Here is a 56894-nt window from a genome sequence, read left to right as displayed (position 1 = left end):
GCGCGAACCACGACGCCCACCTGGACACCCGCGATGCGTCCGATGCCTACGACGCTCACTCCGGCACGCACGCCGGCGTCGCGGGTGCCAGCGCCGCGAGCGCCCTCGGATCGACGACGTCACCGCACCCGACCGGCCGCACGTTCGGTACGCGCATCAAGGACTACCTGCTCGGCAGCCCGCAGCCCACCACCGACTCGTCGCGCGGCCACGCCGACGCCCCCCCGTCCGCAGCGTCCGAGTACGAGCGCAACGATGAACGCGGCTACCTCGACCGCGAGGCGCACGTCAGCACCCCGCCAGTACAAGACTCATACGCCGCCGGCGACCACCTCGTCGAAGACGAAGCCGGCTACGACGACTACGACCACCACGGTTTCGACGATGCCCACGCCGACGGTCGCGTCTACTCGGGCGATGTCTACGCCGACGCCGAGAATCACGACAACCATGACGCGAACGCTCACCACGCCTGGGATGACGACAGCGACGCCGGCGACCCGACGGGCTACGAGCCTGCGCCGCGCCCGGAATCGGCGCGTCCGCGTCAGATGTCGCCGCGCGAACGCCCGTGGCTGAAGATCGACGGGCAGCGCTACCCCCTGCTCGGAGCCATCACCGTCCTCGGGCGTGACGACGACGCCGACATCGTCGTCGATGACCCGGGCGTCAGCCGTCGTCACAGCGAGATCCGCATCACGCACGACGGTCCCCACCTCGTCATGAGCGTGCGCGATCTCGGGTCGACGAACGGCACCTACGTCAACGGCGAGCACGTCGGTTCGACGCACGTGCACGACGGCGACCGGTTGACCCTCGGGCGCACCCCCATGACCATCCATCTCGGAGACCGCCCATGAACGAACTGACGATGACGGCCATCCGTTACGGCCTGCTCGCGCTGCTGTGGTTCTTCGTGTTCGCCGTCGTCGGCGTGCTCCGCTCCGACCTGTACGGCGCGAAGACGGGTGGTGGCCGCGCCTCGCGCGCTGTTTCACGTGAAACGAAGGCCAAGACACCCCGCGCCGTGCGCAAGGGCCCGACGCATCTCGCCATCATCGAAGGCGCGATGCGCGGCACCACGCTGCCGCTGTCGGAATCCGGCACCCTGCTCGGACGCAACCCCGAGTGCTCGCTCGTACTGAGCGACGACTTCGCTTCAGGTCGCCACGCCCGCATCTACCCCGAATCCGACGGCTGGTACCTCGACGACCTGGGATCGACGAACGGCACGTACATCGGTGCTGAACGCATCGGTGAGCACGTGCGCGTCGAACCGGGCACCCGCATCCGTATCGGCCGCACCGTCCTCGAACTGAGGAAGTGACCATGCCCATCGCACTCAGATACGCCGCACGATCCGACGTCGGTCTCGGCTCGAAGAAGCGCAACGAGGACTCGGCCTACGCGAGCAGCTCGATGCTCGTGCTCGCTGATGGCATGGGCGGCCACGCCGCAGGTGACGTCGCGAGCTCCACCGTCGTCGGCGAACTCGTGCAGCTCGACGGCGACGACATCGGCGCCGACGACGCTCTCGACCAGCTCGCCGACGGCATCGCCGAGGCCAACGAGAAGTTGCGCAGCGAGATGGACGCCGATCCCACCCGCGAGGGCATGGGCACCACCCTGATCGTGCTGCTCAAGACCGGCCGTCAGCTCGCAATGGCGAACATCGGCGACAGCCGCGCCTACCAGCTGCGTGACGGCAAGTTCACGCAGATCACGAAAGACCACTCCTTCGTCCAGAGCCTGCTCGACTCCGGCCGCATCACCCCCGACGAGGCCGTCCACCACCCGCAGCGCAGCCTCGTCACGCGCGTCCTGACGGGCCGCGAGGGCGACGTGCCCGACCTCAGCCTGCGCGAGGCACGCGTCGGCGACCGCTACCTGTTGTGCTCCGACGGCCTCTCCGACTACGTCGGCGCCCGCACGATCGAGGAGATCTTCACCGAGGGCGCGTCGAAGAGCGTCGGCGAGGTCGCCGACTCCCTCATCGAGATCGCCCTCAAGGCCTCGACGCTCGACAACGTCACCGTCGTCGTCGCGGAGGTTGCGAACATCGACGACGTCGACCTCGCCGCGCGCCCCGACGTGGTCGGCGCCGCCGTCGCGCACGGCCTGACTCAGAGCCTGCCGACGCGCGAGCAGACGCCGGCGGAGAAGGCCCGCGCCCTCTCCCGCGAACTCGACGGCGACGACGAACCCGACGAGACCGACAAGGGTGCCCACCTCGCCGAGACGCGCCCGCGTCGCCGCGGACGTCTCTACGCCGCCATCGCCGCGCTCGTCCTGCTGCTCGCCCTCGCCGTCGCCGCCGTGTGGGGCTGGACGTGGTCGCAGAGTCAGTACTTCATCAAGGATTCGGACGGCCGCGTCACCGTCTATCAAGGCGTCGACTCGAAGCTCGGCCCGATCGACCTGCGCCATCAACAGGAGAGCACGAACATCCCGACCGCCGACCTGCCCGAGTTCTGGCGCTCCAAGGTGACGAGCGGCATCGACGCCTCCAGTGAGAAGGAGGCCGCCGCCACCGTCGAGCGTCTGCGCGCGGAGATGGTCGCGTGCCTCGCCGCGTCCGCCTCCGGAAACGAGTGCACGAAGTGAGCCCAGACCTCGCGACCATCACGGGCCGAGGCACGAAACGCGGCACCGAGCTCATGCTGCTCGCGTTCGCCGTCGGCATCGTGCTGTTCGCCTACGCGAACGTCGGGCTCGCGGTGGAGGGGTCGCTGCCGACCGACATCCTGACGCTCGGCGTCGGGATGGGCGCCATCGCCCTCGTGTTCCACCTCGTCGTGCGCGTCGTCGCCGCCTACGCCGACCCCGTGCTGCTGCCGGCCGCGACGCTGCTCAACGGCCTCGGACTCGTCATGATCCGTCGTATCGACATGGCCCGCGGCAAGGGCGTCATGGAGGGCGCAGCCGTCCGACAGCTCATGTGGTCGGCCATTGCCGTCGCCGCCGCGATCGGGCTGCTCTGCCTCATCCGCGACCACCGGCGGCTGCGGCGCTACACGTTCACGTTCGCCCTCGCCGGCCTCGCGCTGCTCATGATGCCGCTGCTGCCGTTCATCGGCATGAACATCAACGGCAACCGCATCTGGATCCACGTCGGGCCGCTCAGCTTCCAGCCGAGCGAGGTCGCCAAGATCCTGCTCACGATCTTCTTCGCGAGCTACCTCGTGCAGACGCGTGACGCGCTCAGTCTCGTCGGCAAGCGTGTGCTCGGCTTCCCGCTGCCGAGAGCGCGCGACATGGGCCCCATCCTGCTGGCCTGGCTGACGTCCCTCGCCGTCCTCGTCTTCGAGAAGGACCTCGGCACGTCGCTGCTGTTCTTCGGCCTGTTCGTCGCCATGCTCTACGTGGCGACGGAGAGGCGCAGCTGGATCGCCATCGGTCTCGGGCTCTTCTTCAGCGGCTGCTACCTCGCGTACCTGCTCTTCCCCAACTTCCAGAACCGCGTCACCCTCTGGCTCGACCCGTTCGCGCCAGGCCTCTCCGACCAGGTCGCCCGCTCCCTCATGGGCCTCGCGTTCGGCGGACTCACCGGCACCGGCCTCGGACGTGGCTACCCGACGTTCAACTACGCCGAGGCGAACTCGGACTTCATCATGTCGAGCTTCGGCGAAGAACTCGGCCTCGTCGGCCTCACGGCGATGATCGCGCTGTTCGCCATCATCGTCGAACGCGGCCTGCGCATCGCCATTGCCTGCCGCGACGGCTTCGGCAAGCTTCTCGCGACAGGCCTCGCGTTCTCCATCTGCCTGCAGTGCTTCGTCGTCCTCGGCGGCATCACCCGCGTCATCCCCCTCACTGGTCTGACGACGCCGTTCCTGTCAGCCGGCGGTAGCTCGCTGCTCGCGAACTGGGCGATCATCGCGCTGCTGCTGCGCATCAGCGACCAGGCGCGACGCCCCGCCGTCACGGAGGCGAAGCCGACGCTCGGCTCCGACGACACCCAGGTGGTGAAGATCCGATGAACACGCCGATCCGCAAGCTCGGCGTCGTGGCCTCGATGCTGTTCTGTGCCGTTCTCGTTGCCGCGAGCTACATCCAGGTCGTCCAGGCGCCCTCGCTCGACGCCCGCGCCGGCAACAGCCGCGTCATCAACGACGGGTACAAGAAGGAACGCGGCAGCATCCTCGTCGACGGCAAGGCCATCGCGACGAGCGTGAAGTCGAACGACAAGTACGTCTACCAGCGTCAGTACTCGAACGGCTCGCTCTATGCGCCCGTCACGGGCTACAGCTCGATCGTCTACGGCAACGGCGGCGGCATCGAGGGTGCCTCCGACGGCGTCCTGAGCGGCACGAGCGACTCGTTGTTCTACCGCCGCCTCGCTGACGTCGTCACGGGCAAGAAGCCCGCCGGGGCCAACGTCGAGCTGACGATCAACCCCAAGATCCAGGCGGCCGCGGCGAAGGCGCTCGGCAACCGTCGCGGCGCGGCCGTCGCGCTCGACCCCAAGACGGGCGCCGTCCTCGCCATGGTGAGCTCACCGACGTACGACCCGTCGACCCTCGCCTCGCACGACACGACGTCGGTCGTCAACATGTGGAAGCAGCTCAACGCCGACTCGACGCAGCCGATGGTCAACCGGACCATCTCGGGCAATCTGTACCCCCCGGGTTCCACGTTCAAGCTCGTCACGACGGCCGCCGCGCTCGAATCGGGCAAGTACACGCCCGAGTCGACGCTCAACGGCCCTGCCACCATCAGGCTGCCGCAGACGACGCACTCACTGCCCAACGACAACCACCTGCCCTGCGGCGACAACGACAAGACGTCACTGACGCACGCGCTCGAGATCAGCTGCAACACGGCCTACGCCGAGCTCGGCATGGATCTCGGCCAGGACAAGCTCGCCGCACAGGCCAAGAAGTTCGGCTTCGGCCAGGTCGTGCGCCTGCCGATGCGCGTCACGCCGTCGAGCTTCCCCTCCGACATGAACACGCCGCAGACGGCGATGGCCGCCATCGGCCAGTACGACGTGCGGGTCACGCCGCTGCAGATCGCGATGATCTCCGCGACGATCGCGAACGGCGGCACGCAGATGGAACCGCACCTCGTGAAGAACGTCGTCGACTCCGACCTCGACGTCATCTCCTCGACCGACCCGAAGATCATGTCCAAGCCCATCTCATCGGACACGGCCGGCAGCCTCAAGACGATGATGGAAGCGGTCGTCAACAACGGCACCGGCAAGCTCGCCGCCGTCGACGGCTACCAGGTCGCGGGCAAGACGGGCACGGCGCAGGGCGACACGAGCAAGGCCGCCGACCTGTGGTTCACCGGTTTCGCACCGGCGAACGACCCCAAGATCGCGCTCGCGCTCGTGCTCGAGAACGGCGGCGATCAGGGCGTCGAGACCCTCGCCGGCGAGGTCGCCGCACCCGCCGCGCAGCAGATCTTCGAGGCGGCCCTGCGATGACACCTGCGATTCCCGTCCACATCTGCAATCTTCGCCCACATCTGCGGCGCTCCACGGCCGCCGCGCACCGCCCCATCCCGACCCTCGCGAAGGACATCTCATGAGCGCGACACCACGCATCCTCGGTGGCCGCTACGAAGTCGGCGAACTCGTCGGCCGCGGTGGCATGGCCGACGTCCACGCCGGCCACGACACGCGCCTCGGACGCCCCGTCGCCATCAAGATCCTGCGATCGGACCTCGCGCGCGACCCCAGCTTCCTGCAACGCTTCCGCCGCGAGGCGCAGGCGTCCGCCGGGCTCAACCACGCCAACATCGTCGCCGTCTACGACTCGGGTGAGGACACCTTCGTCGAAGCGGCGGGCGGCACCGTCGACATCCCCTACATCGTCATGGAGTTCGTCGACGGGCAGACGCTGCGCGAGATCCTCAACGAGGAGAAGAAGGTCAGCGCTGACGAGGCCTGCCGCATCATGATGGGCGTCCTGTCAGCCCTCGAGTACAGCCACTCGAAGGGCATCGTGCACCGCGACATCAAGCCTGGCAACGTCATGGTGACGCGCGGCGGTTCCGTCAAGGTCATGGACTTCGGCATCGCCCGCGCCCTCGCCGACGTCGGCGCGACGATGACGAGCGCCCAGGCCGTCGTCGGCACCGCCCGGTACCTGTCGCCCGAGCAGGCGCAAGGCCAGAGCGTCGACGCGCGCACCGACCTGTACTCCGCCGGCTGCGTCCTGTTCGAGCTGCTGACGGGGCGCGCACCGTTCGTCGGCGAGCCCGTCAGCCTCGTCTATCAGCACATCGGCGAACAGCCGCAACCCCCGTCGCTCTACGAGTCGTCGGTGTCGCCGGCGCTCGACGCGGTCGTGCTGCACTCGCTCGCGAAGGGGCGCGACGATCGCTACCAGAGCGCCGCCGACTTCCGCGCCGACGTCCTCGCCGCCCGCTCCGGCCAGCCGATCTCCGCTGCCGCGCAGGCGAGCACGGTGACGTCCGCCGACCACACGGAGGTCGTCGACTACCCGACGCGCCGCGCCGCGGCGACGGCGGCTGCCGCTGACTCGACGGCCGAACTCGACTCGCGCGAACCCAGCCGATCCCATGCCGGATGGTGGGCCCTCGCGGCCGTCGCAGCCCTCGCGGCCATCCTCGGCATCGGCTACTTGTTCATGCACTCGCCCAGCTCGCCGGAGAAGGTCACCGTCGCGAGCGTGCGCGGCATGACGTACGAGCAGGCCGCGAAGACGCTGTCGCCCGACTTCACCGTCACGAAGCGGGAGGTCGCCGACAACGCCGCGGAGAACACCGTCATCGACCAAGATCCGGCGGGCGGGACGGAGGCATCCCGACGTTCCGACGTGACACTCACCGTCTCCACGGGCCCCGACTCGGTCAAGGTGCCGAACGTCGTCGGTGACGCCGTCAACGAGGCGAAGGCGGCCCTTCTCGCCGCCGGCATCGACGAGAACCACATCAAGATCTCGCCGACGAAGAAGGACGACACCGGCCTCGACGCCGGCATCATCGCCGAGAGCAACCCGAAGGCAGGCGCATCACTCGGCACGTCGAGCGACATCACGCTCTACGAGAGCAGCGGCAAGGCCACCGTGCCCGACCTGGCGGGCAAGACGGCGTCGGAGGCGGCGCAGGCGCTGTACAAGGCGCACCTGTCGATCGACTCCAAGGACCAGGTCACCGACAGGCCCGACGAGGTCGGCAAGGTCGTCTACGTGCCCGACGCCGGCAAGAAGGTCAACAACGGCTCGTCCGTCACCGTCTACATCGGCAAGTCACCCGAAAAGACCGCGACGGCCACCGTGACGCAGCCGCCCTCGTCGTCAGCGGCCCCGTCGTCCAGTTCCGCGCCCGCGACGTCGCAGTCCCCCTCGTCGTCGACACAGTCGCCGTCGCCGTCGACGAGTCCGTCGTCGACGAGTCCGTCGTCGACATCGGACGGTAGCGCGATGACGCCGTCGCCGTCGCAGTCGTCGAGCAAGTGAGCTGACGAAGGAAGCCCCCGGCCCTGTGGATCGGGGGCTTTCCTCGTTCGAGAGCCGCTGGTGGGGCGCGGCGTTCGGGCTGTGTGCCGCTCAGGCGGTGCGCACGAGCGGTGCCATGCCGGCGCTGGCGGCGACGGCCGTCGTCGAACCGCACATCGCGAGCCAGTTGGCGAGCATGCGGTGGCCGCCGACCGTCATGACGGATTCGGGGTGGAACTGCACGCCGTGCAGCGGCAGGTCGCGGTGGTGGGCGGCCATGATGATGCCCGATTCGGTGCGGCCGTTGACGACGAGTTCGTCGGTGACGGTGGCCGGGTCGATCGTCAGCGAGTGGTAGCGCGTCGCGGTGAACGGATCGTCGAGCCCCTCGAGGACGCCCGTGCCGTCGTGGTGCACCTGCGACGTCTTGCCGTGGAGCAGTTCCGGCGCCCGACCGACGGTGCAGCCCGTCACGACGCCGAGCGCCTGGTGGCCGAGGCACACCCCCAACATCGGCTGGTTGCGCTCACCGCACGCCTCGATCATCGCCATGCTGACGCCGGCGTCCTCGGGCGTGCCGGGGCCGGGCGAGACGAGGACGCCGTCGAAGTCGGCGCCGTCCTTAGCGCTGATCGCGTCGTTGCGCACGACGGTCGTCTCGGCACCGAGCTGCTGGAGGTAGCCGACGATCGTGAAGACGAAGCTGTCGTAGTTGTCGACGACGAGGATGCGCGGCGAATCGGTCATGCGCGCCAGTCTAGGTGGGAGCCCCGACACCGCCGTCAGGATGGCTCAGGATGCCAGGTAACTCACGGGTCGGCGGGCAGTTTACGCGCCTACCCATGAGTCAGCCGCCATCCTGCCCGGGGTCAGGCTGCCGGCGCAGCGACACGGGCGTCACGGCTGGACGTGCGCGTGCTTCATCGTCACCGAGCCCGTGAAGGCGGGCAGCGTCGTGTTCTGGATGGCCTTGACGTTGTAGCCGAGCCCAACGAGGTCGACGTACTGCTTGTAGATCTTGACGGACTCGTCGGCCTCGAGCGCGGCCTGCAGCTTCACCGGGTCCCCGACGGCGGTGATCGTGAACGGCGGTGAGTACACGCGGCCCTGGAGGATGAGCGTGTTGCCGACGCAGCGCACGGCGCTTGTCGAGACGATGCGCTGATCTATGAGCTGGATGCCGCGAGCGCCGCCCTCCCACAGGGCGTTGACGACGGCCTGGACGTCCTGCTGGTGCACGACGAGCCAGTCCGGCGAACCGTCCTTCGGCAGCTCCTCGACCTTCTTCTTGCTGTCGTCGAGCGTCACGCTGATGGCCTGCCCGCTCAACGGTGCGAGACCCGCCGGATCCTGCGCCTTGTCGGCCTGCTTCGTCAGCGCCAACGCACGCGCCGCACCCGAATCCTTCTTCGCCGCAGCGAGCTGCGCCGCCTCGACGTCGGCGCGCAACGTCGCGACGTCCTCCTGCTTGGTCTTGACGCGCTGATCCGCGCGCCGCACGACATCAGCGAGATTGGTGGTGTCGGAGCGCAGATCCGTGCCGTTCGCCGCACGGGAACTGACCCCGAACATCGCCCCCGCGACGAGCAGCACGATCGGGACGGCGGCCTTCCACGCCAACGAGCCGCGACGGCGCGCGGGCGGCATCTCGTCGATCGGCAACGCGTCGCGCGCAGCGTCGTCGGTGGCGCGTTCGACGTGTGCGGGCGGCGTCGCAGACGGGTCGCGCTCGGAGTCGCGTTCACTCATGGGGTCGGCCTCCTTCACTCGACGCATCGCCCGGCCGGATCAACTAGGCTCTCACCCTAGTTGACGCACCGAACTCAGATGGGAGCCATGCCGTGGCCCGCAAGACCACCGACGCCACTCAGCGCGCCGCCGCCGGAGACGGCCTCAACCCCCGCTGGTGGCTGCCGGTCGCCCTCGGCCTCATGCTCGCCGGGCTCGCCTGGGTGATGGTCTACTACATCGCCAGCGGCACGACGAGCTACCCGATCCCCGGCATCGACGCCGGCAACATCGTCATCGGCTTCGCGGCCATCATGGTCGGCTTCGTCATGTTGACGCGCTGGAAGTGACGCCACCTTCTGTCCGCTGCTGACGCCCCGCCGAACCGAACGCCCGTTCCCTCGTGGGAACGGGCGTTCGTCTGTGTCTGCTCACTCGGGTTCGCTGCATCGTGGCCCCACGAGGTCACCGGGCGCCGCGCCGCAAGGCTGACGGTGCGGGCGTCGCCCTGCGGCCTGCAACCCACGACGTTGTCCCCAGACTTGTCCACAGCCTGTGTGTAGTTACACGCGTGTGGTTTTCCACACCTGGGGACAAACCTGTGGAAAACAGTGGACGGCCGGTGGACGAGCCGCTGTTTACGGTGGAAAACATGCCGCTGACGGTGGACGAACCACCCCACGGCTGGGGATGACGCTGCCCATCGCCCCCACCCCTTGGCACAGATCAGCGGCGTTCCGCGGGTTTTTCCCCACCCCAGCCGTGGAAACTGTGGACAACCATGTGGGTGACGGCTCGTCCTCACCGTCCCCAGGTGGTGCACCGCGTCATCCACAGCTAACGGCACACCATCCACAGGCAACTCATCCACACGCATCGTGGGGTGCCACCCGACGGCAGCACCCCACGAACGACGGGGGCCTCGTTCAGCCCACGGCGACGATCATCCGACGATGTGCGGCCAGCTGACACCCACGACCGAGAAGTCGACGTACGCAGCGGCGATGAGCGCCACCGCCAACGCGCCCAGCGCCGAGGCCTGCATCGCGACCGGGCGGCGCCGCAGCGCATACAGGACGAGCGCGCCGACGGCGCCGGCCACCGCACCGCCGAGGTGCGCCTGCCACGCCACGTTGGACGCCGTGAAACCGATGACGACGTTGATCGCGATCATCGTCATCATCGGCCCGATCTCCCGGCCGAGTCGGCGGTTGAACACGACGACAGCGAGGAAGAGCCCGAACACACCGCCGGAAGCGCCGACCAGCGGCGTCACCCACCCTGACGTCAGCAGATCGAGCTGTGACGACGGCGCCGTCATGATCTGGTAGACGACGGAGCCACCGAGCACGGAGAGCAGGTACAGCGCCCCGAAGCGCACACGACCGATGAGTGGTTCGAGGTACTGCCCCATGAAGTACAGCGCCATCATGTTGAACAGCAGGTGCATCGGCGTGCCCGTGTCGTGGGCGAACCCGCTCGTCAGGTAGCGCCACGGCTCGTCCCTCGCGAACACCGCGACGAACGACACGTCCCGGTACAGCGCGTCACTCGCCAGCTGCCCCAGCCACACGAGACAGCAGATCGCGATGATCCCGATCGTGACGACGGGTCGACCCTGCGCCGCGGCGCCCGTCGTCATGCCCAGGGACGAGCGGGTCGGCAACGTCGGGTTCGTCTTCCGTTCGGCCGCGACGCAGTCGACGCACTGGAACCCCACCGACGCGGGGATCTGGCAGCGCGGGCACGCCGGGCGACCGCAACGTTGACAGCGCGTGTAGGCAGCGGTGTTGGGGTGGCGCGGGCAGACGGGTACCGCGTCCGGCGCCTCGGAGGCGCCGAAGGCACCCGAGCCGGATCCGGCGGGCGGCTGCGTCATGTCGTCTCGTTTCGTCGGAGGCGTGCGGGAAGAAGGCGTGAGACCAAGGATGGCCCCGTCATGCTCGACGGGGCCATCTCGGCTGCGCTGGCTGACGAGGAGTCGTCAGCGGTACCTCCCGACTTGCGGCGGGAGGCGAGGTGTCACTCGGAGATCGTCACGCTCTCGATGACGACGGGCTCGAGCGGCTTGTCCTGGGCGCCGGTGGAGACGGCGGCGATCTCGTCGACGACCTTCTTCGACGCGTCGTCGGCGACCTCACCGAAGATCGTGTGCTTGCCCTGCAGCCAGGACGTGTCGGCGACGGTGATGAAGAACTGCGAGCCGTTCGTGCCCTTGCCCATGCGGGTACCCGCGTTGGCCATGGCCAGCATGTACGGCGAGTTGAAGTTGAGCTCCGGCGAGATCTCATCGTCGAAGTTGTACCCCGGGCCGCCCATGCCGACGCCGAGCGGGCAGCCACCCTGGATCATGAAGCCGGGGATGATGCGGTGGAACGTCAGACCGTCATAGTACGGCTGCGGGTTGGTGCGGCCCGCGTCGTCCTTGTACTCCTTGGTGCCCTTCGCCAGGCCGACGAAGTTGTCGACCGTCTTCGGCGCCTGGTTGGGGAACAGGTTGATGTTGATGTCACCGTGGTTGGTGTGCAGAGTCGCGATCATGTCTTCAGTGTTTCACGTGGAACACGACAGGTCATGATGAGGTCTCGGGCGTTCGCGCTCAGCGAAACGACCTCCCACAGCGTCCAATACCTCACAACCGGTTGGTAAGCCCCGCCCGAACAAGGCAGGATGAAGTCAAGAACTGCTGCCGACTGGAGAGGAAGACCAGCCATGCTGTGCAAGTCCGAACCCACCAAGTCCGAGAAGGCCAAGGGCGCCGCCCTCGCCGTCGCCGGTCTCGCTGCCGAGAAGGCCGTCGAGGCCAAGGTCAAGACGGAGAAGGACGTCGTGCCGACCCTCGTCGAGAAGGCCGAGGAAGCCCGCGACGTGATCGTCGAGAAGCTCGAAGAGGCCCGCGACGCTGCTGCGCCGCACGTCGAGGCAGCGACGGAGAAGGTCGCCGACAAGACCGCCGACCAGCGCGAAGCCGTCGTCGAGAAGGCCGGCGCTGCGAAGGCCGCCACCGTCGCCTCGCTCGCCGCCGTCGCCGACTCCGCCAAGGACGCTCGTGACGACGCACAGCAGAAGGGGAAGAAGGCTGCCAAGAAGGCAGACAAGAACTCCTCGCGCTTCATGAAGAAGGCTGACAAGAAGACGTCCAAGGCGTCGAAGAAGGCCGACAAGAAGGCCGGGGCCCTTGCTGCGCTCCTGGCCGCCAAGGCCGCCAAGGGCGAGAAGAAGGCCGTCAGCGCCTTCGGCCCGGGCGCCCGCGAGGACGTCGCGTACAAGGCCGCCGCCCTGCGGGGCCGCGCCGAGGCCGTCGCCGAGGACAAGGGCATCTCAGCCGACAACGCGCGCGACTTCTACAAGGACGAGCTGCTGCCGCACCTCAAGGAGATCCTCGCGACCGCTGCTGCCGCCGGCACCGCCGCGTCGCACAACGTCGTCGGCCAGCTGCCCGAGGGCGCACAGAAGCAGGTCGCGCAGTACGCGCCGGCCCTCGCGCCCAAGAAGAAGAAGGGCGGCTTCCTCATCACGCTCGGTGTCGCCGCTCTCGCGGGCGCCGGCTACCTCGTGTACGCCGACCAGCAGAAGAAGCGTGCGGCGGACGCTCGCCTCTCGGAGGCCGCCATCGCAGACTCCAAGACGGCTCGCGGTGACGAGATGACGATCAACAACCCCGTGACGAACTTCGCGAAGGCCGACGACACGACGATGGTGCGCCCGGCCGGTGTCGACACGCCGACTGCCGAGCCCGCCGGCGCCCCCGGCACGGCTGCGTCGTGGACCGACGCCGAGGCTTCGGGCCACATGACGACGGAAGGTCTCGAGGACCCGAGCGCGGGCGAGACGCGCAGCTCGCGTCGCGCGGCTCGCGACGACCACTGAGTTCGACGCTCCACCCCGACGCCAGGCCCCGTTGAGGGCCTCGCGATCGGGCACGAAGAGGCGGCCATCCCGTACGGGATGGCCGCCTCGTCGTCTGCATGGCTGTCGCGCGTGTCGATCGTTCCCCAAACCGACAAGGCTCCCGTCCGGGCCTCTCGTGCTGGTCGGGGCCGTACGCGTCGCTACTCGTGACGACGTCACGAGCACCATGTCAGCGCTTGCTACCTCGCTGTACTCGATCTATTAGATACGCGTAGATGAAACCATCGAGACGGATCGACGCTTGATGCCCACAGGAGTAGTGTCGAGGCATGCGTATTGCTATTGCAGGAGGACATGGCCAGATCGCCCGGTTGCTCGGGCAGCGGTTGAGCGGCGAGGGCCACGACGTCGTCGGCCTCATCCGTACACCGGAGCAGGCGGACGACCTGAGCGCCGCGGGAATGGAGCCCGCCGTCATCTCACTCGAGGACGCCTCGGTCGACGACGTCGCCGAGGTCATCAACGGCTGCGACGCCGTCGTCTTCGCCGCGGGTGGCGGCCCGGAATCGGGTCGGGCGCGCAAGTGGAGCGTCGACCTCATGGGAGCGGTGCTGCTCGCCGACGCTGCGGAGCAGGCGGGCGTGCGACGCTACGTCATGGTGTCGTCGATCGGCTCCGACGCGCCGGAGAACGTCGACGCCGGCGTCTTCCAGGTCTACCTCTACGCCAAGGGCGGCGCGGATGCCGACCTGCGTACCCGCGACCTCGACTGGACCATCGTCCGCCCCGGAATGCTCACCGATGACGCGCCCACGGGCCAGGTGACGATCAACCCCGACCAGCAGCGTCAGCCCATCACGCGCGGCGACGTCGCCCACACGCTCGCGCAGGTGCTGACGAGCGGGCATGCCATCCGAGAGACGTTCGTCGTCGTCAACGGCACGACGCCCGTCGACGAGGCGGTCGCGTCCCTCTGACTCTTCCCCGACGACGATGGGCCGGTGTTTCACGTGAAACACCGGCCCATCGTCGTCAGCCCAGCATGGACTAGGTTGGAGCCATGGCTCAGCGCACCACCTACCTCCTCATCGACGGCGAGAACATCGATGCCACGCTCGGCACCTCGATCCTCGGCCGCCGCCCCCACCCTGACGAGCGCCCGCGCTGGGACAGGCTACTCAAGTTCGCCCAGCGCCAGTGGCACCAGGACGCCAAGGGGCTGTTCTTCCTCGCGGCCAACGGCCCCGAGCTGCCGATGGCGTTCATCCAGGCCCTGACGGCGCTCGGCTACCAGCCAATACCTCTCTCCGGCGCGGAGGGCGAGAAGGTGGTCGACATGGCCATCCAGAAGACGCTGGACGCCCTCGTGACGCTGCAGGCCGACGTCATGCTCGTCAGCCACGACGGCGACTTCCTCCCGCAGCTCGAACCGCTGCTCGGCGGCTCCCGCAAGGTCGGGCTGATCGGCTTCAAGGAGTTCCGCAACGCCGGCTTCTCGCCCCTGGAGGCACAGGGCCTCGAGTTCTTCGACCTCGAGCACGACGTCAAGGCGTTCAACGCGACGCTGCCGCGCCTGCGCGTCATCCCGATCGACGAGTTCGACCCACTGGCCTTCCTCTGAGCGCTGCCCGCGCCGTCGCGGGCACCGGACGGCGAAGAGCCCCTCACGAATCCGTGGGGGGCTCTTCGTTCTCGGTGGAGGTAAGGGGACTCGAACCCCTAACCCCCTGCTTGCAAAGCAGGTGCGCTACCAATTGCGCCATACCCCCGAGGGTTTTTCAGCCAGGTTGTTCGGTGGCCGCCTGCGTGGCGGGCTCCTGCGTGGCCTTCGCCCACAGCTCCTTGCCCAGCTTCTGCTTCTGGTATTCGCTGTTCGCATACAGGGCGGCAGCGGCCGCAGCAGATGCGAGAAGTGCCTTGAACATGCGACTCCTTGGCGAAATCAAGGGGCAGTGGTGGTGGGCCTAACTGGACTTGAACCAGTGACCTCTGTCTTATCAGGACAGCGCTCTAACCGACTGAGCTATAGGCCCCTGCACCGCGTGCGTGCCGTTCACCTGCGTGATCAGCACGAGACGTAAGATTACCCACCGCAGGCGTGGCCCGCAAATCGCGGGCGGCGCCTTATCCCACCGCGTCGCCACGGGCCAGCTGCGACCCGCACCCACCAGCCTGGGCAGACGACGACGGGCCCGCCCCACCGTCGTGGAGGGCAGGCCCGTCGCGCGATTGCTCAGGCTGCGATCACTCGTCGCTCAACGTCAGCTGCACGCCGCCGACGAGGGAGGCGCAGATGTTGTAGAGGAACGCGCTCAGGGTCGCGATCGCCGTCATGAGGATGATGTTGAGCACGCCGATGACGATGCTGAACGAGATCGAGCGGCCGAACCCGAGGTAGTCGAGGATGTCGAACTTCGAGCCTTGACGATCCAGCGTCCGCAGCAGGTCGTTGATCGCGCTGAAGGTGCCCATGCCCGCGAGCACCGTCCACAACGTCGCCACGAGGACGACGGACGCGATGGCGACGGCCACCGACAACAGGAAGGCGATCTTGAGCACCGACCACGTGTCGACGCGCGACAGCGTCAGGCGCACTCGGCGCGGCGTGGAGCGACGTGGGGCGCCGCCGCGGCCCGACGAGGCCGGCGCGCGGCCGGCCTGCGTGCTCACGCGCTGCTGCTGGGGTCGTGTGGCTGGCGCCGCTGCACCACTGCCCTTGACCGCTCGGGGGGCGCCCCCGGCAGATTTCGGCAGCTTCGCGCGCGCGTCTCGCGAGTCACTCACTCACTGTCTCCCGACTCGTTGTTCTCCGTGGAGGCCGACTCGTCGTCCGGAGCGTGCGTTGCGTCCTGAGTTGACTCCGCGGCCTCGTTCGTCTCCGAAACTACCGCGTCATCGTCGATTTCCTCAGAATCCTTCTCGGCGTTGCGCGCGACGGCGACGATCGAGTCGCCCTTGCCGGGCGTCGCGAACTGCACGCCCTGCGTGTTGCGGCCCGTCTCACGCACCTCGGCGACGGCCGAGCGGACGATCTTGCCCTTCTCCATGACGACCATCACTTCGTCACGGTTCTCGACGACGAGCGCGCCGACGAGGTCACCGCCTCGCTCTGAGATCGTCGCGACCTTGACGCCGAGCGTCGCGCGCCCCTTCGTCGGGTACTCCTCCACGGGCGTGCGCTTGGCGAGCCCGTTCTCGAAGACGACGAAGACGCACAGCTTCTCGTCGGCCCCGCGCTCGACCTCGTTCGCGCCCTTCGGCACGACGTTCATCGACAGCAGTTCGTCGCCTTCTCGGAACTTCATGCCGGTGACACCCGACGTCGATCGGCCCATCGGACGCAGTGAGTCGTCCGTCGCAGCGAAACGCACGGCCTGGCCCTTGCGGCTGACGAGCAGGACGTCGTCGTCGTGCGTCGCGAGGCCGGCACCGACGAGCTCGTCGCCGTCACGCAGGTTGACGGCGATGAGGCCGCCCGAACGCGGCGAGTCATACTCCGACAGGCGCGTCTTCTTGACGAGGCCGTTGCGGGTCGCGAGCAGAAGGTACTCCGAGTCGGCATAGGTGCGCAGCGCCATGACCTGAGCGATCTGCTCGCCCGGCTGGAACGCGAGCAGGTTCGCGACGTGCTGGCCCTTGCTGTCGCGCGAGCCCTCCGGCAGCTCGTAGCCCTTCGTCCGGTAGACGCGGCCGGCGTTCGTGAAGAACAACAGCCAGTCGTGCGTCGAGGTCGTGAAGAAGTGCCCGACGACGTCGTCACCGCGCAGCGTCGCGCCGCGCACACCCTTGCCACCGCGACGCTGGCTGCGGTACTCGCTCACCTTCGTGCGCTTGACGTAGCCGCCGCGCGTGATGGTGACGACCACGTCCTCTTCGGGGATGAGGTCTTCCATGTTCATGTCACCGTCGAACGGCACGATCTGGCTGCGACGGTCGTCGCCGTACTTCTCGACGATCTCGGCGAGCTCGTCGCTGACGATCTGACGCTGACGCTCCGGCTTGGCCAGGATGTCCTTGTAGTCGTCGATCTTCGACTGCAGCTCGTCGTGCTGCTCGATGATGCGCTGACGCTCGAGCGCCGCGAGGCGACGCAGCTGCATCTCGAGGATGGCGTTGGCCTGGATCTCGTCGATGTCGAGCAGCTCGATGAGGCCCGTGCGGGCATCGTCGACCGTCGGGCTGCGACGGATGAGGGCGATGACCTCGTCGAGCATGTCGAGGGCCTTCAACAGACCGCGCAGGATGTGGATGCGCTTCTCGGCCTCGTCGAGACGGAACTGCGTGCGGCGCACGATGACGTCGATCTGGTGCTCGACCCAGTAGCGGATGAACGCACTGATCGGCAGCGTGCGCGGCACACCGTCGACGAGGGCGAGCATGTTCGCGCCGAAGTTCTGCTGCAGCTGCGTGTGCTTGTAGAGGTTGTTGAGCACGACCTTGGCGATCGCGTCACGCTTGAGCACGATGACGAGGCGCTGGCCGGTGCGGCCGGACGTCTCGTCACGGATGTCGGCGATGCCGGCCATCTTGCCGTCCTTGACGAGCATCGCGATCTTCTCGGCGAGCGCGTCTGGGTTGACCTGGTACGGCAGCTCCGTGACGACGAGGCACTGACGGCCCTGGATCTCCTCGACGTTGACGACGGCGCGCATCGTGATGCTGCCGCGGCCGGTGCGGTAGGCGTCCTCGACGCCGCGCTTGCCCATGATGAGCGCGCCGGTCGGGAAGTCCGGGCCGGGGATGCGACGCAGGCACTCTTCGAGCAGTGCCTCACGCGAGGCCTCGGGGTTCGCGAGCAGCCACTGCGCGGCGTCGGCGACCTCGCGCAGGTTGTGCGGCGGGATCTGCGTCGCCATGCCGACAGCGATGCCGGCGCTGCCGTTGACGAGCAGGTTCGGGAAACGGCTCGGCAGGACGCTGGGCTGCAGCGTCTTGCCGTCGTAGTTGGGCTCGAAGTCGACGGTGTTCTCGTGGATGTCGCGCACGAGCTCCATCGCGAGGGGCGCCATGCGGCACTCGGTGTATCGCGGGGCGGCTGCGCCGTCGTTGCCGGGCGAACCGAAGTTGCCCTGGCCGTCGACGAGCGGGTAGCGCATCGACCACGGCTGCACGAGACGCACGAGGGCGTCGTAGATCGCCGAGTCACCGTGCGGGTGGTACTGACCCATGACGTCACCGACCACACGGCTGCACTTGTTGTAGCCGCGGTCGGGACGGTAGCCACCGTCGTACATGGCGTAGACGATGCGACGGTGCACGGGCTTGAGGCCGTCACGCACGTCCGGCAGGGCACGCGAGACGATGACGCTCATCGCGTACTCGATGTAGCTGCGCTGCATCTCGGCGTTGAGGTCGATCGGGTCGACGCGGTGCGCAACCGGAGCGGCGACGGCGGCCTGCGCCTCCGGCCTGTTCGGCACCTTCATCGTCGGCGGCTCGGGGCGCGTGGGGTCGATGCCGGCCGCGGCTGCTGCGGCGTCGCTGGCGGGAGCGTCGGCTTCGCCCTGGGGGACCTCGGGGAGATCGTCCGGCAGGTCGGACGCGTCGTCGCCCGGCAGGTTCGTGTCGTCAGACATGTGTCATTCCTTCGATGAAGGGTTGTCGAGTTGTCGCGATGTTTCACGTGAAACGGAGCGGCTCGTCGCTCACGTTTCACGTGAAACGCAGATCAGATGTCGAGGAACCTGACGTCCTTCGCGTTGCGCTGGATGAAGCTGCGTCGCGATTCGACGTCCTCACCCATGAGCACGGCGAAGATCTCGTCGGCGGCCGCGGCGTCCTCGAGCGTGACCTGGAGCAACGTGCGCGACTCCGGGTCCATCGTGGTCTCCCACAATTCCTGGTAATTCATCTCGCCGAGACCCTTGTAGCGCTGGACGCCGTTCTCCTTCGGCAGGCGCCAGCCCTTCGACTGGCCTGCGTCGATCATCGCGTCGCGCTCGCGGTCGGTGAAGGCGAACTCGTGCTCGTGGTTGCTCCACTTGATGCGGTACAGCGGCGGCTGGGCGAGGTAGACGTATCCGGCCTCGATGAGCGGGCGCATGAAGCGGAACAACAGAGTGAGCAGCAGCGTGCGGATGTGCATGCCGTCGACGTCGGCGTCGGCCATGAGGACGATCTTGTGGTAGCGCGCCTTCTCGATCGTGAAGTCCTCGCCGATGCCCGTGCCGAAGCCCGAGATCAGGCCCTGCACCTCATTGTTCGCGAGCACCTTGTCGAGGCGTGCCTTCTCGACGTTGAGGATCTTGCCGCGGATCGGCAGGATCGCCTGGTTGAACGGGTTGCGCCCCTGGACCGCCGAGCCGCCGGCCGAGTCACCCTCGACGATGAACACCTCGGAGATCGACGGATCCTTGCTCTGGCAGTCGCGCAGCTTGCCCGGCAGCCCACCCGATTCGAGCAGGCCCTTGCGTCGCGCGGTCTCGCGCGCCTTGCGGGCCGCCATCCGCGCCGACGCGGCGGCGATGGCCTTGCTGACGATCGCCTTGCCCTCTCGCGGGTGCATCTGCAGCCAGTGGTCGAACTCGTCGCGCACCGCGGTCTGGACGAAGCCCTTGACCTCGGAGTTGCCGAGCTTCGTCTTCGTCTGGCCCTCGAACTGTGGTTCGGCAAGCTTGACGCTGATGACGGCCGTCAGCCCCTCGCGGATGTCGTCACCGGTGAGGTTGTCGTCCTTCTCCTTGAGCAGCTTCTCGCGGCGCGCGAAGTCGTTGACGAGCTTCGTCATCGCCGCGCGGAAACCCTCTTCGTGCGTGCCGCCCTCGTGCGTGTTGATCGTGTTGGCGTACGTGTGGACGGACTCGCTGTACGCCGTCGTCCACTGCATCGCGACCTCGACCGAGAGGTAGCGCTCGGCGTCCTCGTGCTCGAAGGCGATGATGTCCTCGTTGACGACCTCGGCGCGCTTGGAGGAGTTGAGGTGCTTGACGTAGTCGAGCAGACCGTCCGCGTAGCAGTACGTGACGCTCCTGCCCTTCTTCGCCCGCGCGGCGGCCTCGTCAGCCTGTGCGGCGTCGGCACCCTCGGCTGCAGCGTCGGCCGCAGCTTCCTCTGCAGCACCCTCGTCGACGGCGTCGGGACGCTCGTCGGTGAGGGAGATCGTCAGGCCCTTGTTGAGGAAGGCCATCTGCTGGAAGCGCGCACGGATCGTCTCGAAGTCGTAGACGGTCGTCTCGAAGATCTCCGGGCTCGCCCAGAACGTGATCGTCGTGCCGGTCTCGTCGCTCTCCTCTTCCTCACGCAGCTCGCCGAGCGGCACGCCGCCCGCGAACTCCATTCGGTAGACGTGGCCCTTCTGCCGCACCTCGGCCTCGAGGCGCGTCGACAAGGCGTTGACGACCGAGCTGCCGACGCCGTGCAGACCACCGGAGACCTTGTAGCCGCCGCCACCGAACTTGCCTCCGGCGTGCAGCTGGGTGAGGACGAGCTCGACGGTCGACATGTCGTACGCCTCGTTGCGGCCCGTCGGGATGCCGCGGCCGTTGTCGGAGACGCGGATGCCGTTGTCGGGCAGGATCGTCACGTCGACGCGCGTCGCGTGACCGGCGAGGGCCTCGTCGACCGAGTTGTCGACGATCTCCCACACGAGGTGATGCAGGCCGCGCTCACCCGTGGAGCCGATGTACATGCCGGGCCGCTTGCGGACGGCCTCGAGGCCCTCGAGGACCTGGATGGCGTCGGCGTCGTACTCCGTGTCGATCTGCGACCGGACGTGCTGCTCGACCTGCTCTGACGCGCCGTCGGCTGCGTCTGCGAGCGAGGGATCCTGCGTCGTCGGGTCGATCGAGTCGTCGCTGGGCTTGTCGGCCACTGTGCTCCTTCACCGTGCGTGGCACCGTTGCAGTGCGCCGGCTCTCGGAGCGGGAAACCCGAGGCGTGACTCCCGCAGCGACGTGCGTGCGGGCTCGTGACGCGATACAACGTGCGAATCGTGTCCATCTTACTGGTAGCACGGCTCAGAACATAGCCACGAAACGCTCCAGAGGGCCTCGTGCACGCGGGAACGAGGCCTCGACGTGCCGGGGATCGTCGACCGGGGCCTCGAGGGCACTCATCGGCCTCTGGCGCGGCTTGGCTCACTGCGCTCCGTCCCGCACGTAGATGATCGTGTGCTTGATGGATCCGACCACGGCACAGGTGCTCAGTTGCTTCTCCCTGGTGCAGTCGACGGTGTAGTCATGGTTCTGACCTCCGCGCGATGAATGCTGGGTGACGGTGAAACTCGTGGCGGCCGGATCGCTGCTCACCTTGGAGGACACATTCCGGGCAACGGCGTGAACGAAGGAGCATCCGGGCGCTTCGTTCGGGTCGGAATACACCTTGATGTCAGACAGCGGTTCCACCGTCTCGTCGGGATAGGCCGCACCACCGCCGCATGATGCGACGGAGTCCGAGGGAAACGCGGCCACGCCTGTAGAGGTCGCCTGTGAAGACAAGGATCCTGACCCCGGGAGAGAAGAACGAGGGGTCGTCGAAGGCTGGTTCGAGGCGCCCTGCGGCGCGGACCCTTGGGTCGTCGACGGCGCAGTCACGGTGCTGATCGAGGAGATCGAGGCGTGCGCCGGATCGGAGTGCTGGCGATGCATGAACAACGTCACCCCGCCGAAACTGAGACCGCCTGCGGCGATGAGCGCCAATGGTAGAAGCCAGGTGCTCCGCCGCCCGGTGCGGCTCGTCCGCTCGTCTTTCGGCGGCGGAGTCCGTTCGTTCGTCATGGCTGTATTCTGCCTCGTCCCCCGCGCGAATCAGGATCCCTCGACACAGACGTGGCGAAAGGCTCGTCTGGCCGTCAGGGGTTGCGGATCCACATCTTGGCGCTGGCGCCGCCCTCGCAGTAGGTGAATCCGTGCGACACGGCGCAGTCGAGCGAGATGATCTTCTGCGTCGCCTGGCTGTACGGCTTCACCGTGAACGACGTCGCCTTGGGATCTGCCACCAGCTTGGCGAGAACCTCATTCCTGGTAGCGCCGAGGAAGGCACAGGAAGTCCGCGCCCCCTCCTTCATGCGCACTTCCTCCCGTTGCGCATTGTCGATGAGCTCATAGTCCCCTGACGACGACTCGGCCGTGCACTGCGTAGAAGCCTCGGCGGGGAACCCCTCCGGCGTGGAGGGTGGACTCCCCGAGACGGTTGCGGGGCTGGACGCCGAGGCCAACGAGGATGACGACGCCGACGAAGGGTTCGCGGCGATGGTGGCAGGTTCCATCGCATCGTGGTTCGTGGATGACGACTTGTGCTGGAGCAAGAACGAGACGAGGCCGAAGCTCGCCACAGCCACCAATCCCAGGATCAGCGGAGTCAACCAGGGCATGCGCCTCCTGCCTGAGCAGTGGTTGTCCTGATCGACGCGCGCCCCATCGTGGTCGCGGGTGTCGTCATTCGGTCGCATGTGTGCTGCTCGATTCGTCGGAAGCTGTGACACTGATCCCTAAGCGGGATCGTACTTGCGGCGTCTCCGTCTGAGGCCGTTTTCCCAATGAGTGCGTGGTTCCTCTTTCGGGTGCAACCGGAAGGTTTCACGTGAAACAGGCGCGGCCGTCAGCCGTAGGTGTCGCGTGGTCCGCGTCCTGCGACACGACGCGGGCCGCGCACCCAGCTCGGGGCGCTCGGGCCGACAACCCGCAGTTCGTTGACGACGCCCTCACCGACACCGTCAGCGATGGAGGCCAGCAGGGAGGCGGTGAGCAGCTGCAGCTGCGTGGCCCAGGCCGTCGATTCCGCGCGCACGGTGAGCACGCCGTCCTCGAACGTGAGGGGCCGAGCGTGCTCGGCCACGCCCGCACCGACGAGATCGGCCCACCGCGACATGACGGCGCCGGCTGCCACGTCGACGTTCCACCCCCGCTCGAGCAGGAGGCGTTTCATCGTCGAGTCGATGAGTTGGGGGTCGCGTCCATCGCGATTCGACGACGGCGTGAAGCTCTGCGTCGAGCGGGAACGCCGGGGCGCAGGACGCGAGCCCGGACGAAAACCCCGCTCGGCGGCATTGCGCTGAGCCCGAGCGAGCGCCAACCGCGCGGCGACGGCGCGCTCGTCCTCAGCGCTCGACTCGACCGGCGCCTCGGCACTATCGGTGCCAGTGCCAGTGCCAGTGCCCGGGGCCTGATCGTCCGGTGCCCCCGCATCGATGCCGCTGGTCTCACTCATCGGCCGCGTCACCGTCATCACGGTCGTCCGCATCACGGGCGGGCCCATCCGGGGCGTCCTCGGCCTCGGGCAGACCCGGGTGAGCCGCCGGCTGCACGCCGCCAGGCGCCTCCTCGAGGGATCCATCGCCTCGAGGCGCGACGTGGCCCTTCGTCACGTGGAAGACCTGGCCGGAAAGCCGCGCGGGAACGTCCTCCTCAACGGCGGCGGTGATGAGCACCTGCTCGGCGTCGCTCACCATGTCGGCCAGCCGTTCGCGGCGCCCCGCGTCGAGTTCGGCGAAGACGTCGTCGAGGACGAGGACGGGGTCGGTGCCGAGGTCATGACGCAGCAGGTGGAAGGCCGCGAGGCGCAGGGCGAGCGCAAACGACCACGACTCACCGTGACTCGCGTAGCCCTTGGCGGGCAGGTCTCCGAGCGTCAGGGTGACGTCGTCCCGGTGCGGCCCCACGAGGGTGACACCACGTTCGATCTCGCGGGTCCGCTGGAGCTCGAACGCCTCATGAAAGGCCTTCTCGAGCTCGTCGCGCTCCGGAACCTCGCCCGAGGCGATGCGCGCCGCGGTCGACTCCGGCAGTGACGACACATACGCGAGGCGCGCATCAGAACGCCCGGCACTCACCTCGTCGTACGCCTGGGCCACGTAGGGGGCCAGATCTTTCAGCAACCGTAGACGGGCGTAGACGAGGGCAGAACCGACTGACGCGAGGTGCGTGTTCCACTCGACCAGCGTGTCGAGAGCTGTTTCACGTGAAACCTCTTGATCCGCCGAGAGGCGAGCGCCTCGCGCGCCCTTCTTGAGCGCCGATTGGGCGGAGCGCAACAGGGCGTTGCGCTGCTTGAGAATCTTGTCGTAGTCCGAACGAGCACCGGCCCAGCGCGGTTGACGCGCGACGAGGAGGTCGTCGAGAAATCGGCGACGTTCCCCGGGGTCGCCCTTGACGAGCGCGAGATCCTCCGGCGCGAAGAGCACGGTTCGCAACGACCCGAGGATGTCACGGGGACGCCCCGCGGCCGCGCGTCCTATGCGTGCCCGGTTGGCCCTACCCGGAATGATCTCGAGCTCGAGCACTGTTTCATGTGAATCACGGACGACGGCCGCGCGCACGAAGGCCCGCTCGGCTCCGAAGCGGACGAGGGGAGCGTCCGTCGAGACACGATGCGACCCCAGGGTCGCGAGGTAACCGGCGGCTTCGACCAGGTTGGTCTTGCCCTGGCCGTTGAGGCCCACGAATGTGGTCACTCCGTCAGCGAGCTCGACTTCCGCCTCCGTGTAGGAGCGGAAGTCACGCAGCGACAGATGGCGGAGTCTCACAGCGCTTTCGGTCGGTGGCTCGGATGCCCTGGGGTCGAATCGTCAGATCAGCGAACGCCGATCAGTGCTCGTTGGGGGCAGCGCCTGGGCGCGCGGCGCCCGCGTCCTTCTTCGGCTCGGCGGCGCCGGAGACCTCGGCCTGGCCTTCCTTCGCGGCGCGCCACGGCTCGCGACCGAACTGCATGACCTCGTGCCCGCCGAACTGACCGCGCAGTGCGGCGACCGCCTGCATCTGCGGGCTGTTCTCCTGGCGCGAGGCGAAACGGCCGAACAGCGCGGCGGCGAGCACCGGCATCGGGACGGCGTTCGCGATGGCCTCCTCGAGCGTCCAGCGACCCTCACCGGAGTCGGTCGTGTACTCGGAGACGCCCTCGAGGTGCGGCGTCTCCTCGAGCGCCTTCACCATGAGGTCGAGCAGCCAGGAACGCACGACGGTGCCGCGCGTCCAGGCCTTGAAGCAGCCGTGGACGTCGGTGACGATGTCCTTCGCCTCGAGCAGCTCCCAGCCCTCGGCGTAGGCGTGCATGAGGCCGTACTCGATGCCGTTGTGGACCATCTTGGCGTAGTGACCGGCGCCGACCTCACCGGCGTGGACGAAACCCTCCTCGCGGGGGCCCTCCGGGCGCAGTGCGTCGAAGACCGGCATCATGCGCTCGACGTCGGCGTCGTCACCGCCGCACATGAGGCCGTAGCCGTTCTCCTTGCCCCAGATGCCGCCGGAGACACCGCAGTCCATGAAGTGCACGCCCGTCTTGGCGAACTGCTCGGCGTGGCCCTGGTCGTCGGACCACTTGCTGTTGCCACCGTCGATGACGAGGTCGCCCTCGGCGAGCAGGCCCTGCAGCTCGGACATGACGGAGTCGGTGATCTTGCCGGCCGGCACCATGACCCAGATGTTGCGCGGTGCGTCGAGCTTCTCGACGAGTTCGGCGAGGTCCGCGACGTCGCTGATCTCGCGATTCGTGTCGTAGCCGACGACCTCGATGCCCGCAGCCTTCATGCGATCGCGCATGTTGCCGCCCATCTTGCCGAGACCGATCAAACCAAGCTGCATGGGTCTGCTCCTTCGTGACGTTGCATGTCCGACACGCACGTCTGGAACGCGCGCATCACGAAAATTCAGGGTTCACGCTACGCCCGTCCGGGCAGGGGCGCGAACGCTGTCCGAACGGCCGTCAGTTCGCGAAACGCACCGGCATGATGAGGTAGCGGTAGCTGTCGTCGGCGTCACCGTCGATCTCGTCCTGACCGGACAGGACAGCCGGACGCGTCGGCTGGGTGAAGCCGAGGCGGACGTACTTCGTGCCGACGACGCCGAGCCCGTCGAGCAGGAACTGGGGGCTGAACGCGATCTCGAGCTCGGGGCCGTCGATCTTCGCTTCGAACGTCTCCGAGGCCTGCGCGTCCTCGCCCGTGCCGGCCTCGATGCGCACCGAATCCTCGGCGAACCGCAGACGGACGGGCATGTTGCGCTCGGCGACGAGGGAGACGCGCTTGCACGCCTCGGCGAGCTGCGCCGTCTCGACGATCGCCGTCGTGTCGACGCTCGTCGGGAACAGGCTCGTCACCTTGGGGTAGTCGCCGTCGAGCAGACGCGTCGTCATGCGACGCTGGCCGGCCTCGAAACCGGCGAGACCGGAGCCCGTCGACGCGCCGCTCAGGGAGAGCGAGACGTTGCCGGCGGCACCGAGGGACTTGGCGAGCGAGTCGAGGGTGCGCGCGGGCACGAGCGCCGCGTACTCGGCGCCCTCGTCTCCGGCGTTCCACATGACCTCGCGCATCGCGAGGCGGTAGCGGTCCGTCGCGAGCAGCGTCAGCTTGTTGCCGGAGACCTCGACGCGCACGCCGGTGAGGATCGGCAGGGTGTCACCGCGGTCGGCCGCGACGCTGACCTGCGCGACGGCCTGCGTGAAGACGTCCCCGGCGATGACGCCCGTCGGATCGGGGTTGGCGGGCAGCGTCGGGTACTCGCCCGTCGGCATGCTCTGGAGGCTGAACTTCGCGCTGCCGCACGTGACCTGCACCTTCGAGCCCTCGCTGATCAGTTCGATCGGCTTGTGCGGAAGGCTCTTCGTGATGTCGGCGAGCAGGCGGCCGAGGACGAGGACGGTGCCCGCCTCTTCAACGTCGGCGTCGACCGTCACCTTCGCGGAGACCTCGTAGTCGAACGCGGACAGCGTCAGGCCCTCGGGGCTCGCCTCGAGCAGGACACCCGCGAGCACGGGGACGGGCGGGCGCTGCGACAGACCGCGCACTGCCCAGGCCACCGCTTCGGCCAACACATCGCGTTCAACCCGGAGCTTCACGTCCACCGTCCCTCATCGTTCGTCGTCGCAGGCGAGCTGTGACCCTCGTGCGATGTCTCGTCACGTGCGGGGTGGCTTCTGCTGCGAACGAACTCCGCGTCGATGCCACAGGCACAGCTGTGCGCTCGTGAGCCTAGCTCAGGTCGTCGGCCTCGCCCAAGAGACGACGAGGGGTGCTGACGGGGGACGTCGCCGGCTCGTCGACAGTGGGGTGCGGTGTGGATACGTGGGGCGCTTTCTCGCCATGGTGAAGATGTTGGTCGTCGTCATAGGGGGTGTGGATGGTGGGGAAAACCCCTGTTCGTCCTCGTCAGCACTGGGATCTCGGGTGTGGGTGACGTGGGGATCGTTGCTGTGGATGGTGACAGCCGGTTGTGGAGAGAAAATCTTCATCCACAACCGGCTGTCGTTGCGGGGTGGGTTTTCCCCTGATCGGACGGGTTTTCCACTGCTTCATCCCCAGAAACTGTGGATAACCCCGTGGATGAGGGATGGATCACTCGCTGACGGCTGGGTGGTTGCCGTGAACCAGGAGGGAATCACATCGGTGTCGTCCACATTTCCACAGTGTTGTCCACAGGTGTGGATGAGCGCCATTCCGGGGTTCGGGGACCTTCGGATGTTCGCGGGCCGTCAGCGACCCACACCTTACCCACATGGTTGTCCCCAGATTCTGTGGACAACCATGTGGGTGGCCACCTGCGAGCTGCCGAGCGGCAGTTTGGCAGCCGTCGGGCGTTGGCTCGCGGTTCATTCACGCACTCATCGACGCGCCGCCACGTGGGCGGCCCAGAGCAACGCGCCCGATGCGACGCAGCAGAAGGCGGCGAGCGCCATCGTCACGAGGTCCGTGGCCACCAACGGTCCGATCACCCCGGCGAGAGCAGCGGCGAAGACGAGGTTGACGAAGGTGCCGGCGGAAGCCGCCGTGCCACGCGCCTGGGGAAACTCGTCGAGCTGCGCGAGCTGGAGCACCGGCAGAGCGACCGCAACCCCGAAGGCCGTCAGGGAAGGCGCGACGAGCGCCCACGGGACGTCGCTGCCCCACGGCTGCAGTGCGATGACGACGCCGACCGTGGCTGAGGCGAGGGCGAACAGCAGGCCGTACGACGCCTGACGGGCGGCGCTGAGGTGCCCGGCGGCCCGCGCGCTCAGCCAGGAGCCCGCGATCATGCACACCACCATCGGCACGAAGAACATCCAGTACTCGTTCTCGCCGAGCCCGAGCAGCCCGCCGAGGAAGAGAGGCGCGTTCGAGATGAACAAGAACTGTCCTGCGAACGCGAGCGACGCGGCCAGCGCGATGCGTAGGAACCGACCGCTGCGCAGTGCCGCCAGGAGAGCGCTCACGATGGGCCCGAGTGCGAGGGACGAGCGTTGTTCCACGGGAAGTGTCTCGGGCAGGAACCTGCTCACGCAGATGGTCATGACCACACCGAACGCGGTGAGGAACCAGAAGATCGAGCGCCAGTCGCCCACCGTCAGCAAGGCACCGCCCAGGATCGGCGCGAAGGCCGGCGCGAGTCCGAAGATCATCGACACCTGGCTCATCAGGCGTTGTGCCTCGGGGCCGGAGAAGAGGTCGCGGATCACCGCACGCGCGATGATCTGACCCGCCCCGGCCGCGAACCCCTGGAACGCGCGGAAGACGAGCAGCAGTGGCAGAGACGGCGCCAGGGCGCAGCCGACGGAGGCGAGGACATAGACACCGATCCCCACCGTCATGACGGGTTTGCGACCCACGGCGTCCGACACCGGCCCGTGGAACAGGCTCATGACGGCGAACGACAACAGGTAGACGCTGACCACCTGCTGCATCGCGGCCGGTTCCACGTGAAACTCGGCGCCCATTCGGGCGAACGCGGGCAGGGGCGCGTCGACGTTGAAGGGGCCGAACATCGACAGCCCGGCCAGCACGAGCGTGAGGACGGCGCCGGCACGACGCGTCCCTGATGTGGCGGCGTCAAGGGGAGCAGCATGCGGGGCGCGGCGCGTCGTCATCCGCGCATTGTCTCAGCGTCAGGCGCTCGCAGTGACGCTGATCATGGCGACGTACCGTGGAGTCAGTGACTGCGACGGCGGATCTGCGTCGTCAGCTCCGTGATCTGGTCGTACACGGGGCGACGCTCGCCGATGAGCTGGCGGATCTTCTTCTCCGCGTGCATGACGGTCGTGTGGTCGCGCCCACCGAAGTGCTGTCCGAGCTGTGGGAATGAGTGCTCCGTCAGCTCACGCGACAGGTACATGGCGATCTGACGCGCCATCGTCAGGTTGCGTGAGCGCGACGGGCCCTTGATGTCGTCGACCGTCACCCCGAAGTAGACGGCCGTCTCGGCGATGATGTGGCCGACGGTGATCTGCCCCGTCTCGCTCGGCACGACGTCCTTGAGGACGAACGCGGCCTTCGCCCGGTCGACCGGTTCCTTCTGCAGTGACGCATAAGCGGCGACACGGATGAGCGCGCCCTCGAGCTCACGGATGTTCGTCGAGATCTTCGAGGCGATGAGCTCGAGCACGTCATCGCCGATGTCCATGCGCTCGGCGTTGGCCTTCTTGCGCAGGATCGCGATGCGCGTCTCCAGCTCGGGCGGGTGGACGTCCGTCGTCAGCCCCGACTTGAAGCGGCTGCGCATGCGGTCGGCGAACGTCGTCAGCTTCTCCGGCGGCTGATCCGAGGTCAGCACGATCTGCTTGCCGGTGGAGTGCAGGGCGTTGAAGGTGTGGAAGAACTCCTCCTGCGTCTGCTCCTTGCCCTGCAGGAACTGGATGTCGTCGATGAGCAGGACGTCGACGTCGTCGCGGTAGCGGCGCTGGAACGTCGCGGCGCGGTCGTCACGGATCGAGTTGACGAAGTCGTTCGTGAACTCCTCGGAGCTGACGTATCGCACCCGCAGCTTCGGGTGGTAGTCGTGCACGTAGTGACCGATCGCGTGCAGCAGGTGGGTCTTGCCGAGCCCCGAGTCGCCGTGGATGAACAGGGGGTTGTAGGCCTGGCCCGGCTCCTCGGCGATGGCGATGGCGGCGGCGTGCGCGAACCGGTTGCTCTCACCGATGACGAACGTGTCGAACGTGTACTTGGGGTTGAGGCGCGGGGCCTCGGTGTCGCTCGGAGCGGCAGCGGCATCGCGCTGATAGCCCGTCGAGCGAGGCGGCAGGACGACGCCCGGGTCGGCCTTCGTCGGCCGTGGTGCGCCCTGGCCGGGCATGGTGAACCCGAGCGTTCCATCATCGGATTCGGTTGCTGCAGAGGTGTTCTCGTCGGACGCGTCACCGTCGTCGTCGAGGTCTCGCACCGCTGCCTGGAGACTCTCATCGACGCTGATGGCGACGCGCACCTGTTGGCCTAGCTGATCCGACAGTGCCTTCGCCACGGGTTCGCGCAGCGGCCCCTCGAGCATCCGCTTCGTCTGGTCGAAGGGCACGGACAGCAGCACGTTGTCACCGAGCAGCCCGACGAAGCGCGTCAGGTTGAGGTAGGCGCGATCACGCGAGCCGATGCCGTGCTTGTCCATGTCCTCCAACGCGGCGTGCCAGGTGCGCTCGTAGTCGACGGGTTCGTCGGTGGTCACGTGGCTCCTCCTGGCGCTGCGGGGGTCGCAGCCGGTCGGTCGTCGCTGCTCGAGGCCGTGATGGCGACGAGGCGTGCTGGGCGTCTCCCATAGTAGGCCCCATATCCACAGAGTTATCCACAGCCTGTGCACGGTGTGTCCTGGGGCTCATCGGGCGGTGCGCGCCAGACGAGGGGAATGTCGTTTTCTCGCCAGGCTAACGGCGTGTCGACTGGATTTGTGCGGCGGCGTGTGAATCACAGATGTGTTATTCGCGTGCGCGCGCTGTTGGGTATGGAGTGGAGGTTCGGACGTTTTGACCCTGTTGGCCCCGCATGCGTAAGCTGGATGACGATTGTCTGCGCCCCGATGACGGTGATCCACCGCCTCGATGCGTGCCGTTCCAAGGTATTTTCGCCGATGGGCAGGCCCTGTGGGCCGCCATTGCTGGTGCTGCAGGAGTGGGATGCCGAAGGTTCGAAGAGCCTGGAGCCCGTCACGTGCGGGTGGCGCGACAACCCTGACCATCAGCACGACGGCGGCGCGCGAGCGTTCGCCCTTCCCCAATGGAGTTCGACGTGAGCAAGCGCACCTTCCAGCCCAACAACCGTCGCCGCGCCAAGACGCACGGCTTCCGTCTGCGCATGCGCACCCGCGCCGGCCGCGCCATCCTGGCGAACCGCCGCGCCAAGGGTCGCAAGCAGCTTTCCGCCTGAGTTCGGCCCACGACCGGCCGTGCTCCCTGCTCAGCATCGCATTCGTGACGCAGGGCAGTACCGCGCCGTCCTGCGGGATCGACGTGCGGGGCGCGCGGGTGGCTCGCTGCTCGCCGTTCATGTGATCGACGCCGACGCGTTCGGCCTTTCACCCGAGGATCGGGTGGGGCCGCGCGTCGGTTTCGTCGTTTCAAAGGCCGTGGGCAACGCCGTCGTGCGTTCGCGGGCCAAACGCGTGCTGCGGCACGTCGCCCGGGACGCGCTGAGTGAGATCGACCCCGGGCTCGACATCGTCGTGCGCGCGAACCCGGCGATCGCCGGTGCCTCGAGCCACGACGTCGCGAGGGAGTTCGATCGGATGCTCGCCAAGGCGACGCGACGTCAGCGACCACAGGATGTTTCACGTGAAACGGATTCACGCGAACCATCGGACCGGGCGCATCAGGACGCGTCCAGGGTTCGACGATGAGTGCCGGGGTGCCTCGAGCGCCGGCCGGCGATGATGTGCCCGGCGACCACGCCGCGTCAGCCACACCGGTGCCGGACGAACAGCACGGCTGGCGCCGCGTCGTCGTGTGGCCGCTGCTCGTGGTCGTCCGCTTCTACCGTCGGTGGATCTCGCCGGCGTTGCCTGCTACGTGCCGGTTCTACCCGTCGTGCTCGACGTACGGCCTCACGGCCCTGCAGCGATTCGGCCCGATCAAGGGCACCTGGCTCACGCTCAAGCGGCTCGGCCGTTGCCATCCGTGGAACCCCGGCGGGGTCGACCACGTTCCTCAGAAGAAGACCTCCTGACGCCTGCTCGTTCGCGAGCGGCGTCGACTCACGCCCACATCATTGCGAAGGATGATTGATGGACACCCTGCTCTATCCACTCGAGTGGTTCGTCGCCGCCATCATGGTCGGCTGGCACAAGCTCTTCTCGCTCGTCGGCCTGCCCGAGGCGTCCGGCTGGACGTGGGCGCTGTCCATCGCCGGCCTCGTCATCGTGCTGCGCATCCTGCTGATCCCACTGTTCGTCAAGCAGATCCACGCGTCGCGTCGCATGCAGCTCGTGCAGCCAGAGATGCAGAAGATCCAGGCCAAGTACAAGGGCAAGAAGGATCCTGAGTCCCGCGCCAAGCAGCAGGAAGAGATGATGGAGCTGTACCGGACCACCGGTACCAACCCGCTCGGCTCGTGCCTGCCGATCCTGCTCCAAGCGCCGTTCTTCTTCGCGCTGTTCCGGGTGCTCAACAACCTGAGCAAGATCGCTGACGGGCGTCACGATGAGATCGGCTTCCTCACGAGGTCGCTCGCCGGCCAGGCAGAGAGCTCGAAGCTGTTCGGTGCGAAGCTGTCCGACACCTTCATGGGCACGGACGGCTGGGGATCGGCCAAGTGGGTCGCCATCCTGCTCATCGTCCTCATGTCGGCGACGTCGTTCATCACCCAGCACCAGCTGATGCGACGCAACATGCCGAAGGCCGCACTCGAGGGGCCGATGGCGAAGCAGCAGCAGATCATCATCTACCTGATGCCGATCTTCTTCGCGATCTCCGGTGTGAACTTCCCGATCGGTGTCCTCATCTACTGGTTCGTCACGAACGTGTGGACGATGGGCCAGCAGTGGTTCGTCATCCACCGCATGCCGACGCCCGGATCGGCCGCCGAGAAGAAGCTCGAGGAGCGCAACCGCGCCAAGGGGCGCGAGCACAAGACCGTCACGATGGACGATCTGCGCAAGGCCAACGAGGGCAAACCGAAGGGCCGCTTCGCCCAGGCCATGGAGAAGGCGCAAGAACAGGCCCGCGAACAGCAGGGCCTCAAGACGGGTGCACGCCCCGCCGGCGCATCGAAGGTCTCCATGTCGAAGAAGAAGGCGGCTGCGAGTGACGACGTCGTCGAGTCGAGCGTCGTCGAGACACCCGCGGCCACGAACCCGGTGCGCGAGAACGGCCGGGCCACCAAGGCGCCGCAGACCGGGCCGCGCAACCAGCCGAAGAAGAACACGCCGCGCTCGAAGCGCAAGAAGTGAGAGGGACGTCATCATGACCGAACAGGCACCGGGACGCTCTGGCGTCACCAACCTCGAGCGCGAAGGTGAGATCGCGGCGGACTTCCTCGAGAAGCTGCTCGACATCGCCGACCTCGACGGCGACATCGACGTCGAGGTCGAGGGAGGCCGCGCGGCCGTCTCCATCGTCGACTCCGAGGAAGGCCAGGTGCCGCGCTCCCTCGTCGGCTCCGGCGGTAAGACGCTCGACGCCCTGCAGGAACTCATGCGTCTCGCCGTCCAGGCTGAGACGGGCGAGCGCAGCCGCGCGATGCTCGACATCGCCGGCCATCGTGCCGAGCGACGAAGCGCTCTCGAGTCGAAGGCTGCTGACGCCGTCGCGGAAGCTAAGAAGACTGGCGCCAAGGTCGAGATGGAGCCGATGACCGCGTTCGAACGGAAGGTCGTGCACGATGTGGTGCTCGCTGCAGGGCTGACGTCGGAATCCGAGGGCGCCGAGCCGAACCGCTACGTCGTGGTGCTGCCCGAATGATCGTGTTTCACGTGAAACTCGAGCGTGAGACGGCAGCATGACGCAGCCCGCTCACGAGCACGACGCGAAGACGCCTGCGGCCCCGCAGGCGTCTTCGCCGCCTCCGGCACCCGACACGGCAGCAGCCTTCCTGGCTGACCGGCTGCCGCTCATGACGCGCTACGTCGACGCCCTGTGCGACACCGGCGTCAGCCACGGGCTCATGGGCCCGCGTGAGGTGCCGCGCATGTGGGAACGGCACGTCCTCAACTGCGCCGTCGTCCACCCCGGAATCGCCCGGGGGGCGCACGTTGCCGACATCGGTGCCGGCGCTGGGCTGCCCGGCCTCGTCCTCGCCATTGCCCGCCCCGACCTCACGATGACGCTCGTCGAACCTCTGCTTCGACGGACGACGTGGCTGGCCGACGTCGTCGAAGAACTCGACTTGCCGAACGTCGAGGTGGTGCGCGCCCGTGCGGACGAGTTGTGGGGGCAGCGCACGTTCGACGTCGTGACGTCACGTGCCGTGGCGCGCATCGGGGAACTGGCGCGCTGGTCGTTGCCGCTCGTGAGCCGGGGCGGCGAGATGTTCGTCCTCAAGGGCTCGAGTGCCGCCGAAGAGCGTGACGAGGACGAGGCCGTACTGCGCCGGTTGCGTGTTCGCATGGCTGAGGTGGAGACGTGGGGCGAGGGCACCGTCGAGCCACCGACGGTGACCGTCCGGCTCACCGTCGACGGCGTCGCGCCGCAACTCACGCGCAAGCAGGCCGGCACGATCGACAAGACCAAGCAGAAGCCGTCCCGCCGTCCGGATCGGCGCGCCTGAGGTTCTCTCCGGTGCCGGTGCGCCACCCCACGTGATTCCCTGTCCCCAGGTGTGACGGCAACGTCAGGCCTGGGGACAGCCGCGTTCGCCCCCTGCGCCACAGGTGACACAATGGGGTCTTGCCGTCAACGCGAATCCGAGGAGAACCGGTGACATCCACTGCCCCAGTCGGCTGGCCCACCCACAGGCCTGGCGTCGCGCACACGGGCCCGAGCCCAGAGCCCGTCGGATGGCACGGTATCTCCACCGCCGCGGCCGAGAGCCTCGGCGGTGATGCGGTCGTCACGGTGGTGAATCCGGTCGTGACGGAGCAGGCTGAGGGCCCGATCTGTGCTGACGTTTCACGTGAAACACCTCAGCCCATGATGGATCCGCAGGTCTCGGAGGTGACTGGCGAGCGCACGACGGATGCCGCTGACGAGGTCGCTGAGCCGTCGGCCGCTGACCAGGACGCCGCACCCACGGGGGAATCGGAACCCTCACCTCGCGACATGCAGGATGGCGAGGATGCCGCCCCCGCCGGCGATGCCGTTTCTGATGTGCGAGCTGCGCTCGGTTATGACATCCTGCTCGGCGGGGCGATTGTTCCCCGTGAAACATCGACCGCGACGGCTCCCGCGCCGCGCGACGCGGATGGAACCGAGCCGGTCGATGGCGTCGAGGCCGCTACCCCAACCGACGCCCCGGGCGATGACGAACGTGCTGACTTTGGTGCCGCTGACGCGAAGGCCGAGGTCGCCGTCTCCGATGGCGAAGGTGTGGGGGATGCCGCCACGGCGGTGACGTTGACCGGTCGCGTCGTCGACGAGGCATCGGCAGATCAGGGCACGGCCGAGGTGCCCGAGGGCACTGCGTCACAAGAGGATGTGTCGCACCGCAATTCTGCGCAGAGCGAGGGGTACGTGCCGCGTCATCATGCCGGGTCCGAGGCCACAGACGCTCCGCAGTCGCAGAGCGTCGAGGCTGATCCCGCCCTGGCTGCGCGCTCACCCCTGCCGTCGCGTCGCGCTCGCCGCCATGCCCGCCCCCGCGTTCCCAGCTTCGAACGCGCGACGGACACCGACTGGCAAGGCGTGACAGATCACGACGACGCACAGCACCCCATGGACGACGAAGGACGACGCAATGTGCTCCACGCCGAACCCGAGGCACCGTCAGCCGAGCCCAGGCCGGCGCGCGTGAGTTTCACGGGCGTCGAACAACTGCCGCGCCCGACGCACCCGCGGGTGCTCACGGTCGCAAATCAGAAGGGCGGCGTCGGGAAGACGACGACGACCGTGAACGTCGCGGCGGCGCTCGCTCAGGCGGGGCTCAAGGTTCTCGTCATCGACATCGACCCGCAGGGCAACGCTTCCACTGCTCTCGGCATCGAGCACCACTCCGACGTGCCGAGCGTCTACGACGTCATCGTCGAAGGAACGCCGATCGACGAGGTCATGGCCCAGTGCCCCGACATCCCCGGCCTGTGGTGTGCGCCGGCGACGATCGACCTCGCCGGCGCGGAGATCGAGCTCGTCTCCCTGGTCGCTCGCGAATCCCGTCTGCACCGTGCGATCAACGCGCAGTTGGCTGACTCGACCCCGGACGAGCGCTTCGACTACGTCTTCATCGACTGCCCGCCGAGCCTCGGGTTGCTCACCGTCAACGCGTTCGTCGCGGCTGACGAGGTGTTCATCCCCATCCAGTGCGAGTACTACGCGCTCGAGGGGCTGAGCCAGCTGCTCAAGAACATCGAGATGATCAAGATGCACCTCAACCCCGGGCTGCACGTCTCGACCATCCTTCTCACCATGTACGACGGGCGCACCAACCTCTCCGCGCAGGTCGCGGACGAGGTGCGCGCGCACTTCCCCGAGCAGGTGCTCGGCGCGCTCGTGCCGCGCTCGGTGCGCATCTCGGAGGCGCCGAGCCATGGCGAGACCGTCATGACGTACGACCCGACGAGCACCGGTGCGACGAGCTACCGCGATGCTGCTCGGGAGATCGCCCTGCGCGGTGCGAGCGTGCCCGAGCCGTCGGGGCGAATCGGACGATGACCGACGCCGTGACGCCCGACGGCGATCGCCGTCATGCTGCAACGTCGTACGCAGCCTTCCCATACTCATCCCGCCTGACCCACCGTGTAGGAAGTGGACCTCGATGAACGACAAGCGACGTGGACTCGGCCGTGGCCTGGGTGCGCTCATCCCCAACACCACCGAACCGACGCGGGTGACGCGCCCGACGGACGTCTTCTTCACCGACTCCAAGGCCTCGCGCACGCAGGACGGCGACGAACCCAGCGCCCCGGAGGCCCGTGCGAGCCGCTTCAGCGAGGCCCTCACGCCGCGCCCGTCGCACCAGGCGCCGCGGGGTACCGAACCCCGGACCGAATCGCGCGCCTCGACGCACCGCCGCCACGACGACCTTGCCGCGGCCGCGGCCGCCGTCACGCAGCCCGCGGGGCAGGCGCCGAGCGTTTCACGTGAAACAGAGGTGGCGAAGCTCGAAGCGCAGCCGGCACAGCGTGATGACGCGGCCGGCATTGATGACGAGAGGGACGTGACGTCGAACCTCGCGCCCGTGCCTGGTGCGTCGTTCGCCGAGATCTCGCAGTCGCTGATCCGCCCGAACCCGAAGCAGCCGCGCTCGGTGTTCGACGAGGAGCACATGGCCGAACTCGTCCACTCGATCGGCGAGATCGGGGTTCTGCAGCCCATCGTCGTGCGGCCCGTGCCGGAGGGCGACCCGGATCACGCGCAGACGCCGTACGAACTCATCATGGGTGAGCGGCGTTGGCGGGCCTCGCAGGAGGCCGGTCTCGCGACAGTGCCGGCCATCGTCCGTTCGACGACGGACGAGGATCTGCTGCGTGACGCCCTGCTCGAGAACCTGCACCGTAGCCAGCTCAACCCCCTCGAAGAAGCGGCGGCCTACGCACAGTTGCTCGAGGACTTCGGCTGCACGCACGACGAGCTTGCCACGAAGATCGGCCGCAGCCGCCCGCAGATCTCCAACACGATCCGCCTGCTCAAGCTGCCGCCGGTGGTGCAGCGTCGCGTCGCCGCGGGTGTCCTGAGTGCCGGCCACGCCCGTGCCCTGCTCGGCATGAGTGACCCCGCCGCGATGGAGCGGCTCGCCCAGCGCATCGTGGCCGAGGGCCTCTCCGTGCGCGCGACGGAGGAGATCATCGCGCTCGGCGACGACACGAAGCCGCGCAAGAGCGCTGTTCCACGTGAAACCAACCCGGATCTCGATCACTGGGCCAGCAATCTCGCCGACAAGCTCGACACCCGCGTCGGCATCACGATGGGCAAGAACAAGGGCAAGCTCACCGTCGAGTTCGCCTCCGTCGACGACCTCAACCGCATCATGGACGCTCTCGGGATCGAACGTGGCTGAGCGTCTCGACCCGAATGAGGCTCCTGAGGTCAATCATTCTGACGGCAGCTCGGCCACGGCGCAGACGCAGGACGGGCATCTGACGCGTTCCGACATCACCGACGCTCCGCTGATCGACGGCACGGATCCGCTGAGCGACAACGCTATCGACCGCCGTCGGGGCCGCACGGCGACGCCGCAGCTCGTCATCTTCTGCCTCTTCGCGCTGATCTTCGCCTACTTCGTCATCGGCGACGTCATGCACGGCGACTGGGGCATGGCGATGCTGGGCCTCGTCGTCCTCGGCATCTGCGGGGCGGCCATCAAGCGAGAGTTCGACAAGAACCGCTGAACCGCTGACGGCCGCCCCCCTTGCGTCCAAGTGCACCCGGGTGCATCTGGGCGCAAGGGGAGGGCAGCACGGGGGTAGAGACGAAAAGCCCCGGCCCACCATGTCTGGTGGGCCGGGGCTTCGTCGTCGGACGCTGCGTGCCCGACAGTGTCGTGATGCGGCTCGGTTCAGCCGAGGAACGGCTCGAGCTCGCGCAGCAGCTTCGGCTTCGGCATGGCGCCGACGATCGTCTTGACGACCTCACCGTTCTGGTAGACGTTCATCGTCGGGATGCCGGTGATGCCGTACTTCGCGGAGATCGCCGGGTTCTCGTCCGTGTTGAGCTTGTAGACGTCGATCTTGTCGGCGTTCGCCGCTGCGATCTCCTCGAGGATCGGCGCGACGGCGCGGCAGGGGCCGCACCACTCGGCCCAGAAGTCGACGAGGACGGGCTTGCTGTTCTTCAGGACGTCGGCGTCGAACGTGGCGTCCGTGGTGGGCTTGGTGGCTCCCATGATGTTCTCCTCTGTGCCGGCACCGGCGAAGCGGCACCCGTGGTCGATGGTTCTTGGTCGGTCGAAGATGATCAGCGCGCCGCGTCGGCGCCCTGAGGCTCCGCGGTGAGGGACGCGTCGGGAGCGGGCTCGCCCGCCGCGTCGAGGTGGGCGAGGAAGCGCTCGGCGTCGAGGGCTGCGGAGCAGCCCGAACCGGCGGCCGTGATGGCCTGACGGTAGGTGTGGTCGACGAGGTCGCCGCAGGCGAAGACGCCGTCGACGTTCGTGTGCGTCGAACGCTCCTGCGCGACGACGTAACCCTCGTCGTCGAGCTCGATCTGCCCGGTGACGAGCTCGTTGCGCGGCAGGTGGCCGATCGCGATGAACAGGCCGGTCGCGGCGAGCTCGCGCTCGTCACCGGTGACGGTGTCGCGCAGCGTCACGCCGGTCAGCTTGTCCTCGCCGTGGATGGCGACGACTTCGCTGTTCCAGGCGAATTCGATCTTGGGGTCGTTCTCGGCGCGCTCGGCCATGATCTTGGAGGCGCGAAGCTCGTCGCGCCGATGCACCATCGTCACCTTCGCGGCGAAGCGCGTGAGGAACGTGGCTTCCTCGACGGCCGAGTCGCCGCCGCCGACGACGATGATCTCCTGGTTGCGGAAGAACGCGCCGTCGCACGTCGCACACCACGAGACGCCGTGGCCGGAGAGGCGCTTCTCGTCGGGAAGGCCCAGTTCGCGGTATGCCGAGCCCATCGCGAGTATGACGGCCTTCGCGCGGTGGGTGACGCCCTCGCCGTCGACGACCGTCTTGACGGCACCGGTGAGATCGACGGATGTGACGTCGTCACGCACGAGCTCGGCGCCGAAGCGCTCGGCCTGCGCACGCATTTTCTCCATGAGGTCGGGGCCCATGATGCCGTCCGAGAAACCGGGGAAGTTCTCCACCTCGGTGGTGTTCATCAGGGCGCCACCAGCGGTGACGGAGCCCTCGAACACGAGCGGTTCGAGATTGGCTCGCGCCGCGTAGATGGCGGCGGTGTACCCGGCGGGGCCGGAGCCGATGATGATGAGGTTGCGCACGGCCTGGTCGCTCACGAAAGCTTCCTTCGTTGTCTTGTCACGGGCTGCCCGGGGAAGGTCTCGGCGCTGTCGCGCGCCCGCTGTCACCTTGCACAACGCACTCTAGTCGTGGGACATTCCGAGCGCATGCCGAGGCGTACCGCGGCGTCGAGCCACCGGGCTGGCGAGCAAGTCGATGCGAAACCGTCGACCCCGGCCCTCACGTCGTGACGGACGTCGGCCCCGCCTCGAGGTCGGTGGCCGTGCTGCAGGTGCGCGAGACGACCCAGGCCGTCGACGTGCGGCCCTTCACGGCGACGACGATGACGGCGGGGGTGCCGTCGTAGGTGGCGAAGTCGGCGTAGACGGCGTCGGGCTTCTCGATGACGCCCTTCGCGACGGCCTGCAGGCAGGCCTGCACGCCCTCGCCGGTGGCCAGGGGGCCCAAGGATTGCGCGTTGGCCTGCGCGGGTTCGATCGCAGGCGACTTCGACGTCCGCAGCGCCGCAGCCTGCGTCGCGAGATCCGTCGACGTGTACTTCGTCTGCGTCTGCGTGACACGCACGCGTGAGGCGTAGTTCTCCTCGGCAGGTTCCATCGACGCCTCTGCCGTGGGCTGGGCACTCGGATGGGGCTCGTCACGGTTCGTCACGAGGGTCACCGCGCCGATGGCGACGGCCGCCGCGGCGCCGAGCGCCAGCGCCGCGCGCCCGAGGGTGCGTCGGCGACGATGGCCGTCCAGGGAGGTGACGGTGGCCCCTGACGGGCTCTGCGACGCCGCCGGAGGATTCATCTGTCCTTCGGAAGCCGGGACCGCGGGGCGCTGCTGCGTTCCAGGACGCTGCGGCAGCGGCACCGCCGGGGGCACCGCGGGGCGCTCATCGCGCTGGAGATCTTCGGGCGGACGTCGCACGTCCGACAGCCTCTCGTCCGAGGGCACCCCCGCCTCACGGGACGCGCTCGTCAGCGCGTCGCGCACGCGCGTGGCGACGTCGTCGGGCATGCGGGGAGCGTCACGGGAGGCCTCCGTCCGCAGCATGGCAGCGATCTGTTGCTGCACCTCGGCCGACGCGACCGGTTTGTCGTCGGCGTGCGCGGACGCCTCCCACTCGTCGCGGAAGTTGCGGGTCATGTCAGGCCTCCTCTCATGAGCGTGGACGGGTGCTTCATTGTGTCTGACGCGCAGGCGGGCACGGTGGTTCCGTGACGTGAGCCACGTCTTCGGGATGACGCCTCGGCGTCATCGATCCGCGAGCATGCCCGCGAGGGCAGTGCGCCCCCGCGCACACCGCGACTTCACGGTGCCCTCGGCGATGCCGAGGTGCGTCGCGGCCTCGGCGACGCTGAGACCCTCCATGTCGACGAGGACGAGGCACAGGCGCTGCCCCTCGGGCAGCTGCGCAAGGGCCTGACGGACGTCGAGGCGGACGTCGGTCTGCGCATGCGCGTCCCGCGTGTCGGCGATGTCGTACTCGGGCCACTCCTGCGTCGGCTTCAGTCGGCGCAGCCGGTCGAGTGCGGAGTTGACGACGACGCGGTGCAGCCATGTCGAGAACTTCGCATCACCGCGGAACGACTCGAGGCGTCTGAACGCGGCGAGGAAACCCTCCTGCACGGCGTCCGCGGCGAGCTCCGGGTCGCGGGTCGTGCGCAGGGCGACCGCCCACATCCTGTCCTTGTAGCGCTCGAACAGCACGCCGAACGCGTCCGGGTCACCCTCACGATGAGCCTGGACGAGTTCTTCGTCGGTGCTGTCCCGAAGCACTGATCCGTTCACTTCGAGACCGTGACCTCGGCGATCGACGACTCGTAGTACGACTGGCCGGCGGGCTTCGTCTGATTCGGGATGAAGACAGTGACATAGCGCCCCGACGCGTTCGTCGAGATCGTCTGCTCACTCGTCGCGCTCGACATCGAGCCGACCTTCGTGCCCGTCTTGCCGGGGGTGTCGCTGACGTAGACGTCGGCGGTCAGCGGCGTGCGCTTGCCGGGCGTCACCTTGATGGTCTTGACGGCTGTCTGCGAACCCAGGTCGATGCTGACGCCACCCATGTCGGGGTCGCCGCCCCAGGAGGCGCGACGGTAGCGCAGGCTCATCCACACCGTGTCGGGGTTGCCGTCGATGGCGTTGGCCGCGGCCAGCGAACCGGATTGGCGCGCTCCTTGCGCGTTCACGAGCGTGGCTGCGGCGGCTTGGACGGGGGTGCCTGCCGGGGCAGCGCTCGAGGCAGAGGACGGCGCACTCGAACCCTTCGGCGACGAGGCGGTCGTGCTGGGCTTCGCGGCGGCGTCCGGCTTGTCAGAGCTGCCGGTGATGCCCTGGAGCCCGAAGATGGCGAGCACGAGCGCACCGAGCACGATGAGGCCGACGAGGACGAGGGCGAGCTTGCTGCTCGCCGGGTCAGGGTCGTCGGTGCCGCCGTTGAACCCCGGTACCGGGGGCTCGAGCTCCTCGAACGACGGGTCGTAGGAGGTGCGGGCGTACGCGGCGTCCTCGTCGTCGAGGTTGAACTGCGTGGTCTCGTCCGCGTCGAATGCGACGGGGCGGCCCACCATCGTCGCGTCGGCGGGGTCGGGTTCGTTGACACGACGCGGGGCGGGCTTGCGCGGAAGAGCCACCGCGGGCTTCGCGCCGGGGTCGGTGGCGTCGTCGCCGCGCACGTCGTCGGTGGAGGACGAACCGTTCTTGGTGCCGCTCTTCTTGACGGTGCTCACGCCGCTGCTCGTCGCACCGGCCTTGCCGGAGGCGCTCTTGTCCGAGCCACCCTTGCTCGAACCTGCCGCTGCGAGGGCCGCAGCACCGACGGCTCCGACGGCCGAGCGCTTGCCTGCACCGTCGCCGGAACCCGCGCGCACGTCGGCCCGGCGAACGACGAACGTCGACTCGGGCTCGTCCGCTGTGTCGTCGTCGGTTTCGACGCTGCGTCGCCCACGGCCCGGAGCCGTGATGATCTGCGCCGACCACGGCGCGAGCTGACGCGCGACCTCGCCCGGCGTGCGCGGGCCGTCACCGCTGTTGAGGACCTGGCGGCACATCGCGTCGAGATCACTCGGCACCCCGTCGACGATCTCGGCGGGTGTCGCGATCTGCCCGTCGGCGCGACGCTGCGCGAGTTCGATGCCCTTGAGGCCCTCGATGTCCTTCGGGTCGCCCGGCCACGTGCCCGTCAAGGCCGTGTAGAGCAGATCCACGAGCGCACGCGTGTCGATGGCGGTCGCCTCGGAGCTGGAGACGTCGTCACGCCCGGCGAGAGAGCCACCGACGGCGACCTGGGTGACGGCGATGGAACCGTCGGCGAGGCGTAGGACGTGACGCGGCGTCAGGATGAGGTGGTGCAGGCCGCGCTGGCGCGCGGCCTCGAGGGCGCTCGCCGTCTCACCGACGATGCGACGCGCCTCCTCGGGATGCATCGGCTCGAAGCGTGCGAGGTCGGCGAGGCTGTAGGCGCCCGTGTGCGGCTCCTCGACGATGTACGCGAACTCGTCGTCGCGCCCCGCGTCGAGCACGCGCACGAGGCGCGGGTCCTCGACGCCCGCGGCGCGGCGGGCACTGTCGAGCGCCGCGTCGGCGTGCGCCGAACGCGACCCGACGACGGTGATGGCGACGTCACGCCCGAGTTTCTCGTCACGCGCGATCCAGCGTGCGAGACCGGGGGCGTCCGAGATCTCGGACGTCAGCTCGTACCGGTTGCCCAGCACCGTGCCCTTCGTGATGCCCTGCACTCGCACTCCTCGTCGCGTCGATGAACCACGGCCCGCGCGTCGCTGAGACGCCGGGCTCGGTTCATCCTAAGCAGCCCGCCGGGCAACCACGCGGTACGGCGTCCCTTCGGCGCGGCGAGGTCTGGAGGCATCGCCCCGAGCGGCCGTGACGATGACGCGTCACGACCGCGAGGGGACGTCAGCCTCGACGCAGACGACGGGTGATCGGGCCGAGCAGGCTGTTGATCTCCTGCACGCGCAGGCGGCTCGCGACGAGGAAGTACACGGCGAGGAACAGCGGGCCGATGATGAGCAGTTCGACGAGGCTCTCGACACGCGTGACGGGCGCGACCTGGTGGATGAGGAAACTGACGAGCAACGTGACGCCGGTGGCGATGATCGCGGCGATCGCCAGACGGACGTATGTGCGCACCGTCTCCGACAGGTCGACGGCGCCGAAGCGGCGCCTCAGCAGGACGAAACCCACCGCGGCCTGGACGACGTTGGAGATCGTCTGCGCGAGACCGACGCCGACGCCGACCCAGTGGGCGCCGGGGTGACCGAGGATGGTCGTGTCCTGCAGGAAGAACCAGGGCACGGTCAGTCCGACGGCGATCCCCGTGCAGATGATCTGCATCCAGAACGGGGTCTTCGCGTCGTTGTAGGCGTAGAAGACGCGCTGAATGACGAGGCACAGCGAGTAGGGCACGAGGCCGACGAGCATGGCGATGGCCATCGAGCCGATGGCCCACCGGGTGTCCGGATCCGCGCCGAACATGGCCGACACGAGCGGGAAGACGAGCGCGAAGCAGCCGAACGTCAGCATGACCGACGCAAGGCCCGACAGGCGGATACCTGTCGTCATGTCGTCCTTCACCTTGTCCGTCTCGTTGCGGCCGGCGGCGATGGACATCCGCGTGAACAGCGCGGTGACCAGGCTGACGGTGATGAGGGAGTGCGGGAGGGTGAACAGCAGGAACGCCTGATCCTGCGCTCCCTTTCCGGGTTCACCGTCAGGCTGGGAGTTGAGCAGCCGGGACGTGACGATGAGGCCCAGCTGCTGGACGATGACGGCCGCGAACGCCCAGCCGGCCATTGTCGAAGCGCTGCGCAGACCCACGCCGCGGAACTTGAAGTTCGGGGTGAACGAGTACCCCGCACGCTTGAGCACGGGGACGAGCACCAGGGCCTGAGCGACGATCGCGAGCGTCGCGGGCAACGCGAGGACGAGGATCATCTCCGTGGTCCACCCCGAGTACGGCGGAACCCCGTTCTGACCGTGCGGGTACGCCGCGATGAACCAGACGAGCCCCAGGATGATGACGACGTTCGCCAGCGCGGGGCTCCACATGAACGCCCCGAAGCGTCCGCGCGCGTTGAGCACCTGACCGAGGATCGTGTAGACGCCGTAGAAGAAGATCTGCGGAAGGCAGATGAGCGTGAACGCCGTGGCGACGTGGAGCTTGTCGCCCGTGACGTTCTTGTGGTCGTAGATCTGGTAGACCCACGGGGCGAGGGCCATGCCGATGACGGTGACGCCGAGCAGGATCGTCAGCGTGAGCGTGACGATGCGGTCCGTGTAGGCCTTGCCGCCGTCGGAGTGCTCGAGCGCGCGCGTGATCTGCGGGACGAGAACAGCGTTGATGACACCGCCGGCCAGGAGCAGGTAGATGATGTTGGGCAGGCTGTTGGCCGTCGCCCACGTGTTGGCGATGCCCGTCGTCGAGCCGAGGGCCCAGACCGTCAGCACGGAACGGAGCAGGCCCAGCATGCGTGAGACGAGCGTGCCGGCCGCCATGATGGCGCTGTTGCGCAGAACCCCGCCTGTTCCCGAGGACTTCGCCGCTGCGGTCTGGGGGCCGTCGGCGGGCGTCTCGACGGGGTCGGTCGCCGGGCCTGCGGCCCCCGTCGTCGGGATGGCCGCCGTCTGCGCGCCTCGTGTTTCACGTGAAACACGAGAGGCGCCTGAGCCTCGCTGGGCGCCGGGTCTGCCGGAGACGGCCAGGGCGTCGTCAGCCTCGAGGTTCCAGGCGTCCTCGGCCTCGCGACGCTCGCGGTAGGCGTCGACCTCGCCGAGGTCGATGACCTGCGTGTGGTCGCTGCTCGCGTGGCTGCGCGTGGACTCGAGGTTGCGCAACCACTGCGCCTCCTGGTCGGCCTCGAACCACGACTCGTAGGCCGAACCGATGCTCGTACCCGCGACGTTCGGCATCGCGATGGTGTGCCGTACCGCCGTCTCGTACATCGCGCCGAGCGATCCGGACGCCGCGCCGTTCGGGCGCGACGGATCAGGTTCGGCGTTCGACATCGGCTACTCCTCCAGCTGGATGTCCCGCGCGAGCTCATCGCGTCGGCGGGTTCCCGCCTTCCTGCCGCGCACGAGGCCGTAGCAGAAGACGAGCAACGCCACGATACCGAGCACCCAGAAGATCCACGTACCCGTCGGGCGCGCGTTGATGCGCAACGGGGACGTGTCAGACGTGTCCGGGCCGAGCGCGACGCCGTTCGCGGCCGTCAGGCTCGCGTCGACGTCGACGAGGCTCGCAGCCTGCGCGGCGAGGGGGACGCGCACCGTCGTCTGGCCCTTCGCCTTGATCGTGACGGGCTCCGGTTGTGAGCGGAACTGCACCGCGTACGTGCGTGGCGTGAGCGTCAGGCTGACGTCCTTGACGTCGCGCGCCAGGTCGTTCTTCACCGTCACGCTGATCGTGCCCGAGTCGGAGAAGAAGTTGATGCGCGCCGGGACGACGCTGACGTGCTCGGGGATCGTCGACACGGCGGCGGAGGCATGCTGGACGAGCTCGTCGACGTCCGGCGAGGTGCCGCGCCAGCGGGTGCTCGTCAGTTGATCGAGATTGCGGCTCCACGCCGGCACGATGTCGTCACCGTCGACGACCGCGCCCGCCACCTGCGTCAGCGACGCGAGGGTGCGCGATGCGCGTTGCAGGTCGCGCGCATCGAAGGCCTGCGTGCTGGGCCGGGGCCAGACGCCGTCCGAGGCAGGTGCCTCGGTCGACAGCTTGGCCACGGTGCCCGCCGAGCGGCTGCTCGAGACGTCGAGGGCGCTCGTCGTCATCCACGGCGCCGTGTCGATGGCCGACAGCACCTGCGCCAGACGCGACGGCGACGTCGTGCCGAGGCGATCGCCCATGACCATGAGGCTGCGGTCGGCCGACGGAAACTGTTGGTAGAGAGCGAGACCCGCGGCCTGTTCGCGCAACCCGGCCTCGACGTCGCTGTCGGCGCCGTCCGAGCTCAGCGGCGCGCTGAGGGCGCTCGTGTACCCGATCATCGGGATGCCGGACGTGCTGCGCCGCGCCGCCGATGAGGCCGAGACGAAGTCGGAGCCGTCGAGCGTGACGTTGGGCGTGATGATGAGGGGCTTGCCGCCGAGCACCGACGACCACACCTGCGACAACCGGTTCGTCGCCGACACGCTGAGCGGCGCAGCCGGCGCGGCGACCACCGTCGTCGACAGTTCCTTCAACGCCGGCGACAGTGGACGGGCGAGTGCGCGCCGCAGCACGGCGTCGCTGCCCGGGGGCCGATCGTCCGCCGTCAAAGACGACAGGTCGGGGTCGCCGTAGGGCGTGAACACGACCTGCTGACCGCTCGGACGCTCCTTCAACGTCGCGACGAGGTCGGCCGCGAGTGCCTCGACGGTCGTCGCCGGAGCAGGATCCTGCGAGGACGAGCTGCTCGAAGAGGAACTGCTTGACGACGAGGACGCGTCCCTCGACGAGGTCGACGAGGTCGATGCCCCGCTCGGTGCGGTGTTGCTGGGCGAGGCACTACCGGCGCTCGCCGTCGACGACGCGGAGGACGAGGACGGCGTGCTGCCGGCGTAACCCGTGTCACCGGGCGAGGCCGACGCGGAGCTCGACGAACTGGGCGTCGACGTCGTCGCCCGGTCCGCGGCAGCCTCCGTCGGGAGCGAACCGTCCTGTGCCGCAGCGGGATCGAGCACCGCCGGGTCGATCATCCACGTGATGGGGGCACCCGGGTTCGAGGCGAGGAGACGCTGGATGTCCGAGCCCGGCCCGATGGCCTTGTTCCACGCGTCGAAGCGCTCGCGACCGCTCGCGGTGAACAGCTTCGGGTCGGCCGGAAGCGTGATGGGAATGACGACGGACGTCGACATCGGCGTGAACTTCGTCGAATCGGCCTGCGTCGTCACGAAGCTGCGGATCGTCGCGGTGGAGCCGCCTCCGGTGACATCGACCTGCAGCGGCATCGTCGCCATCGAGAAGCTGACGTCGAGCTGGTTCGCCGGGATCGTCACGGTGACGTTCGTGCTCGCGCCCGGTGCAAGCGTCCCGACGTTCGTCGTCGCCGTGGCGGGGTTGGTCATCGCGACCTCGCCGGCGCTCCAGCGTGACTGCACCTCCAACGTGTCGAGCGCACGCTTGGCGACGCTGATGCGGGTGGTTGCGTTCGTCAGCGGCGTCGAGCCCGTGTTGCGCACCTGCACGCTGAGCGAGAGCGAGTCGCCGCTCTTCAGGGTGGGGGGTGTCGAGCCTGTCAGCGACACAGCGATCGGACCGCTCTGCGCCGAACTCTTCGTCGCGACGCGCGAGGCGCTCGCGGCATGGGCCGACATGCCGGCCACGGACGACACGTTCGTCACCGTCGACGCTGCGGCAGTGCTCGTCAGGCATGGCGGGCCGCTTGCCAGGCAGGTGGCGAGCAGGCCCGAGAACGCGGCGAGGTGGGCTCGTCTCGTCATCGACTCAATGACCGGTCAGGCGGGCCCACGCCGTCGCGGCGATGCGGCGTTCGTTGGGGAACGTCAGGTGTTCGTGGGCGCGGTCGAGGCGGAACCACTGCGCGTCGATGGCTTCGTGGTCCGGGTCCTTCTCGATGCTGATCTCGCCTCCGACGGCTTCGAGCAGGTAGTGGTGCACCATCTTGTGGATGCGGTAGCCCGGCACGGAGAACCAGTAGTCGATGACGCCGAGCGTCACGAGGGCGCGGCCCTTGATGCCGGTCTCCTCCTCCACCTCGCGTTCCGCGGTCTGGACTAGCGTCTCACCGGCTTCGATGTGGCCCTTCGGCAGGCACCACTCGACGCGTCCGGCGCGATTGTGGCGCGCGATGAGAGCGAGGTAGGCCTGGTGGTCGCGAACGTCGACGACGACGCCGCCCGCAGAGATCTCCTCGAGCGTCGCAAGGCGCGCAGCCCGGTGCACGCGGTGCGAGGAGACGGTCATTCTCATACCTTAACGAGAGGGTTCGGCGTTTGCGCCCGCGCTCGCCCGCAGGCCCCGGCATGATGCGGAAAACTCGCCGGCGCCCGGTCTTGACGTCCGTCGCGGCCGTTCGTGGGTGGCCTGGGGGTGCCCCGTCAGTGTTGCTCGCGCTCCGGCAACATACGAGCGATGACGGCGCCGACGAGCGTCGCGACCATGAGCGGGATCAGGGCGCCGGTGCCGGCGCCGAGGGCGCACAACAGCAGCGCGGCGAGGGGCTTGCGCAGGCCAGCGCCGCGAGCGTCACCCATGCGCCGTCGTGAATGAAGGCGGCGATCTCCGGCATCTGCTCGTGTCCGGAGAATCGGGCCTGCGGGAGGAAGGCCGCGAGGAGGGCGACGGCCATCGTGGCGAGCATGGCCTGCACCCATGACGGTGCCGGCACCGCATCGAGCCATCTGCCCAGCAGCGGCTGTGCGGCGTTGAAGAGCGCGGCGATCGCAGCGCCCGCGGCTGCGGGAACGAAGGCCCACAGCATCTGTTCCTGACCGCCGCCGACGGTCGGCAGACCGAGGGCGACGTGCTCACCGCTGGTGGCCTGATGGATGACGACGCAGCCGAGGAAACCGGCGACGGCCGCGACACCGAGGGCGCACAGGTGAAGCGTGCGCCGCCAGCGCACGGCGACGGGATCCTCGGATTCGGTGATGAGGGAGTCGAGGGTGTCGAGGTGGTCATCCTTGCGCCGCAGCGGCACGATGATGACACCGCTGAGCAGGATGGTGGCGGCAGATCGTACGGGGCTTCTGGGCCCGTGCCAGATGAGGTGCTGCGCACCGTTCATCGGGGTCAGCGCGAGGCCGGCCACCGCCCCGAGACCGCACCGTAGGCGGCAGCGACCGCGCGGATGCGCCGAGCGGGTAGGAACGGCGGCACGTCTGCTGAGGTGCTCATGTGGGGACCGTCGATTCGATGCTGGCGTGGATGTGACCGACGTCGAGCGAGGACGAAGCGATGTTTCACGTGGAACATGGCGACGGGGGGCGACGATCGCCCGCATTGTCCATCGCAACGACTCCATTTGATGAAGCCCGTTGCGAAGAGGCGCTGGACGCGAGGCGACGGCCACCACTCAGGCGTGGCGGCAGCCATCACGCGGCAGCGCAACGGGGGTGCGGCCCGAGGTGGGCGACTGGATACCCTTGACCAGTGACGCACACCTCCACCTCCACCCAGCAGGACGCCCGGACGGGCACGACCGCGGCGCCTCCGGCGTCGGGGGCGAGGATGCTCGGGACAGCGATCGCGCATCTCGAACCGGTCATGCCGCTGCTGCGGCAGCTCGGTGAGCTGTTCGCCGGGGCCGGGCACGAGATCGCTCTCGTCGGTGGGCCGGTACGCGACGCCTTCCTCTCCCGCACCTCGCCGGATCTGGACTTCACGACGTCCGCCCGCCCCGATGACACCGAGCGCATCGTCGCCGGATGGGCCGACGCGACGTGGGATCTGGGCCGCGCGTTCGGCACGATCGGGGTGCGCAAGGGTGGCGTCCAGGTCGAGATAACGACCTACCGCGCCGACGCCTACGACCGTGAGACGCGCAAGCCGGTGGTCGAGTTCGGTGACTCGCTCGACGACGATCTCGTCCGCCGCGACTTCACCGTCAACGCGATGGCGCTGCGCCTGCCCGACCTGACGTTCGTCGACCCGTACGGCGGTCTCGCCGACCTGGCTGCAGGTGTGCTGCGCACCCCGACCGACCCGGAGGTCTCGTTCGGTGACGACCCACTGCGCATGATGCGCGCGGCACGTTTCTCGTCGCAGCTCGGGTTCGACGTCGCGCCCGAAGCGTTCAGGGCGATGCGCGAAATGGCCGCGTCGATCGAGATGATCTCGGCCGAGCGCGTGCGGGACGAACTGGTCAAGCTCCTCATGTCACCGACGCCGCGCCGAGGGCTCGAACTGCTCGTCGAGTCGGGCATCGCCGAACACGTGCTGCCCGAACTGCCGGCGCTCGCGCTCGAGATCGACGAGCACCACCGTCACAAGGACGTGTACGAGCACTCACTCATCGTGCTCGAACAGGCGATGGCGCTCGAGGGACCGCGCGAGGTGCCGGGGGTCGAGGCGCCGACCGAGGTCGAGGGGCCGGATCTCGTGCTGCGCCTCGCGGCTCTGCTGCACGACATCGGCAAGCCCGACACGCGACGTTTCGAGCCGGGTGGCGGCGTGAGCTTCCACCATCATGAACTCGTCGGCGCGAAGATGACGCGCAAGCGGTTGCGCGCGCTGCGTTTCGACAAGGAGACGATCAAGCAGGTCTCCCGTCTCGTCGAGCTGCACCTGCGTTTCCACGGCTACGGCAACGGTGAGTGGACCGACTCGGCCGTGCGCCGCTACGTCACGGACGCAGGGCCGTTGCTGCCGCGCCTGCACCTGCTGACGCGAGCGGATTCGACGACGCGCAACAAGCGCAAAGCAGCCCGGCTGCAAGCGACCTACGACGACCTCGAGGCGCGCATCGAGCGCCTCCAGGCCGAAGAGGAGCTGGCCGCCGTGCGGCCCGAGCTCGACGGCAACGAGATCCAGGCCGTCCTCGGCATCAAGCCCGGGCCGGTACTCGGGCGTGCCTACAAGCACCTGCTCGCGGTGCGCCTCGATGAGGGCGTCATCGGCAAGGACGCCGCGAGCGAGCGGCTGCGTGAATGGTGGGCGCAGCAGCCGGAGTCGCAGGGCTGACGGGGGGCCTTGCGCTGTTCGTGTTGTCATTGCGTCATTCGTGTTCTCGCGGGTGCGCGTCGCGGGCCGATGGCGGGTGCCGTGGACTGCGGCGGGCGTGTTGCCGCCGTCACGGCTGGCGTGCCTGACAAGCTGGTGCCATGACGGCAGTGGACGTGGCGTGGCAGGGCCTCGACGACGAGACGCGTCTCGACGTGGCGTCGATCGACTTCGCCGACGAGGGCGGGTTCGTCGCGACCGGCCGTCAGTCGACGGAGACGTGGCGCGTGCAGTGGGATCTCGTCGTGGATTCACTCTGGCGCACGAAGTTCGTGACGCTCGACGCCGAGGGCTACGCGCCTGTTTCACCGGAAACAGACGACGTTTCACGTGAAACAGCAGACGAGGGCGGCTGGCGGGAGCCGGTGTGGCAACGCCACCTCAACCTCTGGCGCCGTGACGACGGAGCTCGCTCGCTGTGGCGCTGGGAGGGTGACGGGTCGGGCGACGCGCCCGGTTGGCTGGCCCCGCTCGGCATGGAGGACGGCATGGAACTGCTCCTCAGCGACGCCGTCGACGTCGACCTCGGCGGCTGCCCGGTGACGAACACGATGCCGATCCGTCGTCTCGGGGTCGACGCTGCCGGCGTCGGGGAACGGCCGATCACGACGGCGTGGGTGCGCCTTCCGGATCTCGCTGTCATGCCGTCGCCGCAGGTGTACTCGTCGGGTCCGCAGGCGCTGACGGAGGCGATGACGGTGCTCGACCCGCGTGTGTTCTCGGTCGTGCACTACCGCTCGGCGACGCGCGACGTCAGCGTCGACCTCACCGTCGACGATCATGGCCTCGTGCTCACCTACCCCGATCTCGCCGCGCGCGTCGACGTCCCATGACGAGAACCATGGTCGAACCCCCGGCTCGCGATCCGGTGCATTCTGAGCCGCCGACCGAGGCCAGCTCCTGCGACCGTCGCACCCGGATGCGCTCCGGGGCCGCGCTTGTCGCCGGGGCGCTGCTCGCCATCGCAGCCGTCACCGCGTTCATCCTGCACAAGCTGGCCGCGCAAGATCCGGACACGTGGCTCATCGATCTGCGCGTCTATCTCCTGGGGGCTCGGCACGCGTTCTCGCCCGACCTCTACGACCAGCAGTACCCCGTCGCGTCGTTGCCGTTCACGTACCCGCCCTTCGGCGCGATGGTGATGGCGCCGCTCGGGCACCTGGCGTTCCCCGTGGCAGCCACGCTCGTGACGGCGACGTCGTGCGCCGCGCTCATGCTCGTCACGCGGCGCGCGCTGTCCGCCGCGTCCCGCCTCGGGCGTCGTGGCCGAGGGATGCGGTGGTGGTTCATCCCGGTCGGCGTGCTGGCGATCGCATTCGAGCCGGTGTGGGCGACGTTCTCGTTCGGGCAGGTCAACCTCATCGTGCTGGCGTTGTGTCTGCTCGATCTGACGGGCCGTCATCGTGCGCGCGGTGTCATGGTCAGTCTGGCTGCGGGGTTGAAGCTGACGCCGCTGTTCTTCGTCGCCTATCTGGTGTTCACGCGGCAGTTCCGGGCTGCGGCGACGGTGTGCGCGACGTTCGCCGCCACCGTCGCGGTGGGGTTCATGTTCAATCCGCATGGCGCGGCGGTCTTCTGGACGGATGCGGTGCGCGATCCGTCGCGCGTGGGTTCGGCCTTCTTCGCCGGTAACCAGGCCCTCACCGGGGTGCTGCCGCGGTGGGCCGGTGGGCCTCTGCCGCACGCCGTCGTCCTCGTGGCGCAGGCGCTCGCGGGTCTGGCGGCGCTCGTCGCGGCTTCCTACCTCCACCGTCGCGGTCATGAACTCGAGTCGGTGATCGCCGCGTCGTTCGGGATGCTCGCGATGTCGCCGATCTCGTGGAGCCATCACTGGGTCTGGGCGTGGCCGGCCGCTCTCGTGCTCGTGGCGGCGCTCGTCCGTCAGCTCCGGGGTGCGCGCGGGGGCAATGGCGAGCATGCGGCCGATGACGTAGACCATGGCGACGCGCGGGGCATCGGTGCCGCCGAGCGTGCGCCCGGCTGGGCCGTCGCCACGGGTGCGCTCCTCATGGTGTGGCTGCTCGTCTTCGTCTCGCGCTCGACGTGGTGGCCACCTCACTACGAGGACGCCGAGTTGTCGTGGAGCCTCGTCCAGAAGGTCTTGGGCAACACGTACGTCGTCGCCGGCGCGCTGTGGATCGCCTGGGCACTTCTCGACGCCCGTGCGGGCCGACGCGGGCGCAACGTCGCTTCACCCGCACCACGAGGTGGCGAGTAACTCACAGGTAGGCGCGCAGTTACCTGCCGACGCGTGACTTACCCGCCATCCTGACAGCGCCCTGGCCCACCGGGCACCCACGCCCCACCGCCGACACAGGCACCCCGCCGACCCGCGATGTATCGAACCGAGACATCAGGTGGGGCACAATGGACGCTGATAGTCACGTCCGCGCCGTCGGCGCCCCGGAGAAGGATCATCCACATGCGCAAGTCCCTGACGATGGCGAGTGTCGCCGTGCTCGCCACCTCGCTCGCCGCGTGCAGTTCCACGGGTGGGCGCAAGGCGGTCGAAGAGGCGTCGAACAACGCCGGTCACGCGAACACTCCGACGATGACGGTCGCTCTCGTCACGCACTCGGGCCCGGGTGACACGTTCTGGGACATCGTGCGCAAGGGCGCCGAGGATGCGGCGGCGAAGGACAACGTCAAGCTCGAGTACACCTCCGACCCGGACGGTTCGAAGCAGTCGAACCTCGTGCAGCAGGCCGTCGACAAGAAGGTCGACGGCATCGCCCTGACGCTCGCGAAGCCGGATGCCATGAAGGGCTCCGTGGAGGCGGCGAAGAAGGCGGGCATCCCCGTCGTCGCGCTCAACGGCGGCCTGGACGACTGGAAGAAGATGGGCGTCGAGAGCTACTTCGGCCAGGACGAGAAGATCGCCGGCGAGGCGGCAGGCGACAAGCTCAAGAGCGGCGGCGCCAAGAAGGTGCTGTGCGTCATCCACGAGCAGGGCAACGTCGGCCACATGGATCGCTGTGCGGGCGTCAAGAGCAAGTTCGACGCGACGGAGAACATCTACGTCAACGGCACGGACATGCCGAGCGTGCAGAGTGCGATCACGAGCAAGCTGCAGCAGGACAAGACGATCGATGCCGTCCTCGGCCTCGGCGGCCCGTACGCGATGGCGGCGACGAAGTCGGTCAAGGACGCGAGCTCGGACGCCAAGGTCTACACGTTCGACACGAGCAACGAGGTGCTCGGCGCGATCAAGGCGGGCACGATCCAGTGGGCGGTCGACCAGCAGCCGTACCTGCAGGGATACCTCGCCGTCGATGCGTTGTGGCTGCGCAAGAACAACGGCAACATCGTCGGTGGTGGCCAGCCCGTGCTCACGGGGCCCGCGTTCATCGACAAGTCGAACGTCGCCGACGTCGAGAAGTACGCGAAGTCCGGACGCCGCTGAGCGGTGCGCCCGACTCGCGCGGCGCGGTCTCGGCCCGACGCGCACCCACGTGTGGTTCTGGCCCGCCTCAGCTGGCGTTCACCTGGATGTGATGTGCTGAGGGTTGGACTTCACAAGAGCTCGTCGTCGACGCCCCGAACCGCGGGGCGCGCAAGGGGAAGGGCGGGGAGATGATCGAGCCGGACAGCATGACGTTCGCGGTCATGATCTGGATTCTGGGCTTGCTCATCACGCTGTTCGTGGCGCTGCGGGGTCACGCGTTCGGCACGCGCTCGCTCAAGCACGTCGCGATGCGCCTCGGTGGCATGTTGACGAGCACGTTCGTGCTCGTGCTCGCGGCCGTCGTGACGCTCAACTCGAAGTACGGGTGGTACTCGTCCTGGCAGGACGTGCAGGCCGCCGTCACCGGCACACCGCCCACCATCGAGCAGCACACGCACGGCAAGGCGCGTACCCAGGAGCAGAAGAACGAAGCGCTGCAGCAGGCACGTCAGACCGACGCCGCCGCCGACGCGAAGTACGCCGCCCAGCGCGCCCGCTACGAGGCCGGGCTGCACCTCAAGCCGTCCTCCACGGGGCAGTGGATCAAGATCAACATCCCCGGTATCCGCATGCAGGGCAAGGACATCGGCCGTGTCATGGTGTGGCTGCCGCCGTCGTACACGAGTGACACGAAGCGCACGTACCCCGTCATCGAGGCCTTCCACGGCATGCCCGGTGGCACCCTCGACTACCAGCGCGTCTTCCACCTCGACGCCTCGCTGCGTGACGCGGTGAGTCGCGGCGCGATGCGTGACGCCATCATCATCGTGCCGCAGGAGATGCCGGCCGGTATCGACACCGAGTGCGTCGACGGCGGTGGCCTCAACATGGAGACGTGGCTGACGTCGATGGTGCCCGACTACATCACGCAGAACTTCCGTGCACAGGCCAGCCGCGAGGCGTGGACGACGATCGGTGTCTCGGCCGGCGGTTGGTGCTCGTCGATGGCGACGATCCTGCACCCCGACCGTTACGCGGGTGGCGCGAGCCTCGGTGGGTACTATTCGCCGCAGTTCGACACGTGGAACCCGTTCAACGGCAAGGTCCCCGAGCGTTACAACCTCATCGAGCAGGTCAAGAAGAACCCGCACCCGCAGTCGCTGTGGGTGCTCGTCTCGGGCGCGGACAAGCTGTCGGGCGCCTCGAGCGAGGCGTTCATCAAGGCGGCGACGGCGTATGACGTCACGCAGGTCGACCTGCCGCACGCCGGTCACCGCGTCGGCGTGTGGGAGACGACGTTCCCCGACGTGTTCACCTGGATGGGCAAGACGTTCCCCATGTTCGCGGCCTCGGCGGGTTCGACGTCACAGCAGTCGGCGTCGCCGTCGCCGTCCAGTTCGCCGTCAGCGCCCTCGTCGCAGATGCAACCGTCGGCAAGTCCACTGACGGGCCGTCACCGTGGGCTCACCCATCCGGTCACGGGTTCGACGAACGGCCTCGTCGGCTTGACGCCGCGAACGCGCGGGTAACAGCGCGCCTCTGCCACGATGCTGGCATGGGCACACAACACATCGCATCCGACCTCGTCGCGAACGTCCACTCCATCGCGGTGAGCGTCGGCCAGCGCGTCGAGGCCGGTGACGAACTCGTCCTGCTCGAGTCGATGAAGATGGAGATCCCCGTCGTCCCCGAGGAGCCGGGCACCGTCGTCGAGATCCGCGTCCAGCCCGGTGACGTCGTGCAGGAGGGCGACGTCCTCGTCGTCCTTCAGTGAGCGAGCGCCGCGCGGCGCGGTCGGGAAATGTATCGGTTCGATACACCTGTCCTCTACCATGAAGGACGGTGAAGGTACCCCTTCGCCTGCCCGCACACTCGAAAGGGAGCCTCGCGTGTCGACTCCTGCCACGTCGAGCGAGCCGAGTTCGTCACCGGCGACGCCCGCGCCCGCCAGCTCAGCGGACGACCGCGTCCGCAACCGCAACGTCCTCGCGCGCTACCTGTCACGCCCCGAGATCGGTGCCCTGTTCGGGGTTCTCGCGATCGCCGTGTTCTTCCTCCTCGTCGCCGAGCCGTTCCGTCACATGGCAAACACCGGCACGATCCTCTATCAGTCCGCGACGATCGGCATCATGGCCGTGCCCGTCGCGCTGCTCATGGTGGCGGGCGAGTTCGACCTGTCGGCCGGTGTCGCGGTGACGACGGCGGGGCTGTCGGCGTCGCTGCTCGCCTGGTACTTCAACT

At 68.2% G+C, this 56894-nt stretch carries 53 protein-coding genes and 2 tRNA genes (2 of these 55 cut by a window edge); 28 read left to right on the top strand and 27 right to left on the bottom strand.

Annotated elements, in window-relative coordinates; genetic code table 11:
* The 6 genes from HMPREF0321_RS17355 to pknB form a co-directional block, all read left to right on the top strand.
* On the top strand, window positions 1-860 hold the 3' portion of the coding sequence (locus HMPREF0321_RS17355) for a DUF3662 and FHA domain-containing protein (protein WP_006944661.1). It extends 469 nt beyond the left edge of the window; 860 of the gene's 1329 nt are visible here — the last part of the coding sequence; the start codon falls outside the window, past its left edge; its stop codon occupies window positions 858-860.
* Window positions 857-1327: an FHA domain-containing protein gene (locus HMPREF0321_RS05315; RefSeq protein WP_006944783.1), complete on the top strand. Its 471-nt coding sequence runs from the start codon at window positions 857-859 to the stop codon at window positions 1325-1327. The genes HMPREF0321_RS17355 and HMPREF0321_RS05315 overlap by 4 nt, the downstream gene beginning before the upstream one ends.
* Window positions 1328-1329: 2 nt before the next feature.
* Window positions 1330-2604: a PP2C family serine/threonine-protein phosphatase gene (locus tag HMPREF0321_RS05310; RefSeq protein WP_006944692.1), complete on the top strand. Its 1275-nt coding sequence runs from the start codon at window positions 1330-1332 to the stop codon at window positions 2602-2604.
* Window positions 2601-3980, top strand: a complete 1380-nt coding sequence (locus HMPREF0321_RS05305; protein WP_006944705.1) for an FtsW/RodA/SpoVE family cell cycle protein — start codon at window positions 2601-2603, stop codon at window positions 3978-3980. The genes HMPREF0321_RS05310 and HMPREF0321_RS05305 overlap by 4 nt, the downstream gene beginning before the upstream one ends.
* Entirely contained in the window at window positions 3977-5431 is a 1455-nt protein-coding gene (locus HMPREF0321_RS05300) for a penicillin-binding protein 2 (protein ID WP_006944794.1), read from the top strand. The genes HMPREF0321_RS05305 and HMPREF0321_RS05300 overlap by 4 nt, the downstream gene beginning before the upstream one ends.
* Before the next feature lie 100 nt (window positions 5432-5531).
* On the top strand, window positions 5532-7430 hold the full coding sequence (pknB, locus tag HMPREF0321_RS05295) for a Stk1 family PASTA domain-containing Ser/Thr kinase (RefSeq protein WP_006944625.1): 1899 nt from the start codon (window positions 5532-5534) through the stop codon (window positions 7428-7430).
* A gap of 90 nt (window positions 7431-7520) precedes the next feature.
* On the opposite strand, the gene HMPREF0321_RS05290 is transcribed toward pknB, so the two are convergent.
* Both HMPREF0321_RS05290 and HMPREF0321_RS05285 read right to left on the bottom strand, forming a co-directional pair.
* Complete coding sequence (locus tag HMPREF0321_RS05290) at window positions 7521-8156, bottom strand: aminodeoxychorismate/anthranilate synthase component II (RefSeq protein WP_006944795.1); 636 nt, start codon at window positions 8154-8156, stop codon at window positions 7521-7523.
* Between the two features lie 150 nt (window positions 8157-8306).
* On the bottom strand, window positions 8307-9158 hold the full coding sequence (locus HMPREF0321_RS05285) for a DUF881 domain-containing protein (RefSeq protein ID WP_254653970.1): 852 nt from the start codon (window positions 9156-9158) through the stop codon (window positions 8307-8309).
* A 92-nt stretch (window positions 9159-9250) separates the two neighbouring features.
* Here HMPREF0321_RS05285 and HMPREF0321_RS05280 point away from each other — a divergent pair, with 92 nt between their 5' ends.
* Window positions 9251-9487 carry a cell division protein CrgA gene (locus HMPREF0321_RS05280; protein WP_006944615.1) on the top strand — a complete coding sequence of 79 codons (237 nt, stop codon included), beginning with the start codon at window positions 9251-9253 and terminating at the stop codon, window positions 9485-9487.
* Window positions 9488-10080: 593 nt separating this feature from the next.
* On the opposite strand, the gene HMPREF0321_RS05275 is transcribed toward HMPREF0321_RS05280, so the two are convergent.
* Window positions 10081-11016: a rhomboid family intramembrane serine protease gene (locus HMPREF0321_RS05275; RefSeq protein ID WP_006944690.1), complete on the bottom strand. Its 936-nt coding sequence runs from the start codon at window positions 11014-11016 to the stop codon at window positions 10081-10083.
* A gap of 143 nt (window positions 11017-11159) precedes the next feature.
* Window positions 11160-11678 (bottom strand): peptidylprolyl isomerase, encoded by a 519-nt coding sequence (locus tag HMPREF0321_RS05270; protein WP_006944662.1) that lies wholly within the window; start codon window positions 11676-11678, stop codon window positions 11160-11162.
* A gap of 171 nt (window positions 11679-11849) precedes the next feature.
* Here HMPREF0321_RS05270 and HMPREF0321_RS14750 point away from each other — a divergent pair, with 171 nt between their 5' ends.
* The 3 genes from HMPREF0321_RS14750 (at window position 11850) to HMPREF0321_RS05255 (ending at window position 14610) form a co-directional block, all read left to right on the top strand.
* Window positions 11850-13007: a hypothetical protein gene (locus tag HMPREF0321_RS14750; RefSeq protein WP_006944649.1), complete on the top strand. Its 1158-nt coding sequence runs from the start codon at window positions 11850-11852 to the stop codon at window positions 13005-13007.
* 311 nt (window positions 13008-13318) lie between these two features.
* A complete protein-coding gene (locus tag HMPREF0321_RS05260; RefSeq protein WP_006944715.1) occupies window positions 13319-13966 on the top strand; it encodes an SDR family oxidoreductase in 648 nt (215 codons plus the stop codon).
* 83 nt (window positions 13967-14049) lie between these two features.
* Window positions 14050-14610, top strand: a complete 561-nt coding sequence (locus HMPREF0321_RS05255) for an NYN domain-containing protein (RefSeq protein ID WP_006944737.1) — start codon at window positions 14050-14052, stop codon at window positions 14608-14610.
* 75 nt (window positions 14611-14685) lie between these two features.
* Here HMPREF0321_RS05255 and HMPREF0321_RS05250 read toward each other — a convergent pair.
* The 8 genes from HMPREF0321_RS05250 to HMPREF0321_RS16720 form a co-directional block, all read right to left on the bottom strand.
* A tRNA-Ala gene (locus HMPREF0321_RS05250) sits at window positions 14686-14758 on the bottom strand.
* Window positions 14759-14767: 9 nt separating this feature from the next.
* Window positions 14768-14914, bottom strand: coding sequence for a hypothetical protein (locus HMPREF0321_RS16400; RefSeq protein WP_006944753.1), 147 nt, complete (start codon window positions 14912-14914; stop codon window positions 14768-14770).
* Between the two features lie 31 nt (window positions 14915-14945).
* Window positions 14946-15022, bottom strand: a tRNA-Ile gene (locus tag HMPREF0321_RS05245).
* A gap of 211 nt (window positions 15023-15233) precedes the next feature.
* Window positions 15234-15659, bottom strand: coding sequence for a DUF3566 domain-containing protein (locus HMPREF0321_RS15430; protein ID WP_231729406.1), 426 nt, complete (start codon window positions 15657-15659; stop codon window positions 15234-15236).
* Window positions 15660-15769: 110 nt separating this feature from the next.
* Window positions 15770-18565, bottom strand: coding sequence for a DNA gyrase subunit A (gene gyrA, locus HMPREF0321_RS05235; RefSeq protein ID WP_006944761.1), 2796 nt, complete (start codon window positions 18563-18565; stop codon window positions 15770-15772).
* Window positions 18566-18657: 92 nt separating this feature from the next.
* Complete coding sequence (gene gyrB, locus HMPREF0321_RS05230) at window positions 18658-20799, bottom strand: DNA topoisomerase (ATP-hydrolyzing) subunit B (protein ID WP_006944823.1); 2142 nt, start codon at window positions 20797-20799, stop codon at window positions 18658-18660.
* A gap of 265 nt (window positions 20800-21064) precedes the next feature.
* The gene (locus HMPREF0321_RS15990) at window positions 21065-21703 is read right to left on the bottom strand and encodes a hypothetical protein (RefSeq protein ID WP_139023556.1); all 639 of its coding nucleotides are present in this window, start codon (window positions 21701-21703) and stop codon (window positions 21065-21067) included.
* Between the two features lie 74 nt (window positions 21704-21777).
* Window positions 21778-21924 (bottom strand): hypothetical protein, encoded by a 147-nt coding sequence (locus HMPREF0321_RS16720; RefSeq protein WP_006944665.1) that lies wholly within the window; start codon window positions 21922-21924, stop codon window positions 21778-21780.
* A 169-nt stretch (window positions 21925-22093) separates the two neighbouring features.
* On the opposite strand from HMPREF0321_RS16720, the gene HMPREF0321_RS16715 reads away from it, so the two are divergent.
* The gene (locus tag HMPREF0321_RS16715; protein ID WP_217490517.1) at window positions 22094-22330 is read left to right on the top strand and encodes a hypothetical protein; all 237 of its coding nucleotides are present in this window, start codon (window positions 22094-22096) and stop codon (window positions 22328-22330) included.
* A gap of 196 nt (window positions 22331-22526) precedes the next feature.
* Here the strand turns inward: HMPREF0321_RS16715 and HMPREF0321_RS17235 are convergent, their stop codons facing one another.
* From HMPREF0321_RS17235 to dnaA, 6 genes are all read right to left on the bottom strand, one after another.
* Window positions 22527-23135 carry a DUF721 domain-containing protein gene (locus tag HMPREF0321_RS17235; RefSeq protein ID WP_006944718.1) on the bottom strand — a complete coding sequence of 203 codons (609 nt, stop codon included), beginning with the start codon at window positions 23133-23135 and terminating at the stop codon, window positions 22527-22529.
* Window positions 23128-24450, bottom strand: coding sequence for a DNA replication/repair protein RecF (gene recF / locus HMPREF0321_RS05210; protein WP_006944605.1), 1323 nt, complete (start codon window positions 24448-24450; stop codon window positions 23128-23130). The genes HMPREF0321_RS17235 and recF overlap by 8 nt, the downstream gene beginning before the upstream one ends.
* A gap of 61 nt (window positions 24451-24511) precedes the next feature.
* Window positions 24512-25504 (bottom strand): phosphogluconate dehydrogenase (NAD(+)-dependent, decarboxylating), encoded by a 993-nt coding sequence (gnd, locus tag HMPREF0321_RS05205; RefSeq protein ID WP_006944826.1) that lies wholly within the window; start codon window positions 25502-25504, stop codon window positions 24512-24514.
* A gap of 121 nt (window positions 25505-25625) precedes the next feature.
* Entirely contained in the window at window positions 25626-26756 is a 1131-nt protein-coding gene (gene dnaN, locus HMPREF0321_RS05200; RefSeq protein WP_040014531.1) for a DNA polymerase III subunit beta, read from the bottom strand.
* Between the two features lie 762 nt (window positions 26757-27518).
* Window positions 27519-28757 carry a multidrug effflux MFS transporter gene (locus tag HMPREF0321_RS05195; protein WP_006944797.1) on the bottom strand — a complete coding sequence of 413 codons (1239 nt, stop codon included), beginning with the start codon at window positions 28755-28757 and terminating at the stop codon, window positions 27519-27521.
* A 62-nt stretch (window positions 28758-28819) separates the two neighbouring features.
* The gene (gene dnaA / locus HMPREF0321_RS05190) at window positions 28820-30268 is read right to left on the bottom strand and encodes a chromosomal replication initiator protein DnaA (RefSeq protein WP_216227627.1); all 1449 of its coding nucleotides are present in this window, start codon (window positions 30266-30268) and stop codon (window positions 28820-28822) included.
* A 405-nt stretch (window positions 30269-30673) separates the two neighbouring features.
* Here dnaA and HMPREF0321_RS16710 point away from each other — a divergent pair, with 405 nt between their 5' ends.
* The 10 genes from HMPREF0321_RS16710 (at window position 30674) to HMPREF0321_RS05145 (ending at window position 38065) form a co-directional block, all read left to right on the top strand.
* Window positions 30674-30886: a hypothetical protein gene (locus HMPREF0321_RS16710; protein ID WP_143181218.1), complete on the top strand. Its 213-nt coding sequence runs from the start codon at window positions 30674-30676 to the stop codon at window positions 30884-30886.
* Window positions 30883-31020: a 50S ribosomal protein L34 gene (gene rpmH / locus HMPREF0321_RS05185; protein WP_006944663.1), complete on the top strand. Its 138-nt coding sequence runs from the start codon at window positions 30883-30885 to the stop codon at window positions 31018-31020. The genes HMPREF0321_RS16710 and rpmH overlap by 4 nt, the downstream gene beginning before the upstream one ends.
* Window positions 31021-31039: 19 nt before the next feature.
* Window positions 31040-31489: a ribonuclease P protein component gene (gene rnpA, locus HMPREF0321_RS05180; protein WP_006944739.1), complete on the top strand. Its 450-nt coding sequence runs from the start codon at window positions 31040-31042 to the stop codon at window positions 31487-31489.
* A complete protein-coding gene (yidD, locus tag HMPREF0321_RS05175) occupies window positions 31486-31815 on the top strand; it encodes a membrane protein insertion efficiency factor YidD (protein WP_081873519.1) in 330 nt (109 codons plus the stop codon). Before rnpA ends, yidD begins: the two co-directional genes overlap by 4 nt.
* 58 nt (window positions 31816-31873) lie before the next feature.
* The gene (gene yidC / locus HMPREF0321_RS05170) at window positions 31874-33037 is read left to right on the top strand and encodes a membrane protein insertase YidC (protein ID WP_006944685.1); all 1164 of its coding nucleotides are present in this window, start codon (window positions 31874-31876) and stop codon (window positions 33035-33037) included.
* A gap of 13 nt (window positions 33038-33050) precedes the next feature.
* A complete protein-coding gene (locus HMPREF0321_RS05165) occupies window positions 33051-33548 on the top strand; it encodes a R3H domain-containing nucleic acid-binding protein (protein ID WP_006944720.1) in 498 nt (165 codons plus the stop codon).
* 37 nt (window positions 33549-33585) lie between these two features.
* Complete coding sequence (gene rsmG, locus HMPREF0321_RS05160) at window positions 33586-34353, top strand: 16S rRNA (guanine(527)-N(7))-methyltransferase RsmG (RefSeq protein ID WP_006944660.1); 768 nt, start codon at window positions 33586-33588, stop codon at window positions 34351-34353.
* A 1103-nt stretch (window positions 34354-35456) separates the two neighbouring features.
* A complete protein-coding gene (locus HMPREF0321_RS05155) occupies window positions 35457-36389 on the top strand; it encodes a ParA family protein (protein WP_083803210.1) in 933 nt (310 codons plus the stop codon).
* Window positions 36390-36492: 103 nt separating this feature from the next.
* Window positions 36493-37734 carry a ParB/RepB/Spo0J family partition protein gene (locus HMPREF0321_RS05150; protein ID WP_006944763.1) on the top strand — a complete coding sequence of 414 codons (1242 nt, stop codon included), beginning with the start codon at window positions 36493-36495 and terminating at the stop codon, window positions 37732-37734.
* Window positions 37727-38065, top strand: a complete 339-nt coding sequence (locus HMPREF0321_RS05145; protein WP_006944618.1) for a hypothetical protein — start codon at window positions 37727-37729, stop codon at window positions 38063-38065. The genes HMPREF0321_RS05150 and HMPREF0321_RS05145 overlap by 8 nt, the downstream gene beginning before the upstream one ends.
* A gap of 167 nt (window positions 38066-38232) precedes the next feature.
* On the opposite strand, the gene trxA is transcribed toward HMPREF0321_RS05145, so the two are convergent.
* The 9 genes from trxA to HMPREF0321_RS05100 form a co-directional block, all read right to left on the bottom strand.
* Window positions 38233-38559: a thioredoxin gene (gene trxA, locus HMPREF0321_RS05140; protein ID WP_006944697.1), complete on the bottom strand. Its 327-nt coding sequence runs from the start codon at window positions 38557-38559 to the stop codon at window positions 38233-38235.
* Between the two features lie 71 nt (window positions 38560-38630).
* Window positions 38631-39635: a thioredoxin-disulfide reductase gene (gene trxB, locus HMPREF0321_RS05135; protein WP_006944760.1), complete on the bottom strand. Its 1005-nt coding sequence runs from the start codon at window positions 39633-39635 to the stop codon at window positions 38631-38633.
* Between the two features lie 184 nt (window positions 39636-39819).
* The gene (locus HMPREF0321_RS05130) at window positions 39820-40731 is read right to left on the bottom strand and encodes a hypothetical protein (RefSeq protein WP_006944757.1); all 912 of its coding nucleotides are present in this window, start codon (window positions 40729-40731) and stop codon (window positions 39820-39822) included.
* A 108-nt stretch (window positions 40732-40839) separates the two neighbouring features.
* The gene (sigM, locus tag HMPREF0321_RS05125) at window positions 40840-41376 is read right to left on the bottom strand and encodes an RNA polymerase sigma factor SigM (protein ID WP_235006046.1); all 537 of its coding nucleotides are present in this window, start codon (window positions 41374-41376) and stop codon (window positions 40840-40842) included.
* Window positions 41373-43322 carry a protein kinase family protein gene (locus HMPREF0321_RS05120; RefSeq protein WP_006944774.1) on the bottom strand — a complete coding sequence of 650 codons (1950 nt, stop codon included), beginning with the start codon at window positions 43320-43322 and terminating at the stop codon, window positions 41373-41375. Before HMPREF0321_RS05120 ends, sigM begins: the two co-directional genes overlap by 4 nt.
* 178 nt (window positions 43323-43500) lie before the next feature.
* Window positions 43501-45609: a murein biosynthesis integral membrane protein MurJ gene (murJ, locus tag HMPREF0321_RS05115; RefSeq protein ID WP_006944754.1), complete on the bottom strand. Its 2109-nt coding sequence runs from the start codon at window positions 45607-45609 to the stop codon at window positions 43501-43503.
* Window positions 45610-45612: 3 nt separating this feature from the next.
* Window positions 45613-48027 (bottom strand): DUF6049 family protein, encoded by a 2415-nt coding sequence (locus HMPREF0321_RS05110; protein ID WP_006944716.1) that lies wholly within the window; start codon window positions 48025-48027, stop codon window positions 45613-45615.
* A gap of 4 nt (window positions 48028-48031) precedes the next feature.
* Window positions 48032-48511 carry an NUDIX hydrolase gene (locus HMPREF0321_RS05105; RefSeq protein ID WP_006944822.1) on the bottom strand — a complete coding sequence of 160 codons (480 nt, stop codon included), beginning with the start codon at window positions 48509-48511 and terminating at the stop codon, window positions 48032-48034.
* 205 nt (window positions 48512-48716) lie between these two features.
* A complete protein-coding gene (locus HMPREF0321_RS05100; RefSeq protein ID WP_139023554.1) occupies window positions 48717-49334 on the bottom strand; it encodes a hypothetical protein in 618 nt (205 codons plus the stop codon).
* A gap of 443 nt (window positions 49335-49777) precedes the next feature.
* Here HMPREF0321_RS05100 and HMPREF0321_RS05095 point away from each other — a divergent pair, with 443 nt between their 5' ends.
* The 7 genes from HMPREF0321_RS05095 to HMPREF0321_RS05065 all read left to right on the top strand — a co-directional run.
* The gene (locus HMPREF0321_RS05095) at window positions 49778-51229 is read left to right on the top strand and encodes a CCA tRNA nucleotidyltransferase (RefSeq protein WP_040014499.1); all 1452 of its coding nucleotides are present in this window, start codon (window positions 49778-49780) and stop codon (window positions 51227-51229) included.
* Window positions 51230-51369: 140 nt separating this feature from the next.
* Complete coding sequence (locus HMPREF0321_RS14740; RefSeq protein WP_083607240.1) at window positions 51370-52101, top strand: putative glycolipid-binding domain-containing protein; 732 nt, start codon at window positions 51370-51372, stop codon at window positions 52099-52101.
* Window positions 52102-52109: 8 nt separating this feature from the next.
* The gene (locus tag HMPREF0321_RS14735) at window positions 52110-53486 is read left to right on the top strand and encodes a glycosyltransferase 87 family protein (RefSeq protein ID WP_006944703.1); all 1377 of its coding nucleotides are present in this window, start codon (window positions 52110-52112) and stop codon (window positions 53484-53486) included.
* 204 nt (window positions 53487-53690) lie between these two features.
* On the top strand, window positions 53691-54671 hold the full coding sequence (locus HMPREF0321_RS05080; RefSeq protein WP_006944819.1) for a sugar ABC transporter substrate-binding protein: 981 nt from the start codon (window positions 53691-53693) through the stop codon (window positions 54669-54671).
* Between the two features lie 170 nt (window positions 54672-54841).
* A complete protein-coding gene (locus HMPREF0321_RS05075; protein ID WP_006944709.1) occupies window positions 54842-56182 on the top strand; it encodes an esterase family protein in 1341 nt (446 codons plus the stop codon).
* 26 nt (window positions 56183-56208) lie between these two features.
* On the top strand, window positions 56209-56427 hold the full coding sequence (locus tag HMPREF0321_RS05070) for a biotin/lipoyl-binding carrier protein (protein ID WP_006944789.1): 219 nt from the start codon (window positions 56209-56211) through the stop codon (window positions 56425-56427).
* A gap of 115 nt (window positions 56428-56542) precedes the next feature.
* Window positions 56543-56894, top strand: the 5' end (the start) of a protein-coding gene (locus HMPREF0321_RS05065; RefSeq protein ID WP_006944611.1) for an ABC transporter permease. Its footprint extends 728 nt past the window's final position; 352 of the gene's 1080 nt are visible here — the first part of the coding sequence; the start codon lies at window positions 56543-56545; the stop codon falls past the right edge of the window.

Origin of the sequence: Dermacoccus sp. Ellin185, from assembly GCF_000152185.1 — a bacterium.
GTDB classification, from domain to species: Bacteria; Actinomycetota; Actinomycetes; order Actinomycetales; family Dermatophilaceae; genus Dermacoccus; species Dermacoccus nishinomiyaensis.
This window is presented reverse-complemented; position numbering and strand designations above follow the sequence as displayed.

What these genes read in the sequence shown, in the direction of transcription:
- HMPREF0321_RS05130 (WP_006944757.1), bottom strand. Translation starts at nt 40,731, where the DNA reads ATGACCCGCAACTTCCGCGACGAGTGGGAGGCGTCCGCGCACGCCGAC.
- HMPREF0321_RS05150 (WP_006944763.1), top strand. Translation starts at nt 36,493, where the DNA reads ATGAACGACAAGCGACGTGGACTCGGCCGTGGCCTGGGTGCGCTCATC.
- HMPREF0321_RS05275 (WP_006944690.1), bottom strand. Translation starts at nt 11,016, where the DNA reads ATGACGCAGCCGCCCGCCGGATCCGGCTCGGGTGCCTTCGGCGCCTCC.
- HMPREF0321_RS05110 (WP_006944716.1), bottom strand. Translation starts at nt 48,027, where the DNA reads ATGACGAGACGAGCCCACCTCGCCGCGTTCTCGGGCCTGCTCGCCACC.
- HMPREF0321_RS05075 (WP_006944709.1), top strand. Translation starts at nt 54,842, where the DNA reads ATGATCGAGCCGGACAGCATGACGTTCGCGGTCATGATCTGGATTCTG.
- rsmG (WP_006944660.1), top strand. Translation starts at nt 33,586, where the DNA reads ATGACGCAGCCCGCTCACGAGCACGACGCGAAGACGCCTGCGGCCCCG.
- HMPREF0321_RS14750 (WP_006944649.1), top strand. Translation starts at nt 11,850, where the DNA reads ATGCTGTGCAAGTCCGAACCCACCAAGTCCGAGAAGGCCAAGGGCGCC.
- yidD (WP_081873519.1), top strand. Translation starts at nt 31,486, where the DNA reads ATGAGTGCCGGGGTGCCTCGAGCGCCGGCCGGCGATGATGTGCCCGGC.
- HMPREF0321_RS16710 (WP_143181218.1), top strand. Translation starts at nt 30,674, where the DNA reads ATGACGGTGATCCACCGCCTCGATGCGTGCCGTTCCAAGGTATTTTCG.
- HMPREF0321_RS05100 (WP_139023554.1), bottom strand. Translation starts at nt 49,334, where the DNA reads ATGAACGGTGCGCAGCACCTCATCTGGCACGGGCCCAGAAGCCCCGTA.
- HMPREF0321_RS05270 (WP_006944662.1), bottom strand. Translation starts at nt 11,678, where the DNA reads ATGATCGCGACTCTGCACACCAACCACGGTGACATCAACATCAACCTG.
- dnaA (WP_216227627.1), bottom strand. Translation starts at nt 30,268, where the DNA reads ATGGACAAGCACGGCATCGGCTCGCGTGATCGCGCCTACCTCAACCTG.
- HMPREF0321_RS05315 (WP_006944783.1), top strand. Translation starts at nt 857, where the DNA reads ATGAACGAACTGACGATGACGGCCATCCGTTACGGCCTGCTCGCGCTG.
- HMPREF0321_RS17235 (WP_006944718.1), bottom strand. Translation starts at nt 23,135, where the DNA reads ATGAGTGAGACCAGCGGCATCGATGCGGGGGCACCGGACGATCAGGCC.
- HMPREF0321_RS05155 (WP_083803210.1), top strand. Translation starts at nt 35,457, where the DNA reads ATGGACGACGAAGGACGACGCAATGTGCTCCACGCCGAACCCGAGGCA.
- HMPREF0321_RS14740 (WP_083607240.1), top strand. Translation starts at nt 51,370, where the DNA reads ATGACGGCAGTGGACGTGGCGTGGCAGGGCCTCGACGACGAGACGCGT.
- HMPREF0321_RS05165 (WP_006944720.1), top strand. Translation starts at nt 33,051, where the DNA reads ATGACCGAACAGGCACCGGGACGCTCTGGCGTCACCAACCTCGAGCGC.
- HMPREF0321_RS05195 (WP_006944797.1), bottom strand. Translation starts at nt 28,757, where the DNA reads ATGACGACGCGCCGCGCCCCGCATGCTGCTCCCCTTGACGCCGCCACA.
- HMPREF0321_RS05080 (WP_006944819.1), top strand. Translation starts at nt 53,691, where the DNA reads ATGCGCAAGTCCCTGACGATGGCGAGTGTCGCCGTGCTCGCCACCTCG.
- HMPREF0321_RS16400 (WP_006944753.1), bottom strand. Translation starts at nt 14,914, where the DNA reads ATGTTCAAGGCACTTCTCGCATCTGCTGCGGCCGCTGCCGCCCTGTAT.
- HMPREF0321_RS14735 (WP_006944703.1), top strand. Translation starts at nt 52,110, where the DNA reads ATGGTCGAACCCCCGGCTCGCGATCCGGTGCATTCTGAGCCGCCGACC.
- pknB (WP_006944625.1), top strand. Translation starts at nt 5,532, where the DNA reads ATGAGCGCGACACCACGCATCCTCGGTGGCCGCTACGAAGTCGGCGAA.
- HMPREF0321_RS05105 (WP_006944822.1), bottom strand. Translation starts at nt 48,511, where the DNA reads ATGACCGTCTCCTCGCACCGCGTGCACCGGGCTGCGCGCCTTGCGACG.
- HMPREF0321_RS15990 (WP_139023556.1), bottom strand. Translation starts at nt 21,703, where the DNA reads ATGACGAACGAACGGACTCCGCCGCCGAAAGACGAGCGGACGAGCCGC.
- murJ (WP_006944754.1), bottom strand. Translation starts at nt 45,609, where the DNA reads ATGTCGAACGCCGAACCTGATCCGTCGCGCCCGAACGGCGCGGCGTCC.
- HMPREF0321_RS05310 (WP_006944692.1), top strand. Translation starts at nt 1,330, where the DNA reads ATGCCCATCGCACTCAGATACGCCGCACGATCCGACGTCGGTCTCGGC.
- yidC (WP_006944685.1), top strand. Translation starts at nt 31,874, where the DNA reads ATGGACACCCTGCTCTATCCACTCGAGTGGTTCGTCGCCGCCATCATG.
- HMPREF0321_RS05260 (WP_006944715.1), top strand. Translation starts at nt 13,319, where the DNA reads ATGCGTATTGCTATTGCAGGAGGACATGGCCAGATCGCCCGGTTGCTC.
- HMPREF0321_RS05070 (WP_006944789.1), top strand. Translation starts at nt 56,209, where the DNA reads ATGGGCACACAACACATCGCATCCGACCTCGTCGCGAACGTCCACTCC.
- HMPREF0321_RS05300 (WP_006944794.1), top strand. Translation starts at nt 3,977, where the DNA reads ATGAACACGCCGATCCGCAAGCTCGGCGTCGTGGCCTCGATGCTGTTC.
- HMPREF0321_RS05290 (WP_006944795.1), bottom strand. Translation starts at nt 8,156, where the DNA reads ATGACCGATTCGCCGCGCATCCTCGTCGTCGACAACTACGACAGCTTC.
- HMPREF0321_RS05095 (WP_040014499.1), top strand. Translation starts at nt 49,778, where the DNA reads ATGCTCGGGACAGCGATCGCGCATCTCGAACCGGTCATGCCGCTGCTG.
- trxA (WP_006944697.1), bottom strand. Translation starts at nt 38,559, where the DNA reads ATGGGAGCCACCAAGCCCACCACGGACGCCACGTTCGACGCCGACGTC.
- gnd (WP_006944826.1), bottom strand. Translation starts at nt 25,504, where the DNA reads ATGCAGCTTGGTTTGATCGGTCTCGGCAAGATGGGCGGCAACATGCGC.
- HMPREF0321_RS05255 (WP_006944737.1), top strand. Translation starts at nt 14,050, where the DNA reads ATGGCTCAGCGCACCACCTACCTCCTCATCGACGGCGAGAACATCGAT.
- gyrA (WP_006944761.1), bottom strand. Translation starts at nt 18,565, where the DNA reads ATGTCTGACGACACGAACCTGCCGGGCGACGACGCGTCCGACCTGCCG.
- HMPREF0321_RS05285 (WP_254653970.1), bottom strand. Translation starts at nt 9,158, where the DNA reads ATGAGTGAACGCGACTCCGAGCGCGACCCGTCTGCGACGCCGCCCGCA.